The organism is Gottfriedia solisilvae (assembly GCF_002128405.1).
In the GTDB taxonomy this organism is placed as follows: Bacteria; Bacillota; Bacilli; order Bacillales; family Bacillaceae_G; genus Gottfriedia; species Gottfriedia solisilvae.
Genome location: NZ_NETJ01000007.1, coordinates 1 through 57,671 on the forward strand (window position 1 = coordinate 1; position 57,671 = coordinate 57,671).

Consider the following 57,671-nt stretch of genomic DNA (forward strand, 5'->3'; position numbering starts at 1 on the left):
TATTTCTTTCATTTTAGGTGGCAATTTCGGAATTAATCCTTTATAATCAGGATTTTTAGCCCCTTTAATAAGTGACAAAGTAATCTTTGTTATTATAATTTCCGTTTCATCTAATATATAATTTGAATTATCTACATTATGTAAAAAATATTCATCTAATATATTTAATCTGCTATTTTTATTAGTATTCATTTCAACACCTCAAATTTATCAATTAAAATTCTTGTCGCTGTGAAATTTTTTTTAATTCACCATGTAACATTAAATTCTCTTCATATAGTCTTACATATTTTTCAACTAGATCTTCAAGAAGTGTCGCTTCTATCTTGTCTATCAAATCTCTATTATCTTTAAACTGAGTACTGGTTAAGTAATTATTTACTTCCTGATCTATAAATTCTTTCAACTGTTTAGATTTTTTTCCTTCATGTATAAATGTAAAAATTCTTTTCTGATTTCTCTTTGCTGCATAGAATTCGTTTGCAACTCCTTCTCTTAAATCAGTTTGAAGAATAAGTAGTACTAAATCTGTATTTTTGACTTCGGTTACATATCTTTGTTGAATATGAACATCACTACTTAAATTCTCAATAGCAAATAAACTATATAAAGGCATTCTTTCTAAGAACGCTATAATTGAATTTCTTTGCTCTCTAAATTTATCATCTTTCATAGATGAACTTAAAAACAATTTAATCCTATTTGATGATACATTATGTTTATACTGCAATTAGTTCAACTCCATTATCTATTTCTTATAAAAAAACAGTATTATTTGGTTTAAACTCCTATTTTGGCATTGCCATATTCTGTTTATATTTTCTAATTATCTACTATGAATATTATCTAAGCTCTCTCAACTAAAAATTTAATCCAAAATCTTTAATATAAAAAACAACTCTTAATGAGTTGCTTATTAAACGTTTTTTTATTTAGTAGATGTTGAGTTTATCGTATACACTTTTTTTATAAAGTCCAATAGAATACTTTGGTTGATTTACAAGACTAAAATCCTTTAAAGCTTGAACAATTACTTTTTCTTTAAGTGGTATATGAATTGTTTTCACTTCATCATGTTCCATTGCAACTTTTAAACTATTTGGCCATAATTCTTTTAATCTATCTGGTATACTATTAACAATTCGATTGTCCTCTTCTACATAACATACTATAATCGGAAGCTTACATGTTCTAATTGCATAGTTGATTTCGTAAGGTACAAAATCGTCATCCATTTTCGTTGTTTTACCTATAAGTAGAAGCATATTTTTACTTCTATTAATTCTTTCTCTTAAACTTCTTTTAATAGTTTCAGCTTTACTAGAATCACGAACTGCAGCAACCTTATCATGAGAATTTACAAAATTAAATTCTTTACTATCCATGCTTTTCCAACCTTTAAAAATATTGTAATACTTAATATCTGATTTAGTTGGATCAGTTTGTCCATCTGCTGCAAAAGCTATATATGTACCGTTCCTATAGACCATTAAATACACCTCCCTAATTTGACAAATATGTTTAGAAAATCAACATATTAATAAATGCAAATCTAATAATATAAAAAAGTTTATTTTTGAACTATTAATTTTCATTATGGAAAGGTAAAGGCAATCTGTGCGGAACAAATGTGCTAATCTATACTAACACTCTAGTTCCTTTAATTTATAAAAATCAATCTTATCTTTTTTTGACTCATGAATTATGATTGATACCGCTGAAGGATACGTAAATTTTATTTTACTGATTTTTAAGGACCAAATTAATAACTCAAGTAACTCTTGGTCCGTCACATCATACCCTTTAAACCTTGTTATTCCAGACCCCAATAGTGGTATAGAAATGGACCTACCGTTATAAACAATATCTATTTCATTCCAAAAATTTAATAAAAAAGCTACATAATCATTCATGTTCAAATATGCTCTATTATTTTCGTCAAATTTTGAAAAAGCTGTCAGTAAAAAATCCTCATTCTTAAAAATGGTACCTAGCTTATACTTATCTTTTTTTCCTAATCTTCGAGAATCATTATTTCCTATTTTAACCTCTTCGGAAACTAGATTTTGTTCAATTAATTGGTCTAAAACTCCAACATCCTGTATTTTTCTTTTTATGTAGATTCCATTTAGTGTTGAGTCAGAAACGATTATATTATCAACTTGAGTATCAAAGTATTCATTAAATGCGATAACTTTTAATCCTGATTCCGTGAAAATGTCCCCCACTTTGATCTCTAGTGAAGAATTATTTATAGTCAGTTCCATTTTCTGCAGAAAGTTTGCTCTAACCCATAAGTAAATATAGACAACTACAAAAGCAGTAATGATTAAAGTAATTGCGAGACATTTATATTTATCAGGAATATCAATCGCTATTGAAAGAAATGATAATAATAAACTTAATGGTGACATCACTTTTATCCATTCATTAAATAACGCTTTATTAAAAAATTTTACTTTTTTCTTAAATTTCATATAATTCTCCCATAAATAATATATTATCAAAAGGGATTTAAATCCCTTTTATATTAAACAGATACTCTAAAAAAATCACATAATTATATGTATCTTAAAGTATGATTCTGATTATTTTCACTAAATTCATTTAAAGTGACTTTATCTTTTTCCAAAAACATTCGAAAATTAAAATCTCTTTTTAATTGTTTTCCTGAAATATAAAAACCCATATCTACGAGATAAGCAGAGAATTGTTCCTTTTTTTGATTTTCAGAGGATACATTTTCTTAAATTAAATGTAGATATCTAGCATTAACTAAATTTCTTAGCAAACTATCAAATTCAGTATCTTCATCTTTTTTCTTCTCTCATAGATCGAATAACTGAATATATTTGTGCTTTTCCTATCTTACTTCCACCTTCTTCTACTACATTATCAACAGCATTTCTAAACATTAATAAAAAATCTCTAGGTGTTCCACCAGAAGCTATAACCGCTATAACTAAATGTAATATTGACTCATCATTTACAAAAATACTCTCAATATCTAGTACTTGATTTTCTAAATCCTTTCTAAGTGAACATAGTATCTTCAATAAATAATCTTTAATCCTTGAAAATCTATTAAATCTTTATCTAACTTTATTGTTGAGAAGTAATCCTTAATGGAAAATATTATATCATTTTCATAGTTTAATTTTATTCGATTAGGTAAAAAATCCTCCAATTAAGTGTATAACTATTATATCCTAATATTAGTAATATTTGTAAATTTTTCCTCAATATCTAATCTAATTCGAGCAATCCTTTAACACTCTATTTATTGAATTATTGATGTCAAAACTAAAGTTCCAATTAGTTAAAATCCTCCAAGAAAACAGGACTTTTAGCAATATTATATGATATTCTGAAAACTGACGGCTTACTTTTAAGCAAGCTAGTAACTGTGTCTTTTATTACTATAAAATTCTAATTATATTAAACTATTAAATTCGACTTTAACTAGTATCTTTTTAAATGTCGATCTTTTCGATTTTAAATAAAACAAATTTAATCAAATGTTTCTATTGCAATCACCTTTTCCTTCTAATTTTATTTACTGTTAATATCGGACCATTTCATTCAATTGATTAAGTAATTTCTCCTTTAAATAAGCCTCAATGGATAATTCAGATTCATTAGCAAGCTTTCGTAATTGCTCTTTAATACTTTTCGGAACATTTATTGTAATACTTTCAAAATCAGAACCTAAATATAGTCCATTATGACGAACTTGAATAGTTCCTTCTTTAACCATTGATTCAAATAAAACAAATGTTTCAGAATAGCCATCGATATTCTCTTGACCTAAATGAATAAAAACAGGCTTTATTTTTATTAACACTTTATTAGCCTCTTGCTCGATATTAATGTTTTCAGCACCGATGAATTGAAATATAAAGTCGAAAACTCTATAATCTCTACTTTTGATGTCATTAGGTATCTCAAATTCAAACGAGACATAAATCTTTTTTGTAATTCGCTTAAATTTACTTACTTTATATATCGGTTCATAGCCATTGTCCTGGATTGCAGCACCAACAATCTCTTTACCATGAGCAGTAGATAAAGTTGGAATGTTATTTTCGATTTTGATAATTCGGCCATAATCATTTGTAGTTTCATTTCTAAATGACTGGTACAAATAGAATTTCTTATCTTTTGTAAAGAAGGATTTACGTTTTACTTTATTCTTGTTTACATAATCTTTTTCTTGGAAACTAGCGAGCGACTTATTAGAAACAAAATATGTAGCTTTACCTTTAAAATTAAATTTCGATGCGGCTAATGAGCCATCTTTTATGTATTTTTGTAGAGTTGTAACATGTAAACCAACGATCTTAGACACTTCTGATAAAGTATATCCATCTGGACGCTTATATTCTTTAGCAAATTCCTCAATAACAGCTCTATCAAACTGCATTGTCCCTTCTATGCGCCAGTTGTCTTCATACAATGGTTGTAACTTTCCGTTACGTACATAATAGTAAATACTATTTATTGAAGGCTCTTTTCCCCATTCCTTAGTTAAGTATTCAATTACTTCTTTGGTTGATAATACTTGTTTGTTATCTTGTTGTTCTATCAAACTAGTTACCTTCTTTCTTTGCTATTTAGTCTGTAATATTAGTAGTAAGTGTAAGATCAACTTTAGCTATTTTCAATCGGAAGATGAACAGGATCCTCCACTATCATGTGAGTTTGAAGTATGGTCATGTGAATTATGATTATCGTGAAGATGTATTAAGTCATGTGAATTATTTATTGAGTGACCATTATAATCGTTATAATTTGATAGCTTATTTTGTTCATAGTTATTTCCATTTGCTTTAAAGCTTGCGATAACAATTAATAAAAGTATAAATACAATAAACAAAATAAAAATCCCCATATAAATTGTCTCCTCTATTCACTAAGTTTTATTTACTTCCACAGCAATAAATTACATTGGTTGTTTCGATGACATCACGGTGTGTTCTCCTTTTTCTAAAAAACTCAAAAATTAAATGTAAATATTTGATAGTCATGATTACTTTAAATAACAATTCAATTGGTAATAATTGGATTTACTATTATTATACTTATCTTTTAATTATTTATCTATATTTACTTTAACTATAAATACTATGTATTAATATTTAATATTTATAGTTAAAGTAAAGTAAAAGAATGGACGATTATTTTACACTTAATAATATTTACATATAAGAATTTTATAAATACTTTAAACTTTAATTAGAGTTACTGACCTTTAAATAGATATTGTAGATAATATAATTTAAATAGTTTAAGATAGTAACAAATATATAAATTACTATAATATGGTATTAATTTTGAAAGGGAGTGTACGACAATAGAGATTCAAAGGTTATTTCCAGTAAGTAATATTAACGAAGTAGCACTAAAAAACTTTCCACTTGCTTTAACAAATGATCAAATAGAGATTTTAGATCGTACACAAGAATTTGCAGAAAAATATAAGATTGATATTCATAAAGCTTTTTCGGATATAGATATGATTTATCGTTTTGCATACCAGAAGAAAGAAATAGGAGATTTATATAATATTGATGAAGTAAGGGGTAGTAAAACGATCAAGACTCGACAAACATATATAAGAGAGCTACTTACGTTTTACAATCATTTATGTGAAAACAAACAAATTTTATTAGAAGATACGTTTCATACAGATAGTGAAAGCATATTAAGAATTATTGAACCTAGACATGTATTGAATTATCAAAAGTGGTTAATTTCAGCCCCTTTAGGACGCAAAAAAGAACCTTATAAGAAAACGACGATTGCTAAGAAAACTGTCATATTGAAAGGGTTCTTTAAATATTTACACGAGCAGAAATTTACTGAGTTTCCTCTTCACCACTCACTAGTTTCAGCGAATATAACTCGGATTGATTTGCCGAATCGTGACGTAACTTATGATGAAGTAAAACAAATCTTGGAATACTATAAGGACTCTCCACTTCACTACACTATCCTACTTACATTAGCTACAACCGGACTTCGCGCAGCTGAACTTGCATCTGCTAAATGGAGGGATATAACAAAGGATCATAATGGTCATTGGTTAAAGATTATGGGGAAAGGCCGAAAAGAACGTGAAGTTTTTATAATTGAATATGTGTTTGATGCAATTGTTAAGTTTAGAAAACGCAGGGGACAAACAATTGAATTAAATTCAACAGATAATAGTTATTTGATTGTTACAAGTAAAATGAAACCTTATAGCCCTGGCTATCTTTCGAAATTTGTTTCGGAAATGATAGCTCGTACCAAATTACCTTTTATTAATAATCATGATCGTAATGGATTCAGTGCTCATTTTTTTAGACATAGCTATGCTATTGAAGCTAGGAAAAATGGCGCAGATATTTACGCAATTTCTACTTCATTAGGCCATGAAAGTATAAAGACTACCCAGATATATCTTGCTAAACATGAAAAAAGGGAAACAAATGTTGGATTGATTTGGAAAAATAAAGAGGAATTTTAAAAAAGCAAGTCACTATAAAAGGAAAATGTCTCAAAAATGTTTTTGTGAGACATTCTCTATTTAATAGGATGTTTTTTAAATTAAGAGATAGATAGATATGTTTTGGCAAGTTTTATAGCTTCAATTGCAGGAAGTTTTTTTGACAGACTGCATAACCATATATTTTACCGGATGCCGTTCGATCTTCAAAACAATTTATTGATACCCTTTTTTATATCCTAAATTACAATCACTTTGATCTTGGTGGTTATTTCTGCCATTATGAAAATGCTATTCTCCATATTTTAGTAAGTACTGTTCACAATTTGTCCAACAGTGATAACCGCCTTTTCCATCTGTACCTCCAGAATGTGTAATTGCGTTATTATTTACAAATTACATACTATAAAAGGAATTGTAATCACTGCAATTAACATCAAAACCCAATTATACTTCTTTAAGTTTGCTTCAAATTTTTGTATTTCATCTACCGAACTTGTATTAAGGGGTTTCAATTAGTCACCTACTTTCTGAATTTTTATGTTCAAAAGATATAGCTATTATAATCTACAGTTGTGAATTTAGTGTGAATTCACAAATAATACAATGCACACTATATATTTATCTTATACAGACAATTCCAAAACCTAAAAAAAGACAACATAATCGTTTAAGATTTGTTGTCTTTCATTGTAATTTTCATGGGGGTTTAAGATAATAGTCTTGTTGATTATCTAGTAGTCCGGGTGAATATTTTTCTAAAGTTTTTGCAGTAATAATCTCTACCATTGTCATCGAAAGATTAGCTTTAGTTAATCAAGCAAATTTCTAAATCAGATAATACACTCTATACGATAGTGCACATTCTTCAAATTCTGTACCATCTTCGTATATATATTAAACAAAAAAGAAGCCCAAGTACAAACATCTTTAAACTGTTTTCATATCTAGGCTTCTCCCATTCATTCTACTTATTTAAATAAATAATATAGACTAAAATGTTGAAAATCAACAATTATCTAGAATAACCGCCTAAGCTTTGCTCAGCCATCTGTACCAAACGTTTTGTAATCTCTCCACCCACTGAACCATTTGCACGAGCTGTCGAGTCTGGACCTAAATTTACTCCAAATTCAGTTGCGATTTCCCACTTCATTTGGTCAATTGCTGATTCCCCATTTGGTGAAACATATTGATTTGAAGATCTTTTTGCCATGTTAATAAGCTCCTTTGTTCGTAGTTTGTCTGATATGAGATTATCAGATTGGAGTTAGTATTACACAATTTATATGAAGTATTCATAATAATTGTGTAATAGGATCTTTAAATCAGTGCCTTGGCTGCTATTTTTAAATTCTATAGAATAATTACGGTAATTGAAATTTTTATCTAAATTGCTCAATCTCTCTAAATTTAATGTGTAAGGTTTATGAAATTCACATTTTCATAAAAACTTATCTATTACCCTTCAAATAAAAAAAACGGATTGAAATTCACATATAGTGATTCAATCCATCCATTAAAATACTTATTATTTACCAAGAAATGAATTCAACATCCATAGCATTTTCTCAATTTCGGCAATCTTTCCTAAGAATAAATCTGCTGTTTCTTGATCATTACTTTCTTCAGCTACAGATATTACATCTCGAGATTCTTGTACAATTTTATCGTAGTCTTTTATTAAATCTAACACCATTTCCTCTGCAGAAAATGAACTATTTCCTTCTTCGATTGTTGCTGTTTCTAAATATTCTCGAATAGTAGCAATTGGTTTCGCACCGATTGTTAAAATACGTTCCCCTAATTCATCTACCATTACTTTTGCCTCATTATAATAAAGTTCGAATTTTTCATGTAGAGTAAAAAAGTTAGGTCCCTTTACATACCAATGATAATTATGCAATTTCACATATAGTACATTCCAGTTTGCAAGTTGTTGGTTTAATAAAATTTCTAAATTTGCCATCTTAATATAACACTCCATTTCCATTGTTTTTATACTGCTAGTAAAGACTTCTACTTTTTTGATAAATGTCCATATCTAGCGATTTTTGTATTTTCATATTTAATTTTGCACAATTTAATTTTACAAAACCAATTTAACATATCCTAAAATACACGTCAATTATTTAATCTTCCTCTTAAATCAACTTTCATCTTAGAAATTTGGATAGACATTCAGCTTGAAATCAAACAGACCTGTATGTATAATTATGTGCATCGGGAAGCGATTCCAGATAAACAATATAAAACAGATTTTATCTGCCATGTATTGTATCTCAAATTATCTGGAATACTTCCTTTAAAATTACAATGTTATTTTATAAAGAATTTTATGATTTCTGCAAAATCAAATCTTCCAATTGCTTCTGAAAACTCAAATTACGTAGTTCGCGTGGAATAAAACATCTAATATCCTCTTCCTTAAACCCCACCTGTATCCGTTTATGGTCTAGTAAGATTGGCGTTCGTATCAAGCCTGGATTTAAATGTATTATTTGAATTAATTCTTTAAGTGAAATAGTATTTAAATCAATTTTTAAATTTTGAAAGATAATTGACCGCGGAGAAATAATTTCATCTGTACCAGAATCAGTCATTCGTAATATCTCCTTGATTTCTTCAGTACTTAAACGCTTTACGATAATATTTCTATCTATATAATTTATTTTGTGTTCCTCAAGCCATCTTTTAGCTTTTTTACATGATTTTGATTTTCTGTTGTATAAAGTAATCAAAATTACTTCTACTCCTTTTAGCTATTGAAATAATAATATATTTGATTAATTAATACTTAGTTCATTTTAATAAAATTAAGTTGATATGCCTTATATGTTGATGGATTTAAACATTTTAGGTATCTAAAAAGAGATGTCGATCATTCAACATCTCTTTTTTCATATAAATTTATGCAACAATTTCAATTCCCAGTTTATAGCTATACGTCTGATTTGGACTTTTGATACTTAAACCATCCAAATAATCAATTGTTAAATTATCGTCAACATATCTAAAGGAATTTTTACTCATATAAATTGTATTCCAATCTGTAGGAACTTGGTAAAAGTCTTCAATCGTTTTCATGAGTTTAATCCTAAGAACACCATCTAATGGACTTCCACATCCCCCAATCTCATAATGTAGGAATACTTCATGTTCAGGGTTTTCGTCTCTTAATTTACTGAATAGATTTTTAGCATTATCTGTAAATTTAATTTGCATATTATTTCCCCCAAATAATTCAAATTATATTTCTAGTAGCTGCTAAGGTTTCTATTTAATTAATTGAATCAAATATTTTTATTTCAATCTACTTCCCAAAAATTCTTTAATCAATTTTGCACTCAATCCAAGATCTTCTTCTAACGGAAAATGCCCTGTATTGATAAGGTGGACTTCAGAATCTTCAATATCTCTTTGGAATGCTAAAGCACCCTCTGGACCGAAGAATATGTCATTTTTCCCCCAAGCTACTAATGTAGGTGGTTGATATGTTCTAAAGAATTCATGCCAGCTAGGATATAAAGTTAAATTGTTTTGATAGTCATAAAATAATGCAAGTTGGATATCGTTATTACCAGGTCTGTCTAATACAAACTGATCCATATTCCATGCATCTGGGTTCATATTTTCGGGATTGCGAGTTCCATTAACATATTGGAATTTTGTAAACTCGGCACTAAACAATTCTCTAATTTTCGACTTATTTTCTTCTGATGGATTTTTCCAATACTCACGTAATGGGTCCCATGCAGATAGTAATCCTTCTTCATAAGCATTACCATTTTGAGAAATGATTGCTTGGATTCTTTCTGGATGACGTGTTGCCAATCTGAATCCCACTGGTGCACCATAATCATGCACATAAATTGAATATTTGTCTAAATTTAGTTTCTCAACAAAATCGTTTATTAATAAAGCAATGTTATCAAATGTGTATTCAAATGAATCCATACTAGGTTGATCGCTATTTCCAAAACCAGGATAATCTGGTGCAATAATGTGATATTCATCTTTTAACTCATTGATTAAATTGCGATACATATGTGAAGATGAAGGAAAACCATGCAATAGTAAAATTGTTGGATTACTTCTTGATCCAGCTTCACGGTAAAAAATATTAATATTATTTACTTCAATAGTTTTATATTGGACTGACATATAATCACCTCTTAGTTTAATTAAGGATGTAAATCATCTTCCTTGACTAAAGTATACATACAGGTCTGTATATTATCAAGATATTTATATTTTTTATCAAAATAAAATAGAGCACCCTACAGTTGGATGCTCTGATGACAGTCTAATTCTTGGCTAAATTCCTACGAATGAATAATTTATGGATTCCTAGCTTTGCAGTATATACTCCTATGAAATAGCTGGAATTCTTTTAAACTTCAAACTGATTAAAAAGAATAACGGTATTAAAAACTGAAACAAAGTACCATAAATAGCATACGTTCTTGTGAAATTAATAACTTCAATTTGATTCTTGAATATGATTAATGATGTACAACAAGCAATTATCCCGATTGGAAATAAAAATGTATTCATATTTGAATTTTTCACCATTCTTGCCGCTAAATTGGAAAGTATATAATACTCCACTGAAATTTTAATAATTGCAGTAATAAACCAAGCAAGAATTACTAAGGGTTCGATTCTAATTTGAGCTGTTCCAATTGTTAATACACCTGCAGCAGCTCCACCGGGTGCTGTTGGTACATATTTTAAATACTCTCCTAACAAACCTAGAGAAACAGTATACTTTATTAAATTTGTCGCTACTATAAAGATTAATGGAAATAAAAATCGTTTTATGTCCGTTCTCATTTCTTTACAAACCTCTGGGATAAATAATAATAAAAATATTTCACTTGAAGAATTTCCAGAGATAGTAGCGAACTCTCGTATAAATGGATGCACACCTTTATAAAAAAACGGTAAGAAATTAGTGTACTCTATATTATTCATACTCATGATTAAAATTATTATATTAATCACAAAGCAAACTGAAGCGTAGAAAACACTTAATTGGAGAATACTTTTTATTCCACCTTGAGTGCAAATTAGAAAAATATGTAAGACAAATAGAAATGCAACAAAGGTTGGAGAATGCTTTGTTAAAATTACAGTACTGATTGTTTTCCATACAATCGCTAAGTCTTTTGAGATAGCTAACCAAATAAAAAGAGAGTAAAAAATAAGAAAGATGTATGAGAGATTTTTACTAAATGTATTCTTTATTAAATCAAGAAAATCCCCTTCACTATTCCCGTATCTTAGCAAGGACGTATAGATATAAAACAATACAACCGACCAAAGTCCTCCCGCAATGGTTGCTATCCCCTGGTCTTGCGCATGATCTAGAAAATTAAACGGAATGAGGGTACTTGTACCAACTGATATTCCATAAACTAAGAAAGAAGCTGGGGTCAGGTTAAATTTATTCACGATAAACCACCCCATATCCATGATCTAATTGGTTTAACAAAACTTGCTAAGTAATCAGGTATCGGTATATTAATATTGTGTAATTCAATAATAAATATTATTAATGCTAATATTGAAAAAATCCAATAACCGAATTTGCCCTTTTGATTCGGAAAGAGATTTTTATTTATGATAAGACAAACTATGATTATTAGAGAAAGTAAAATTGGTTTTATCAAATTCAAATCCCCTTATCCTTCTAACTATGAAACCCTATCCCTCGAATATTGATTTTGTTATTAAAAGAATAGTCAACATCTTTCAAGCTTCGTTCCCATTGCTTATGATTTTTTTTCCAGTAAGTAGGTTCGAATCGAAATAAATGATTACCTAGCCCCATAGGATCACTTTTGTATTGTACTAATATTTTTTTAAAAAGTTCGTTCAACTCACGATTTAGTTCTTTTCCAACTAATGCTTGTAAATCTTTTAACTCATCTGATTTTGATAGCTCTCCAAAGGGAGCATTTTCTAAATTAAAAGATAGAATACCTTTGTATATGAATTTAGGTTTATTATCTTTTATGCGAGTGTTTAGACTGTAGTTGCTATTTTGTAATACTAAGTTTATTGGTTTATCTTTATACTTTACTTTAATACTGAGTTCTCTTTTTTGATTACGAAGAACTGAGATTAGATTCATTTCTTGTTCATTCAAATACCCAACCAGTTTCCCCTTATTGAGAACTGCTGCACCAGAAATGATTATCCTGTCTTTGTCTTCCATTTTTATTGTGTCAAGTATAGTAATAATGGTATCTTGGTGTTTTCCCGATGCCTCGTCTAATATATTTATTACCTTAGTTTGTATCCCATTGCGACTGATTAATTGATTTATCGAATCAGAAATAGATTGATTTTCAATTGAAGTAGATTTTAATAAGTCTTGAGCTTTTCCTCTTGTACCTACAATTAAGGTACCCCCTCGCATGGATCTTGTTCGAGCAAATTCCGATATTGTTTGGGTTACCCCTTTTTTGAGACTTTCCTCTCCAAATACAATCACCTTATTATGTAAAGAAAATAATTCGCGAGGATGTAGTAATTTTTGTTTCGTAAGGACAGTACTAATATCCTTTTCTGTAACTGTTTCCAAAAAGTACATTGGTGGTGCACCACCCTTTTCATCACCACCTGCAGAAGCAGTATTTACAATTTCAGAAGTAATTGTTAATTTATCTTGATCTTCATCTATTCCTGTAGACAAAGTAATTGCAAGATCTTCTATTTGAGTACCTCGATTACAACCAACTAACAAAAATAGTAAAAATAATGCAGTAATTCTTCGCAATTTCACAATTCTCATTACTCATCACCTGAATCATTTGTACTTAGCCACCATCTTTTTATTGATTTAAGATGTACTTTACTAATAGGACTCATAAAATTTACTCCAAAAGATTTAATATTAATGAAATAAACGAGTAAGACAGAAAAACTTAATATTAGACCAGGAAGCCCTGCAATTGCGGACATTAATAATAGCGGAAATCTAATAAGTCTGATAGAGGATCCGAAATTTTGTTTAGGTACTATGAAAGAGGCTATTCCAGTAAAAGCAACGACAATTACTGTAGGAGCAGAAACTAGACCAGCTTTAACTGCAGCATCCCCAATAACCAAGGCCCCAACAATGCTGACTACTTGGCCAACATTCTTAGGAAAACGTAAACCCGCTTCACGTAGCACTTCAAAAGTAAACTCCAAAACTAATATTTCAAAAATAATTGGATAAGGTACTGTAGATCTAGATGAAGCAAAACTAATTAATAGATCAGTTGGTATTAATCCCCAATGAAATGAAGTAACTGCGACATAAATAGCTGGAAGCGTTAAAGATAAAAACAGTGCAATGATCCGTAGGATTTTTACAAAGAACGCAAAAATCGGCAAATCATAATAATCTTCCGGACTTTCAATAAATTGCCAAAAAACAGCTGGAAGAATTAAAACTTCTGGAGATCCATCAACAATAATGGCAATGCGTCCCTCCATTAAGCTACTTACAACTGAATCCGGTCGTTGGGTATTTTGTATAATTGGAACCAGCTTCAATCTTCTTTTATCTAAATATTTTTCAATGAAACTGGAATCAACAACATATTCCTTTTTCATTTGTTTTAATTTATTTTGAATTTGTGCAACCAGACTCGAATCTGCGAGTCCTTCAATATAATATACATCAATTGCACTATTTGAATACTCGCCTGAATTAAGCGTGATTATTTTTAGCTTTTCTGTTTTTAAACGACTTCTAATTAAACTTCGATTGGAAGAAAGACTCTCAACAAACCCTTCCATTGGTCCACGTAAAGTAACCTCTAAATCAGATGTTGAGATTGTCCTCTTCTCAAAGTTTTCAACTTTTATATCAAGGAATAGTTCTGTGTTATTTTTAAGAATTATTAATGATCCACCTAAGAGAGCAGTAGGGATTTTGGATTCAGATTCTCTATTTTGCATTTTAATTTTCATAGCAGTAATAGAATCCATCATATTACTTATTGTCAGTTTATCGGATGGAATTGATAATATTGGTTTTATTACTGTTTCTTGGCAAACATTAATATCTACAATACTATCTATGAAAAGTAAGCAAATCTCATCATCATATAAATACCGTACTTTGAGGTCAGGTGGAAATGAGAGCGTATCAAAAATCGTATTAATTCTGTTTTTAAGTATGTACTTCTCGATTCTAATCACCTCTGATGTAATTATTTCCAAAAATGGTTATTATATTAGACTTCTGAACGATAAAATTACATTTAAAGGTGAGAAAATAAAAAAGATACCTGGAGAAGGTACCTTTTTTACAAAACCACTTCTAACAAATTTAAGTTTTCACTATTGATAGCTTCTGTTAATGCTGTAGAAAATTCGTTTATATTCGTGGCTTTTCTATATTCAAGACCAAAACTTTGTGCAAATAAATGAAAGTCTGGGTTTGTAAATCCTATAGAATTTATTTCTAAGTTAGCTTTACTTTGGTGATTCTTAATTAGTCCATATGATTGATTATTGAAAACTATAATCGTAAAGTTTATGCCAAGCCTTTTCGCAGTTTCAAGTTCTTGTGCATTCATTAAGAAACCCCCATCCCCTGTAACTACAACGATATTAGAATTAGGTTCAGCAAGTTTTGTTGCGATTCCTCCAGGTAATGAAGCCCCCATTGAAGCCAGTCCATTATAGATAAATGTTTTCCCTGGCAAACTCGGTTGGTACCAATTTGATACCCAAATCTTATGCAAACCAACATCCGAAATCAAAGTTGTTTCTTCAGGTAGTTGTTCACTTAGGAGTGACATAATTTCATATGGAAAGCTTAATTCTGTTAAAGAAACATCTTGTAACTGTTGAATCAAGTTTTTACGAAGTGTATTAAACTTTTCAGGTTCCGGACGTGGTGTAATAAATTCGGTTAATTTCATTATTGTATTTTTTAAGTCACCAGTTAAATCTAATAAAACTGGGTAATGGGCATCTACTTCCGCTGGATACGAATTAATATTTAAGATATTGATTGCCCCATTTTTATTCCATGTAGTTGGCTCAAATTCTACAATATCAAAACCAATAGAAATTACTAAATCTGCATTTCTTAAAGGATGCAAAAGATTTGAATATGTAGCTCCTCCTATAGTAAATAAGTTTCTTGGATGCTCAAAAGGTAGAATTCCTTTTGCCATAAATGAATTAACCATAGGAAGATTTGATTTCTCTATAAATTTTTTCATTTCATTCAATGCTCCAGCTCGAATTACACCATTGCCCACTAATATAATAGGATTTTCAGCATCCTCTATTAGATTAACAGCATTTTCTACAAGTGAATGATCAATAATTGGATTCTTTTTATTACTTTTTAGTAATGGGGCTCCATTTATTTCTTCTTTCGCTATATCAGTTGGTATTTGTATATGTACTGCACCAGGACTCTCTGCGTTCGCTTCACTAAAGGCTTTTCTGATGATATCTGGTATTGTACTAGCAACCGTTATTTGTTGATTATACTTTGTGATTGGACTAAACAGCTTTATTGTATCTATATATTGATGTGACTCTTTATGTTGCTTACTTATTTCACACTGTCCTGTAATAGCAACTAACGGTGACCTATCTAAGTGTGCATTTGCAACACCAGTGACCAAATTTGTAGCTCCCGGACCCAATGTAGCTAAACACACCCCTGGTTTTCCAGTCAATCGGCCATACAAATCAGCCATAAAAGCTGCAGCTTGTTCGTGTCTAGTAACAATAAACTGGATAGAGGACTTTGATATAGAGTCAATCAAATCCAGCGTTTCTTCCCCTGGAATACCAAATATGAACTCTACACCTTCTGCTTCCATACATCTTACAATTAAATCACTAGCCTTCATGATCTCCACTCATTTCATATCTTATTTATACTTTAAAAGTGTTCAATGTAGTCTTATCTGCAAATTTCATTAAATTTTTCTCAGTGATGCTACTATATTCCCCATAATACAATCACAATACAAATAGAATTGGATCGGTAAATTAATTAACTTTTAAAGAGTACAAAAATATTTTAGCAAATATACTTGAAAATAGACAGACCTGTATGTATAATAATTTTCGTAGGGAAGTTAATCCAGATGAAAATAAACGTTTCTCCTTTTTTATTCCAACACATTATCTTATCTGGATTTCTTCCTTATTAAAAAAGTATTTTGTGGAATACTTAATACGATATTTTAAGGAAGGGATGTAATTAAATGAGCAAAGATATTAGACCTCCATTTACACACGAATCTGCATTAGCAAAAGTTAAATTCGCTGAAGATGCTTGGAACTCTCAAGATCCAGAACGTATTTCTATGGGATACTCAGTAGATTCAAATTGGCGTAACCGTACAGAATTTTTCACAGGGCGTGAAGCAATAAAAAATTTCTTAACAAAGAAATTTGAAAGAGAAACTAACTATAAATTAATGAAAGAGCTTTGGTGCTACACTGAAAATCGTATTGCGGTACGTTTCGAATATGAATACCAAGACGCAAACTCAGGCCAATGGATGAGATGTCACGGTAACGAATATTGGGAGTTCGGTGAAGACGGACTGATGAAACGAAGAGATATGGCTGGAAACGATTATCCTATAGACGAATCAGAACGAAAATATAAATAATCGCTTTTATCTAAATAATAATTCTAAAAATAAAAAATAAAGGGTGATAATAATGAGTAAAGATATTAGACCTCCATTTACACTTGAATCTGCATTAGCAAAAGTTAAATTTGCTGAAGATGCATGGAACTCTCAAGATCCAGAACGCATTTCAATGGGATACACAGTAGACTCTGATTGGCGTAATCGTACGCACTTCATTAAAGGTAGAGAAGAAATTAAAGCGTTCTTAACTGATAAATATAAAAAAGAACAAAACTATAAATTAATGAAAGAATTATGGTGCTACACTGACAATCGTATTGCAGTACGATTTGAATACGAATACCAAGTTCCTGAAACTGGTCAGTGGATGAGATGTCATGGTAACGAACTTTGGGAGTTCGGTGATGATGGTCTTATGAGACGAAGAGATATGAGTGGAAACGATTATCCAATCAATGAAATAGATCGTCGTTATAAATAAAAAATTTGAAGTGTACGTTTCAACACTTTGATAAGTTTTCCAACAGAATGCAGTAATTAATAAGGAATTTGTCACTATATATTAAAGCCGGTCCCCACTTTTGGGGATTGGTTTTTTACTATATATTATTAGGGGGTTACGAAATGACGGGTGTATACATTGTTAGAGGGATTATTATATTCGTGTTTTTGCGGCTTCTTGATTTGTAGAACTGTTTCTATAAGTTTTCGTCTACCTTCTTGTACATATTGTCCCATTGAGTGCAAGTCTGTAGAAAAATCAACAGAAGCTGGGGAGAGACCCTTCTAATCTTTTCCTTCACTTTCACCAAACCGTTGTTTCCACAGATTTTTTCTTCAATTACCTCAATATAAATCTTTTCATGCCAGTCAGTGGTCTTCCTGCAACTTACTTATATTGTCTCTTGCAAATATTACTGAACAAGACTTTCATCGGGATTACCGAAAGTTCCAATAATAAAGTACTTTTTAGGTTAATTTTGCGATTGTAATTTTTTTTCATTTTTGATTGATTCCATTATTAAAATTTCTCCTGTTTTTCTTTTGACAATATTTAGTACTAAATTCTATTATGTAATTCTAATAGCTTTAAAATATGAGGAGAAATTATGAATTTTGAACAAATGGAACATATTGTGACAGTAGCAACCGAGAGATCAATAACAAGAGCAGCAGATAAATTACATATTTCCAATTCAGGGCTTAGTCAATCTATTTCTCAATTAGAAAATGAATTAGGTATAACCATTTTTAATCGTTCAAGAAAAGGTTCTATACCTACTGAAGAGGGCGAAATTGTTATTAAAACAGCTATTAAAATATTAAATAATATCGATACATTAAATAATGATTTGCTAGAGCATTTGAATAATAGAAAGGTTCACTTAAAAATATTATCCACCCCTTCATTTATCTATATTTTCCAGCAAGCTCTACTTAAATATAGTAAAAAAAATGAACATGTCTATGTAGATATCCAAGAAAAGAAATTAAACAAAATTATGCAACACTTTGAAGAGTGTGATTTCGATTTATGCTTCGTACCACTACCATTAGAGGTATTAATGAGTGAAAAGAATATTCTATTCGAACACCTTTATCAAGATCGGATTTGTATAATAGTAGGTAAAAACTCACCATTGTACAATAAAGAATATGTCACTTTAAATGAACTAAAGAAATATGAAATTGTCCTATATCAGAATTCTTCAGATTATCTAATTCATAAAATAATAAAATCAAATAACTTCAAGGTAAAATTGTCATCAAATCACATAAATATCATTATTGAAATCATTAAAGAATATAATGCATTTATTATTACTCATGGCTCTGCAGCAAATAATTACCCTGATATTCTCAATGGAAATTTAAAAGTCATTCCCATCAAAGAACAAAATGAATATATCTATAAAGATTTATGGGTTGTTTATCCGAAAGCTAATAAATTAGCTAAGGAGGTAAAAGGATTCATTGACTTAGTAAAAAAAATAACAATCGGATAAATTAAAGACATAAATAATTTAAATTTAATATAAAAATACACATTTCTTTTTCATTAGTCTCATGGGAGCTTCCTTTATAAAAAAAAGCTCCCATTTATTGCTTATAATTACATGTTGTTAAATTTTATTTAAAGGCTTGCTCTTAAAATAATCACGTATAAAACATACATAAATCAATTTCAACATAAAAAAGCCGATATTTCCTATTAATAGGAACCATCGGCTTTAAATCTGTGTCTTCTTTATTCCGCACAGTATGTTTGAATCGCTTATTTTACTTTTGCATGAATGATTACTCTGTCCCCGTTAACTTTTTTGCTGCTTCATATAGAATATGTACCGCGTTTGCAATATCCTTAGAATCGGACCATTCTTCCGGACAATGGCTAAGACCAGCCTTGCTTGGAATGAATAGCATTCCTACATCAGTATAATCAGAAAACACCATGGCATCATGCCCCGCACCGCTGTTTATCGAACAATATGGGAGGTCTAACTGACTGCAGCTCTCCTTGAAGAGAGAAATAATTTCTGTATTCATCGCTTTCGGCTGCACGAATAACTGCTGCTCTACAGATGTTTTTATACCATTATCATTATAAGAATCTACTAAATCCTTCACTTTCCCAACTAAACTTAGTACGTGTTCTTCCTTCCTCGAACGGATATCTACAGTATACACTACTTTATCCGGTATGACATTCGCTCCGTTTGGAAAAACATTGAGACGGCCCGTTGTGATAACCGTTCCTTCGCCTTCACCGATTGTAAGTTCCGGGAACTCAGCAACCATTTTTGCGGCAGCTACTAATGCATCAGATCGGCGATCCATTGGAGTAGTACCCGCGTGTCCCGCTTGACCTTCAACAGTTACCTCTAATTGGACTAACCCGACAATGGCTTCCACCATTCCAATCGGGATGCCCTTTTCCTCGAGAATTGGCCCTTGTTCAATGTGCATTTCCAGAAATGCTTTGATCGTTTTTGGATTCCTCTTCTTTGGAAGGGACGAATCCAGACCGATTTCAGCCATTGCTTCTACAGTAGAAATGCCATCTTTATCTGTTAAGTTTTTAAATTCTTCTTCGCTTAACAAACCAACAATGCCTCTCGATCCCATTAAACCACCGCCGAATCTTGACCCCTCTTCTTCGATCATAGCGATAACTTCTAAAGGGTATTTAGGTTTTATATTATTTTTTGCAAAAAGAGCTGCCACTTCAAGCCCTGCGACAACACCAGCTTGGCCATCATATGCCCCTCCGTTTGGAACAGAGTCAAAATGAGAGCCGATTAAAACGCTCGGTGCATCCTTTACCGTTCCTTCTAGCTTCCCAAAAATATTCCCCAGACCATCTTCCTTGACTTGTAATCCGTATTCTATCATTTTTCCCTTAATATACTCACGAGCCTGAAGATCCTCCCGGCTGTATGTAAGCCGAGTAGTACCTTTCCCTGGTGTAGCTGTAAATTGACTTAATGTAATAATATGATCTTCAATACGCTGCTGCAAATCTTTCAATGTTTCCCCCTCCAATTATTTCAAGAATCCAACAAAGATTCCTGCTAATATAACCGATACAATCGTAACTGTTACAAACCCTCCGACAAGCATAGGAGGGAGCATGTGGCTTGTCAGCATCTCTCTTTCTTTTTCATCATCTGTTAAAGATTTTATGACTTCGTTTGTAATAATGTAGTCTGCCGGGAATCCGTATAGTGCAGTTAGTGAAACGGCAAACGCCATTTCTTTGCTCACTTTTAAAAACTTACCAGCAATCAAAGAGAAGATATACATACCAATGACACCTAATACAATTGTACCTACAAGTGGATACAGGATTTCAAGCATCATGCTCGGTGTTGCTTGTTTTAATCCATCAAAAATAAAAAGCATAAGTGCCATAATGGCGATACCAAAACCATTAGCCTTTTGTAAAACTTGCTTTTCAAGAAAGCCAACACTTGAAGCAATCACCCCAAATAATAAACACAGAACAAACGGACTGATGGAAACAACTGGCTCCACTAATGTTGATACAAGGTAAGCCAGGTAAGCAACTAAAGCTAGGCGGAAAAATTTAAAGAAATCCGTATTATATTGCTTTGGCATGTTTTTAAACAGTTTCAGTTCCATTTTGCTGCTTTCAGAGGCAGCAGCAGTTTCTGATGCGGCCAATTCTTTGTCTTTAACCTCAAGCTGCCCGCTGCGATATTTCTGCAATAGTCTTTTTCCCTCTTTTTTCAACATGACGGACGTAATTGGATATCCAGCAAATCCCTGCATGACATAGATGACGATTGCAAAAACGGAAAGTGAGACAAGTCCCGCTTCCTTGGCACCCTCTGACATAATTATGGAAGACACCACGCCACCCACTAAAGGGGGGATCGCGACAACAACTGTTTTAAATCCGAATATTAGTGTACCAACACTCATTAAAAGTGCGATAATTCCTAAAATACCCGATAAAGCAATGACAATCGTCTTCCATTGATTTTTCAAATCCTTAAGTGATAACAACGTACCCATATTTGTAATTAATAAGTACATCATCATGACTGCAACAACTGTCGGAACACCAGAAATCTCCACAATATTTTTCGGAAAAAATGTCCAATAACCGCATAGAAATAGAACGGCACATACGAATATGGATGGTACCCAGGCCTTTGTTCGAACAGCAACAAGGTCCCCAATAAAAAGAATGAATAGAAGAATAACTAAAGCTAGCATTTGTGGCACGTAAATCACTTCACTTTCTGAAAATTTCTTTTTGGTTCAACGGCACCATAACAACCTTGTGTTAAGGAGCTTGTTGTTACGGTATCCCCGGCAAATATAATCACAACTCCTTCCTTCTCCCATGAATGGTTTTAATTCTTATTAATGCAATAACCGTGCCAATTCATAATGGCGAAGAAATCAGCCAATTTTTTAAAAAACTATTTGAACAGATTGCAAAATTGCAACGACTAACTTATTAAACTGTTTGAAACCTTCTGATAAATGTATATAAAATTAAAAATTGCAATTTCACAAGAGAAATTGCAATTTCGCAATGTTGATTCCATACTTTTTGACTTTTCTGGTAATCGTAGAGGCATCGACGCCAAGTTTTTTACTTGCCTCCCTCATTGTGGCAGAGGTTTCGAGAGTCTGGATTAGAATTTGCTTCTCAAATTGTTCCATTGCCTGCTTTAAGTTCATATTCCCTCTTACTTTGGTTTTAGTGTTGATCAATTTATCAGGCAGATGGTGCATTTCAATTTGCGATGAAGGAACTGTTAGAATGAGTCTTTCAACAGTATTTTGCAGTTCTCTCACATTCCCCTTCCACTTATGGTCAACAAAGAGCTGTATAACCTCCGGATGAAATGTTTTATAGTGATTGTATTTATGGCTGTATTTCTCCGCAAAGTAGTTGATTAAAAACGGAATATCCTCTTTTCTCTCGGCTAAGGACGGGACGGCGATCGGAATAACATATAAACGGTAATATAAATCTTCTCGAAAGCTCCCCTCCCTTACCATCTCCTCCAAATTACGATTAGTTGCAGTGATAAATCGAACATCGACCTGTACGGGCGAAGTGCTTCCAAGCGGAGTAAACTGCTTTTCCTGAAGTAATTGAAGCAATTTTGCCTGCAAGTTTAAAGGCAATTCGCCAATTTCATCTAAAAACAACGTCCCTTTATGGGCGGCGAGGGCCAGTCCCTTTTTCCCTTCTTTATGCCCCCCCGTAAACGTTCCTTTGGAATATCCAAATAACTCTGATTCCATAATACTTTCCGGAATGGCACCGCAATTTACTTTTATAAAAGGGGCATCTTTCCGATTGCTTAAGTTATGGATGGTTCTTGCCAGCACTTCCTTCCCCACACCTGTTTCACCATGCAGAAAAATCGTCGCATCGACATCCGCTATTCTACAGGCCAAGTCATACAATTTTTCCATTGCTTTTGATTGATACACAATCTCTTGTTCGCTTTTCTGAAAGACATATAATTCTTTTTGATAATAATCAAGTAAATTTTTCGTTTCTTCCAGCCTTTTTTTGAGAATAGAGATTTCCGTTACATCTTTGGAAATATTAATGACCTTATTTAATGATCCATCATTATTAAAAATCGGGTACCCATCCACCATCAAACGGCGGCCCGACTTGGTTGTTTGTTTCATCGTGACCTTTTGTTTTTTTTCTAAAACGTATTTGGTGGAAGAGGAAGTAATAACCCCACTTTTTTCCATCTCATAAACAGACTTTCCTATCAAGTCATGTTCCTTTACTCCTACAATTTGCTCGCAAGCATTGTTGACCCGCAAGATAATCCCATTTGAATCCGAAATCGTCACCAATTCTCCGCTCAAATTCATTATCGATTCCAGCTCGTGCTTTAACTCGAGCACTCTAGGGGAGGCATTGATTATATCTTGTATGACGCCTTCCGGAATAAACAGGATTCCGCCAAGTTTTCCTGGCTCGAGAGCAATTTGGATTAAATACATTTCTTCCTTTAATTTATAAGGAGAAATATCGAATTTTCCTTCTTTAATCACTTTAATAATCGAGCTGTCTGGTAATATATCTTGTATATGCTTTATATTGGGATCACTATTATTTAACAGATTTTCACATATTTGGCTCTTATAAATAATTTCACCTTTATAGTTAACAATTAATAAACCAAAGGGTAGATGTTTACAAAACTCTTGAAAATCAACCATTTTAGTTCCTCCTATATGACAAAGATTTCAAAACACTTTCAAAAATTCTGGAATTAACAAAGGGAATCTCTAGAACAAATCCAATATAAAAAGAACTTCAATTGAAGTTCCAATTTGATGAGTTTCCTCTTATAGATTAATTTCTTAATGACTATTTTTCATATATAATTTCTTCTATTTCACTATCTTGATATTCCTGAAAATTATTTCTTCCAGCTTTTTTGGCCTTGTATAAAGCGATATCTGCACGTTTTAACAACATTTTAAGGTTTTGATGATATGGAGGAAAAAAGGTCATACCAATACTTGATGTAGTAGTAAAGCGAAAATCACCAAACTCCCAATCCTTTTGAAGTGAATCAATAATCCGATTAGCCATTTTAAATGCTTCATCTTTATTAGATATCTTTGGCATTAAAATAACAAACTCATCTCCACCTAATCTCGCTAGGATGTCTTGTTCCCTTAAACAGCTTCTTATTCTATAACTAAAGCCCTTTAATAACTCATCTCCTACATCATGCCCCATCGTATCATTTATTTGTTTAAATCGATCTAAATCTAGCATCATTAATGAAAAAGTAGATTCTGACTGTTTTGCATGTTGGATTTCTTTTTTTAATATATTATAAAAATTCCTTCGATTCGGCTGACCTGTCAATGAATCATATAATGCAAGTTGCTTTAACTTTTCTTCATATGTCTTTCTAACAGATATATTTCTTGCTACAAAGATGATACGTTCAATATTATTTAACTCATCGAGTACAGGTGTACCGATCGTGTGAAACCATACTGCCTCATCTTTGCTATTCAGTCTTCGAAATTCTACAGAAGCAGGTTTGCAGGTTAGAATTATTTCATTAAGCATTTCTTCAAATGCTTCGTAATCCTCTGGGTAAACATTAGAAATTATTGATTTATTGTATGTTGTTTCAGGCTTTACACCTAACTGATAATATATTGATGGTGAAGCATATCGGACAATGCCTTTTGAATCTGTAACTTTAATAATATCTGACGAGTACTCTGTAATAATACGATATCTTTCTTCACTTTTTTCAAGTTTATTTAAATTATGTATTTGTTCAGAAATATCTTTATATACAGCAACTGCCCCATCCCAGTTACCTTTTTCATCATAAATGGGGGAATAAGATGCAAGTACATCAATAATGGTACCGTCCTTCGTTATACGTTGAACATTGTGTGTGGGAACTTTCTCACCATTTTTTACAGTTTCAATAATCTTATCCAATACGCCTTTTTCATCATTTGGAATGATACTGATAGATTTATTGTTTACTATTTCCTCTCTCTTCCATCCAAATAAATTTTCAAACGAATTATTAATGTTTACAAAATTCTCATCTTTATTAAAAGTATACATAGCATCAGCCGTACTATTCCAAACCAGTTCAAATTGTTCTTTTGCTCTTTTTAAATCTGTCTCTTTTTGTTTTTGCTTAGTGATATCACGAACTATTACTAAAACATGTGTACATATTCCACTTACATTAAATACTGGAGTAATTGTTGATTCAAAATATTCCAATTCTAAATTGGAGGGAACATTTATTTGTACTCTGCCAGTTAAAAATGGAATTGAAAATTGTTCTATGTAATGTACTGTTTTTTTTTTAGTGATTGCCTCACAATATTTTCCTTTGATAAATTCAAAAACTAGATTGGGTAAGAAGTTTTCCATTCTTTCCCCATAATATTCTTGTGTAAGACCAGTAAAATTACAAGCTGCTTCATTTGTAAAAAAATAGCGAAAATCTTGATGTTCATCCACAGTAAGAATAAACATCAAATCTGACATGCTGTTGAAAATATGTAGAAATAATTCTATTGAATCATTTAAATCCTCACTTTTAATCATTCATATTCCGCACTCACTTTTATAATTTTTCATATTGATCAAACCTTTATAAATATCTTTTAGTAGTCCCAATACAAGGTTAATAATTTTATATTTTATAATGATAAATATATATAAAACCTTGGTTATTTAAGGTTTTATATTTAAAATATATTAGTTGGCTACTGAAAGTTCAATTACTTCGACTTTCCCATACGTACTACTTTCTCTAAAGAATACCAAGACATCTAGCGGATTCCCTAAATCATCTAATATAAATTCTTGTATAACAACACTTTTATCTCTTGAATTGTAATTTGTTTCTCTTAAATTCAAGGCATAAATAGTATTCCTTTCAATACTAACTCTTTCCTCTAAAACTTGAGTCTGACCTCTCATTCGATATTTCGTTACTAATACAGAAGATATATTGTTTTTTTCATCAAGAAAATATTGAATATCAGCATAACTTTTCAAATTATAATCTCCCCAATGTTATTAAACTAGTAATTATCTTATATATATCAATCAATTTTTATCCAATTATTTTTTACAGCTTTAATTACCGCATTTAAACGATCTTGTACCTCCAATTTGTTTAGAAGATTGGCAACGTGATTTTTGACTGTTTTATCTGAAATGAATAATTCTGAACCAATTTGAATATTTGTATATCCCTTTGCAAGGAGATGTAGTATCTCTAACTCTCTTCTAGTTAATAATTTCTTTAAAGGTGTATCATCCGCTGGTACGATTTGATGACTCATATCTTTTAGAGTTTTGTAGTCTTTAAGTACATCATTCGTAAAGCGACTATCAATTAATATATGACCTTTGAGTACTTGATTTATAGAATATATTAAGTACCCCTCATCTATATCAGATAGGCTTATTCCATGTACCCCCATATGGATTAGTCTCTCTATTTCATTTAATTCAATATTATTTTTAATAATGATTAATTTAGTAGAGTTGTCTCTCGATATGACCCTTTGAGCTTTCATTTCCATATCATCATGTTTTACATGACATATTAAGATTGCATTCATATCATCACTTGAAAAAATGTCTTCATAACTTAATTTAGTTACCTTCATTTGATGATACTTTAAAATGGAACAAACTCCAGAAACAAAAAGTGAGTTCTCAACAAAAATAACAGTATTATGTCTTTTTTGTTGTTTTCTGGTTACTTTCGCTAACATGACTACACCCCAATTTTCTATTTTAATCATCTAATTACATTTTTCGACAATTATAATAATATCTAATATTTTACATATTCTAATTAATAAATAATATTTAGAAATTCGGAAGCATTCTACAATTAGTTAAGTAGTACTTAACTTAAAGAACATTTAAGCGGAGTACTTCTCCTCCCAAAAACCACTCTATTTCGCACGATTTTTAAATTAATTCAAGTGAAATTTAGTTAAAAATAATTATAGATACATAATTTAATATTCCGATATCATAATGGATACTTAATAAAGAAAGGCACTTAGACCATATGAAAAACGTAAATACAAGAATTAAACTCTTTGCTTTTTTAGTAATATTAATTGTTTTACCTAGTGCTTTAGTAGGTTATTCTTCTTATTTAAATTTGCAAAAAAAGTTACATAAAAACCTGATTGAAAGAGCTACAGAAAATGTTTCATTGATTAACAACAATATTACGGATACATTTTCGAACCAATTTGTTTTGCTTGATTTTCTTTCTAAATCAATCGAAATTGAAAACCTTGAAGAACAAAGCATGCCAAATGTAATAAATAGTTTAAAGAATGTTATTGAAACACATGAAGAGATTGAATCTGCCTATATAGGTACAGAGAGTGGAGAGACAATCGTATATCCCTCAACTGAGCCTAAATCTGATGCTGATCCCCGTACAAGTGATTGGTATTCAAAAGCAAAAGAGAATAATGGAGAGTATATTATCACTAATCTTTATGAAGATACCACTACAAAATCTATTAGTGTAAAAGTAGCTAAAGCTTTACCAGATAATAGTGGGGTTATAGCTTTCGATGTAAAATTGGATGATTTAAAAAAGACGCTTCTTAATGTGAAAAACGGTAAAAATGGAATCCCCCCCTATATATTAGATAAGAAGCAAAAAGTAGTTTTTCACCAACCATCTAAATTAAGTAAAGATATCAAAACTTCAATTTTGTCAAAAATATATAATGATGATAAAGGTTTATTTAAGAGCTCCTCAAATGATTTAGTTTATGAAACGAATAAACTAACTGGGTGGAAAATTATTAATACTATTGACAAAAAAGAGGTTTTTGGAGAATCTAAGTCCATTTTGGTTATAACTGGCGCAATCGTTTTATTATTTCTTTTTATTGGTTCATTAATTTTTTTTCAAATCATCAGATTGATCATGAAACCAATAAGAGAGTTAATTCATTTAACGGAGGAAGTAAGTAACGGTAATTTATCGGTCACAGCTTCAATAGATAGTAAAGATGAGATGGGCAAACTAGGGTTAGCATTTAATAAAATGGTTCAATCATTAGTACAATTAATTTCAAAACTAAATAAGACATCAAGTAAACTGGTAACTACCGCAGATAGTTTTACAATGACATTTTCTGAAGCCAATCAAATTTCAAATAACATTAAAAACTCAATGATAGAAATGGCATCTGGCGCGGAAGTTCAAATGACAACCACAAATGAATCATCAATAGCTACAGAGGAGGTCGCATCAGGAGTTCAATATGTAGCTGAAAAATTAGCTGAAGTGAATGATTCCTCTTTCCAAGCGACAAATAATGTTGAGCAAGGATATGAATATCTTGTACAAGGCATTACTGAAATGCAAAATATTAGTCAAACAGTTCAAGAAAACTATAACTTAGTACAACATTTAGGTAATAAGTCAAAGGAAATAAATTCAATTATTAATGTTATTAAAGGTATTTCAGAACAAACTAACCTTCTAGCACTAAATGCTTCAATTGAAGCTGCAAGAGCTGGTGAATATGGTAAGGGGTTCTCTGTTGTAGCCCAAGAAATTAGAAAATTAGCTGAAGCTTCTAAAACTTCGACAGTGCAAATTTCTGAGATTTTGTCAGCTATCCAAGAAGAGACAACAAAATTAATGAATGCAATGGATATTGAAAAACAACAAACTGCAAATGGATTCGAAGCTATTGCACTAACAGGTGATAAATTTAATGAAATTAAACGCTCTATTAATGAGGTGAATAGGCAAATACAAGAAATCTCTGCTACTTCAGAAGAAATCTCTGCCTCAACCGAGGAGATTTCTGCTTCGTTTAATGAGATATCAAGTATTGCTACAAGTTCATATAACTCAACAAAGTCAACTATTGAGGACACAGAAGAACAAATGAGAATGATGACCCAGCAATCAAGTATGGAAGTTAGAGAATTAACATCACTAGTTCTAGATCTCCAAGACGAAATTTCAATCTTTAAATTAAATATTGATACACCTACTGAAAATAAATAATTAATCAAATAAAAAAGGTTTGAAGGCACTTTTCTTCAAACCTTTTTTACTATAAGTATATGTAAGGTATTCCAATAAATATAAAAACTCTAATAAGAGCCATGTTTAAACCCTGGCTCTTATTATATATATAGTAGGAACTTTTCATTTTACTTGAATTTGAATACATAAATTGTGAATCCAACTAAGGATGACATATATAATCGAAACAGCTTATTCATTACAAATACTAATCTAATCTTGATCTAATAGTTGTTGTTATTTTGTAGAGATCTAAGTGAAAATCAATTGTGAATCATTTCACCAAATTACATATAGCGCTCATTATTTACCGATAGATTAGATAGTTCATTTCACAAACTAATTATAACGGACTGCTTATTAAAAATAACCATCCACTTTTTGAAAAAATTAACCATCCATTTATCATTGTAATAAAATTGATTTTTACTTTTATCTCAGTTAATTAAAGAGAAGTATGCTTCAGAAAACCTTTTTATACCATCGTCAATTGATTTTTCGCATTCCCTTGCATAAGTAAACCGAACATAATTCTTCTTAGATCCCATTGTAGAACCGGGTGCGTATAACACCCCTCTTTTGATTGATTCTTCTAGTAAGTGTGTCTCATTAATTTCTTTTTTCAATTTACACCAAATGTGAATTCCACCTTGGGGGATTAAAAATTCAACATGTTCCCCCAAATATAAATTTAGACTTTTAACAATTTGATTTCTTCTTTTTTCTAACTGTTTAACTAATGATGTAAGATGAACATGAAAATGTTCAGATTCTATAAAGTCATTCGCAATCCATTGTGTAAACCCTGCATGTCCAAAATCAATTTGCTGTTTTGCATCTGAAAGCCTTTCAATAACTGCCCTTGGTCCAATAATCCAGCCTATTCTTAAGCCAGAGGCAACAATTTTTGACAAAGAACTGATATAGAGTACATTACCATTTAAGTCTAATGATTTTAAAGTCGAATTCATTTCACCATTAAAGGATGTTAAACTATATGGATCATCTTCAATTACTGGGATTCCTAATTCAGAAGATATTTCTAAAATTCTTTTTCGACGCTGAGTACTAAGTAAGGAACCCGTTGGATTATGAAAAGAAGGATTTAAAAAAAGCATTCTGATTCGATGTTTTTTATAAAGTTCAATAACGTCTTCAGGATTTATCCCATCTGCGTCTACTGGTAAAGTATATGTTTTTACACCCGCAGATTTAAAAATAGGTAAATTATAAACATATGAGGGATCTTCAATCGCTACTGAGTCTCCAGGCTTTAATAAGCATTGAACAACTAAATATAAGGCTTGTTGTGCCCCAGATGTGATTAATATTGATTCAGGGTCAGTTTCAATTCCTCGGTACTGTTTTACATGTTTTGCAATCGTTCCTCTAAGTATTCTATAGCCTAGTGGATGGTCATATCCTAATCCCCCAATAAAAGATCTTGTAGAAATGATTTCTCTTAATTTTTTCATTGGAAATAAATCTTCAGACAATTCCCCACTTGCCAAGTTAATTAGCTCATGATCAACCATTTTCTTACGTATTCTTTTCGTAACAGGTAAGTTAGGTAAAAAGGATCCCGCTTCAATATAGCGGTTCCAACTTGGAATCCTTTTCTTCGTGATGCCCCATATATCCTTGTTTATCGTAGTTCCACTACCTCTATTTCTTTTGATTAGACCATTAGATTGTAGCTCATCATATGCAGCCACAACTGTACTTCTATTAATGTTAAATTCCTTAGCCAGGTGTCTTTCAGAAGGTAATGGCTTATCTGAAGGAAAAGTTCCATCTACAATTCCTCTTTCTATATAATCAGCAAGTTGTTTGTATATCGCTTTCTTCGCAGTTCGGTCAGGTATCCAATTCATAATCAACTCTCCACTTTTTTTGCTCGCATTCGTCCAATATATTGTCTTCTTAATTGAACGGGTTTCAAGTCATTTATCGAATATGCTTAATAAAAAATTATAAATCGAAAAAAAACATTATTAACCATCCAATATACAACTAAATTTACCATCCACTTTATAATTTGCATACCAGAACATCTTATACCCCAAATAAATAAAGTGTTCTAGTATAATCATTCATTTTTTTTACAAATTTTGTTAATGTGAATACTTTGTGACACTCATCACATTTTATTGACTTTATATTTTGGTGGTTTTAACATGATAATCAATTGTGAATCATTCATCAGATTACCCGTTGTTTACGTAAAGGAAATTTCAATACAAAAAGAATGGGGTTTGGTAATGAAAAAGAAATTGACTAAATTTATGATCGTTTTAACTAGTACCATCTTATTATCTTCCTTAACAGGATGTGAACCTTTATTGGTATTAGATCCTAAAGGACCACAAGCTCAGACTCAAGCAAAGGATATAATCCTTTCCATTCAAATTATGTCTGTTATAGTGATTGTCGTTTTTGCTATGTTAGCTTTTATGTTAATTAAATATAGAGCCTCAAAACAAAAAAATGATGTCGAGCCTCCTTACATTAAAGGAAGTTTACTTGTTGAATTAATATGTGTCGGTATTCCAGTCATCATCATAGTTTTTCTGTCTATTGTTTCAGTACAAAGTAATAACAAGGTTGAAGCGGTACCAGAGAAATATAAAAATGAAAAACCTTTAATTATCTATGCTACGTCATCTGACTGGAAATGGCATTTTAGTTATCCAGAGGAACAAATTGAAACTGTAAATTATTTGTATGTACCAACGAAACGTCCACTTGAATTTAGACTGTATTCAGATGGACCGATTACAAGTTTTTGGATTCCTCAGCTTGGTGGTCAGAAGTATGCCATGTCAGATATGGTTACGACACTCCATTTGGCCGCAGATGTACCTGGTGAGTATATGGGTCGAAATGCTAACTTTAGTGGGAAAGGTTTTGCAGAAAATACTTTTAATGTTGAAGCAGTATCAGATCAAGATTTTAAAGAATGGGTAATGGATGTTAAGGCAAATGCTCCTAAACTAACCGAAGATAAATTTACTAAGTTATTGGAGCCCGGTCATCTTGGACAACTGACTTTCACCGGTACTCATTTAGAATATCTACCACCAAATGAATCACATAACGGTGGTCATCATCATGGTTCAAGTAATGCTGATTTAAAACCTGATGAAAAGCATAATGAACACATGGGGCACTAATACTGCGACATTTTTAAAAGTTACTAATAAAGGAGTCTAATATTATGGATTATTTTGATAGATTTGCAATTCCTCACCCAAGTCCTGCCATTTATGCATCAATGGTTGCAATTGGTGTAACAGTAATCGCAATCATTGCAGGATTAACTTATTTTAAAAAATGGGGTTACCTATGGAGAGAATGGTTAACAACTGTCGACCACAAAAAAATAGGTATTATGTATTTATTATCAGCCCTTCTAATGTTATTTCGTGGTGGCGTTGACGCAATCATGATGCGTGCACAAACAGCAGTGCCTGAAAATACTTTGTTAGACGCACAACATTATAATGAAGTATTCACTACTCACGGTATTGTAATGATTATTTTTATGGCAATGCCATTTATCTATGCGTTAATGAACTTTGTAGTACCACTACAAATTGGAGCTCGCGATGTAGCTTTCCCTCGGTTAAATGCCCTAAGTTTTTGGTTGTTTTTCATGGGGGCAATGTTATTAAACATTTCATTCGTTATTGGAGGTTCTCCTGATGCTGGTTGGACATCTTATTTTCCTCTTGCAGGAAATGATTTAAGCCAATCAGTAGGAACAAATTATTATATGATCGCGCTTCAAATAGCGGGACTAGGTACCTTAATATCTGGAATTAATTTTGTGACGACTATTCTAAAAATGAGAGCTCCTGGTATAACATTATTTAAAATGCCTATTTTTACTTGGTCAGCCTTAACAGCTAATGCAATTGTAGTTTTCGCATTTCCAGTGTTAACTGTAGCCCTTTTAATGGGTACAATGGACAGACTGTTCGGTACAAATTTCTTTACTACTTCAAATGGTGGCATGGATATGCTATGGGCAAACCTTTTCTGGGTTTGGGGTCATCCTGAAGTATACATTCTAGTACTACCTGCTTTTGGTGTATATAGTGAAATTATTTCAACTTTTGCACGTAGAAACCTATATGGTTATAAATCTATGGTTTTATCAATGATTATTATCTCATTTCTTTCATTTTTAGTATGGACTCACCATTTCTTTACTATGGGTCAAGGTGCATTAACAAACAGTATCTTCTCAATTACGACTATGGCGATTGCAATTCCAACTGGTATTAAGATTTTCAACTGGATCTTAACACTTTGGAAAGGAAAAATTGAATTTACAGTACCTATGCTTTACTCTGTAGGATTTATCCCAATTTTTACAATCGGTGGAGTTACTGGTGTAATGCTTGGTATGTCGGCTGCCGATTACCAGTATCATAACACGATGTTTTTAGTAGCTCACTTCCACTATACAATCATACCTGGAGTAGTTTTTGCGATGATTGCTGGTCTAACTTATTGGTGGCCAAAAATGTTTGGGTTTATGTTAAATGAAAGAATTGGAAAATGGGCGTTTTGGTTTATCGCCATTAGCTTTAATGTAACGTTCTTCCCTATGTTCTTTACTGGATTAGATGGTCAAGCTCGCCGAATGTATACTTATTCAGAGTCTACTGGATTTGGTCCATTAAATTTATTATCTTTTATTGGTGCAACTGGTCTAGCAATTGGATTCATCCTGCTAGTGTTTAATATTTATTATAGTGTACGTTACGCATCTAGAGATATTAGTTCCGATCCTTGGGATGCAAGAACGCTTGAATGGGCTACTCATAGTCCTATTCCTTCATATAACTTTGCAATTACGCCTGACGCTAAATCTATTGAAGCGTTCTGGGAATCTAAAAAACTAGGAAAATCATTATTTAAGGGTAAATATAATAAAATCCATATGCCAAATAATAGTGGAATCCCTTTTATTATGGCTTGCATCATGTTCGTATGGGGATTTTCATTTGTATTTGGAATGTGGATTCCACTAATCATAACGACAATTGGAATATTTGCATTAATGGCCTATCAATCATTTGAAATTGATAACGGACATTATATTACAGTAGATAAAATTGAAGAAATAGAGAAAGATTTGCGAGGTGCATAATTGATGAAAATAGATAACTCGCTGCCACTAGAATATCAAACAGAACAAAATCAAATAAACATTTTAGGCTTCTGGATTTTCCTAGGAGCAGAAATCATGTTATTCGGTACCCTTTTTGCATCGTACTTTACGTTAGTTAATCGTACTGGAAATGGTCCAACTGGGGCAGAAATATTCGAATTTTCTCCAGTTTTAATCGAAACAATAGTCCTATTAACAAGTAGTTTTCTTATAGGACTTGCAATTCATGCGATGCGAGTTGGAAAGAAAAAACCTGTAATGATTTTTATTGCTTTAACACTTCTTTTAGGATTAGTTTTTTTGGGATTTGAAATATCTGAGTTCGTTCACTATGTTCATATTGGTGCAGGATTACAAACTAGTGCATTTACAGCAATTCTATTAACTACACTAGGTACACATGGCGCTCACGTTTCATTTGGTTTTTTCTGGGGATTATTTATCATCTTACAAATAAGAAAACGAGGTCTAACACCAGAAGTTGCTAATAAAACATTCATCTTTTCACTTTACTGGCATTTTTTAGACGTCGTTTGGATCTTTATTTTCAGTTTCGTCTATTTGAAAGGATTGATGTAAAAATGAAAGAACTATTCCCACTGAAACAAGTTAGGGGTTTCGCTTTTTCAATGATTTTGACTGGTGTTGCACTTGCCGTTTACTTTCTTGATTGGTCATTTGCGATTGAAATGACAATCCTTTTGATCACAGCGTTTTTACAAGCTGGACTGCAGTTAATTGTGTTCATGCACACTGGTGAAACGAAAGATAAAGGTGCAATTTATACAAATATTTACTACGCTTTAGCAATTGCTCTAGTTACTGTTTTTGGTACTCTACTTTGTATGATTTGGGGCTATATGTAATAAAGCAATTAAAGATGAAGAGTAAAAATATTATTGGGTAAATTACATTTATTCTTGTCTATATAAGTTACATTATTTAGGGGGTAATAATATGACTGGTGTTTATATTGTAAGTGGTATCATTATATTTGTAGTTTTTGGAGCTTTTGTTATTACTGTAAATAAGGGATACGGAGTTAAACACAAAGTGGACACATTAGATGAAGTGAAAATTAATAAAGATTTTGAGGATAAACAATAATATTGCCATGATTTATGTATCGTTTGGTCTTTGAATATATTTACGAACTGATGGTTAAAAGGATAGTAAGATCAACAACTGAATTAACAATAGAAAAAAAGGTGCTCTGAGTTAAATATTCTGAGCACCTTTTTTTCTTGTACATAGTTCTCCATGATAATCAACCATTCTTTAATCACCTTTTATCCTTATATATAGATTGATAATTCTTAATTAACTTATCATTCCAGCGAGGATTTTCATATATGATTATTACATTTCTAATTCAACTAATCTTTCAAGTACTGAAATAGGAACTGTTTAATAAATCAGTTCCTAAGTGTTGTTCAACTATTGCTCTCTTTAGTTGTATAAAATTAATAATATTGCTTAAATTGATATTCTTTTTCAGCTAAATACTTACTATGAAGTTCTAACAATAGCTTCAATTTTTGATAAAATTCATCAACATTTTGAAATGAAAAATAATCCAAGTCTTCCGAATAACTTAAACCAAAGTATTGGTTATTTGCTTTGACTAGATCAACAAGGTCGACCTTTGTTTGATCGTTATTTTCTATAATTAGGCCACTAAATCTCGCAGAGCCATCATCATGATAGAATTTTAGTTTAATAATGTCATTTCCAAATACAGCTATTATCCCTTGCTCATTACTATCATTAATAAATTTTCTATGTAAACCATATTTCTTCTGAATTTCGTCTGTATGTTCTTTATAAAGCTCTACTATATTAAGATCAATCACATTTTTATTTATAAATTCAATTGCTTGCTTGATTGATAAACTCTGCAACTTCCTGCTGCATTAACTCAATTAATTCATTCCGATTGCGACAGTCAAGTACACGCCATACTCCTTCCGTATATATATCATCACATTTGAAAGGCATGTAACAAGACAATGTTAATGTATTTCTTGATAATATACTTAAACATATTTCATATCTAAAACCATTAATTCTTTTCTCATAATAAATGTTACCTTCGACAGTATGTAAAGATAAACTAAATCCATTTTTTGATAAAACTTCACCTAAATAACACTCTACCAATTTATTGAAATTTTTTATCATACTTACTTTTCCTTTCAAATGAACTATATTATTAGATTCTTTGAATTTAGAAAAAGTCCTTGTTCAGTCCATGCTAGAAAGTACAGAAATAGACTACCGAAGCAGCCTATTCGTTGTCCAACTAACTCGCCAGTTAGTTCAATAAGAAATTTTTATCACAATTAAAGATTTCAACATAGATGAAATAATATTTTATTTGTTTTTTGACTCATAGGCTTTAACAAATCGTGCGAACCAATACAATGCAACTAGTGGTAAGACATAAATTTCTAGTTGTCCAAGAATATATTAAGACATATTTACCTCCAAATATTGTAATATATTCAACTATTCGACAAAATTCTTTTATTCACCTTTTTTAAATAAAGTCAATTAATGACCGTTCTCAACACAAAAAAGAGTCGCATTTGCGACTCGTGAACCTACGTAACTAACGCGCCAGTTAGTTATATAATATATTTAAAACTTTTCTATTAATTACCTTTTATCCAATCAATAATTTTAACAATTACAGAGATACCAGAATCCTGCGGAAATAGCCAAATAGCGACAATTATGCTTAATACTAAAATAATTGCCCAAACAAGTCCTTTATTGACCACATTTAAAAATCTTGTAACTATACACCCCATCGTAGCGATAATCATATTTATCAAAAAAATTAGTGGGAAAGCTATGATTCTACCTAGACCTGTATATGGGAAAAAGATCGTCAATCCCCACAAGATTATAACATTTAGACACACAGCTAAAAGTAGCTGCTTGATATAGTTCATATCTAATTCCCCTTTAATATATTTATCCTCTAATGAATCTTGCAATTTATTCCTTCCCAACAGATATTTTACTTTGCACGAAAAAACTCTAATGGTTGGTCGTTCATAGTAAATCCTCACTTTAATTACTGATATCCCAATCATACACTATTGAACTATACCGCCTATCATTGAAAAAGGAACTGATCATTAAATCAGCTCCTTTGCGTTACGTAACTAAAGCGCCAGTTAGTTGAACAAGGTCTATCTTATTAAATTTTTCAGTTCCTCCCATAAAGAACTTTCCATTTTTTTTCTCCGATATTCCTAATTTCAATAAACTGTTCATTCGAAATATTTATGTTATCTTCAATTATGGAGGCGCATAAATGTTCTAAAGCGACACCCCATTCATCATGCACTAAGAGTTCGTTTATAGCTTGGATATCATTCTTTGATAATACACTCATACCATCTACTATATTTTTAATCTGACTGTTCAAATTCATTGCTTTAACACTCCAAATCAACAATTATAATTTAACTAACACGTATACAACTAACTTTCCAGTTAGTTGAAGAATTAATTTATTTTAGTTCTTTTAACAGTTTAATAATTTCTTCATTTTGCTTTGAAACTTTTCGCAATGCATCTGAAAAATACCATATCAAATAACAAACTATTGCAATTAAAAATAGTATAGGTGTTAGCAATTTAAAATTCCCCCAAGCACATTTCAAATTTAATTCCTAATTGTTTAATAACCATATTTTACCATAAATTTAATAGGAGTTTTTATCTAAACTGCCAATTACTAAAAAAGGAGTCGATCATTATCGACTCCTTTAATATTGAAATAGCGCGCTCGTTAGTTATATAAATATTACGATTTAGTACATCTACTGTTTTACTACAATGTGTTTTGGATGCTTTGGAACAGACTTTAATTCTAATTTTAAAAATTCAGGATATAAAGCCAGATTATCTAGTTCTTCGATAGGTGTCCACTTATAAATTAATCTTTCTCCTTCAATACCGTAAAAGGAATCTGTCGTGAACAAAGAATCATCGGATAAAACTTTATAATAAAGACCTATTTCATGATATGCATTAGAATTATAGTTAAAAAAATTCTCTACTATCCAAATTAATCTATCTACTTTTACATTTACACCAAGTTCCTCGAGAAATTCCCTTTGTATACTTAGTTGGGACTCTTCTGCAATATTAACTTTACCTCCTGGAAGAGACCAAAAGTCATCATTAATGTCCTTATGCAAGAGAATATTACCGTCTTTTATCAAAATTCCTGCTACTCGAAATAAAAACGTTGATTTATCTGTTTTAAATAATACATCCATACTTTAGTTCTCTCTTTCTTATATATTGAATCATAAATAAATACAACCAACTTACTCAACTAACGCGCCAGTTAGTTGTTTTCCCTTACTGAATGGTTTTAACAAAATTACAAAACATAGAAACTCCAAAATCATTTTTATCCTCGAGAAATTTTGTTTTATCTTCAATGATTTGTTCAATTTCATCGACTTTATTTAGTATCTTAGCTAATCCAACAGCATTCATTGCCCTAACGTAATCAATTCCTGTTAATACTATGCTTTCTTCTCCATCACTTAAACAGTCATTAAATACGTTCTCTTTAATTGAATATTTATCAATATAGGGGAACGCTATTTCCTTGATGGCACTAAAAATACTATTTGATATATTCTCAATATTACTCTCTTCAATTATTGTCCATCTTCTTTGTTTACCTACAATCAAATTACCGAGCTCAGTACCTATACTGAAGGTTTGTTTTTTCTCTTTTTGATTTAATAAACCATTATTCATATTTTTCATTTCTTCCAATTCGTCAAAGCGAATGCCAACATCAACTGTAATGTCAAAGTCATCTAAGTGGTTAATAAAAGATAAGTGAATAGCAACTTTACCAAATTCAAAAGGCTTCCATAATTGTTGTCTTGAAGTATTTTTTTTATATCCGTATATAGATAACTGTTTATGTAATTGGTCCAATAGCATATTCTTTTGGTCCTGCTTTTTCATACATACACCTCCAATTAAAAGGTACCATAAAATTATTTGATAATCCCTCTTATTCAACTAATTTGCCATTTAGCAAATAAAAAAGACCGCCGAAGCAGCCTATCGTTGTTCAACTAACGCGCCAGTTAAGTGCATAGCGACTGTATGAAGAAAAAATGATTCAATTAACGGAAGTACACTTTTTATTTAAATAGGTTATTTTTATATTATAAAAATCTGTAATTTCTAAAAGATATGTAATACTAGGAATTTCATGTGACCAATCATAACTATCCCATCCTACATTTACAAAATATGATTGATCTACACATATTGCATTCCATGTATTTTTATTTTTTACACTTATTGAATACTTTTCAAAAGGTGTATATTTATTTTGAACATCAACATAAAAATGGTTTCCTTTTTCCTTTTTTATGTATTTTTTTAATATTTTTACACTCGCTGAACTTGAGTGGTAAATCATTATATTTTTTTCTACTTTTGGAAACACAATATTTATAATTTTAGGGTTTAGTTTAATAAATATGAAAAGTCCAAGTATTAAGGTTATTAATACTACAAATATTCTCAAAATCAATCTCATATAGTTACTCCAGTTATAAACAAATATAAGGCATAAACCTATTAAATCCTCGGTCGATCATTGCTGTGTGTAATTCTTGTAATTTCTTCATTCATTATTTCTTTATTACTTTTAATCGGCGCTTTAGTGCCATACTTCTTCTGCATAAAGAAACCCAGTGCGATTGCAAATAAACCAATACCCCAAAATAAATATCCAAAAATTGTCATTAAGTTTGCTCCTATCATAAAAAAAGTTAGTTCTATGAAACAATATGTATCTTTTTTTACATTCGACAATTTGGTAAAAAATACCTTTACAAAAAAGTCATTATGATTTTCAACATTAAATTTCTAGGGAACATTCTATTTTCATATTCAGCTATTATGCCAAATAGCACAAAAAAACCGACTAAATAGTCGATCATTTTGTGCAACTAATGCGCCAGTTGGTTGAATAAGTAAAATTAATTTATATTCTTATTGTAGCCACCTCTATTAGGTAACTCATTTTCAAAATCACATGAAGCGACAACTAAATATCCTTCTCCCCAAAGAAATTCCATCAACTTTCCGACAATTAATTTATATTCTTCTTTTCTATAATAATCTGAAAGGTCCATATCTAGAAAGTATCGATAATAAAGAAAACCATCAATGAGAGTTTTTGAGTTTTCCTCTTCAAACTCCTTATTTTTTCTAACGTCAATAGTGAATAAATCTCCCTTTATTGAAAAATATTTATCATATTCTAAAGATAGGAAATTCGAGATATTCTCTGTTAATATATCAATTGATAAATTGGTATTTATGAAAATTTTACAATATAAATCCTCCAAATATATTCACCTCATTATATAACTTCTTATTTAACTAATGCGCCAGTTAGCTTAACAAGTAAACACTAATTTTTAACTATTTTGTTCTCTGTTCCATTTACAATTCTTTTTATATTTTGTCGATGTAGAATGATTATTGATACGCTTATTAGTAGAGAAAGGGCAATGAGAACTTTATCTTCAAATATAAGACTGTAAATGAATAATGCTATACTAGCCAACATTGAACTTAGTGATACATATTTGGTAAATAGCAATGTTAATACAAACACAACAAAACCAACAAAAACAGCTAAAGGAGTCAAAAATAGGAAAACTCCAGTTGCTGTCGCAACAGCCTTTCCACCTTTAAAACTGGCAAAAACAGAAAATATGTGCCCTAATATGGCTAATAAACCACATACAATAGGGTTAACTGTAGAACCAAGTATTAGGGGAAGTAAACAAGCAAATGTACCTTTTAATATATCAGCAATTGCAACAATTACTCCTGCTTTTATACCTAAAACTCTATAAGCATTAGTTGCACCTAGATTACCACTACCGTAATCACGAATATCTTTTTTATAAAACATTTTACCGATTACTAATGCAAATGAGATTGATCCAATTAAATAACTTAGAATCAATGTTAAAATGTTCAAAGTATTATCTCCTTACATAGTTTGTTAAGTAAGTATTTCTATTTATTGCATATGATTTCCTTCAATCCTTCTTATGTCTTTCCCGATTCACTTGCTTCTTCAACTAAACTGCCAATAGTACAATAAAAAATAGACTGCCGTAGCAGCCTATCGTTATAGAACTAATGCTCTCGTTAGTTACACAAGAACATATACTTATTAGGTTAAATAGGTATCATTTAATATTGGTTTCAGCATTATTTGGCATTTGACTTTCATCAAAGACTAGGTAACGAGTATATAACATATAATAATAACCATAATTTTGGAAGCTTAATTTAAGTTCGTAACTTGCCACAGATGAAGCAGTATATGTAAGATTAATAGTTTGTTTAGGTTTAATTGTTAAATTCTCTTTTATAGGCAATGTATACATTCGTACATTTCCGCTGCCGCATCCTTCAGGGATCACACACCCACCAGAGGTACTTCCAATAGTTCTTAGTGTCGTAATGGTATAATTACTCTCATTTGTTATAGATACCGTTACGGTTTCGCCAATATTATACTTCTGTTTATCAGTTTTAAATTCAATTCCACCATCAGGTAAAATTACAGGCTTTATTATACTAATACCCACTGGTTTTCCGTAAATTTTGCCATTGGATACTACTTGAACATAGAAACCTCCACTTCTATTTTGTTTAGGAGATTTAGCAGTTATTTTTGTTGTCTTATTAGCTTTTAAATTTACCTTAACTTTGAAACTATGATTAACTGGATCAGTTACACAGATTTTTCCTGATGGACAAGTTTTTGTTGGAGATTTAAAAACTAAGTATCCATTAATATCATTCTTATATTGATTGGTAACATTAACACTTATTGTTTCCCATTCCTGGTACTCCTTTTTTGAAGTTTTAATGATTATTCCATTTGTTGTTGCTGCATTCCCTAAATTTATATCAAAATTAGCTAGAGACAAAATAAAAATAAATACTAATGCTATAAAACTTTTTAATCTCATATTATTTCCCCTTATGTATTATTTAGTTGACGAACCCTATTAGAATATATCACGAAATTTTTAAATAAGATTGTGACTTTTCTATTATTTCTTGAAATAAAAAATGCTCTTACCATCTAAAAAGATAGCAAGAGCATGTAAGAACAAATTAATTTAATATGTTATTGGGAATTAGTACGTACACAATACACATGAATGATAATCCAATTGTTTTCTAAACTAGTTACTTAACAAAACCAATTATCAATCCTAAAACCATCATTATAATAAATAAAATGTAATTAGCGCTTGGCGTTAGCTGAACAGAATATTTAAAACAAATTTAATTCCATGTTAAAAATCATTAGTTTTAATTGTAATATTTTCTTTTTTAAGCTTACCTTTAGAGTCATACCACCTAAATAAACTATTAGTACCACAATAAATCAAGAAATTTTCTGTTGTTAATTAATTACGATAATAAAATAGTTTTAGTTAGTATATTGTGTATATTTTACTAATTATTCTAATTTTTTGTGTTATTCTATCTTTATATATGGTATTATTTCCCTGAAATGTATATTTGTAAATAAGCTATATTGGCGTTAAAAAAATATTAAATACAAAAATTTATGTGATTAAAAACACAGATTTAATCATCGGGAGAAAAAAATTTTATAAATATTATCTGAGGAGTAATTAAAATGACAGCAACATTATCAATTTCTAGCATAATAGGCTTTATATTAGGACTTATATGTTCCTATCTTCTATATAAGTTTGTGTTAAGTAAACGAAATTTCAAGGAAGTTCAATCAAATATTTTAGAACACAAACAGACAGAGGAGTTTCAGTCATTATTAGAAGTAGAGTTTCGAAAAGGGATTGAAGAGGGAGAAAAAAGAACTTTGGGCAAGTTTGCTTTGACATACGAACCTTTTATAGAAGTATCAGACTCTTTCTTCAAAAAAACAGCAGAAGCTGGATATACAATGCAAATGTTCTATAGCGGTCTACCTATAGGAGATCCAATGAAAAGAATAACAAAGTATGAAGAAAAATATAAAGATGAAAATGTAAAATATTTAATAGATTCGGTTAATGGAACATTAAATAATATTCTGCTTATGGTTGATCCATTAGGAATTCCAGTAAAAGTAAATGGAAATCCTAAAATTGAAAAAAAGAAAACAGGATAAGTTACCGTGCTTTAGGTACAAAATACAGGACTACTTCGATAGTCCTTTTTTATTGACTACTAGCAGACTAATTGAGTTAGATATTATAGCTCTTCAATTAACGCTGAGTGATAGTTGAATAACTTAGTAATATAAAAATGCTTGCCATTTTGTGAATCTTTTCACTTAAACTATACTGCCATTTAGTTTAAGTGAAAAACCTCACAATTCAAATGTCAAATAGCTAAATTCCTGAAAACTATCTTAACAGGGATTCCTAATTTTACTAATCTTCCAATAAGATGAATAACGATTCTCTTAATTTCAACCTAATATCTCGTAAAGTCTTACCAATAAAATAAAGCAGTCCAATTGATAAGCGAATTGGACTGCCATTTAATGTTTAAACTTAAAAAATCCTGTTTATTTTGTACCTCATTCAAAGGTATCATTACTTAGAATCTAGTCTGTTACAATTACTATTTATTAATTTTAATGTCTGCAGCACCTATTCCAATTTTTTTTAGTAATTGTATCATTATGAGTTTTTCGTCGTCTGTAATAAATGATAGATTTTGCGATATTGTTTCTACATGAGAAGGAAAAATATTATCAAACAAATCCTTCCCCTTTTCAGTAAGGACAATAAGAGATGCTCTTCGATCTGTAGGACTTGGTATTCTATTTACAAATTCATTCTTTTCTAACTTATCTACAACGTATGTTATACTTCCAGTTGGAATTGAAAAAATTTCACTTATTTGTTGAATTGGGTGTGGACCTTTATTGTATAGCAATTCAAGAATCATAAAATTCTCGGGGCTAATCCCCTTGCTCTCAATATCTCTTCTAACGTTATTCATTACAGCTTGAGAAGCTTTGACCCAAATTCGAAAAAACTTTAAATCAAGCTCAGTTTGTTCATTTCCTTGAAACATCTATCTTCCTCCTAAAAACCAACTATATAAATAAAAGATACTCGACTTTATTAATAACTTCAAATTGATTTTTTAGTGGAAAACGGCCAAAAATAGATAAATTCACTACAATTATGTGATTAAATTCAATTTGATCAAGTTAAAGTCCTAATGCACTAAAATTCAAAGTTAACACAATTAAACCTAATACCAAAAGAAAGATTGGCATAATAGCTTTAGAAAAGGGATCTTTCACGCGTACCAAATGTGTCAGTATGGCCCCAAGCATAGTTCCTATTATCAGGATTCCACCTATAGCAGCAAAAGTATCATTCCAGATGCCAGCAATCATAAAACCAGCTGCAATGACCTCAACCAATCCAGTAAATACTCTAAATCCGCTCGGTAAACGGTAGCGCTTAAATTCATCTACCATTTGTTTAGAACCAAATTTAGATAATCCAAACATAATAAAACCAATTGCTAAAATAACTTGCAATATTGTCGATAACATATTCATTTTCCCCCACTCTTTTTATATACATATTATTTACTCTAATATTATATATTCTAACATTAGAGTAAATATATCCTAACATTAGAGTTTTTTTATGTCAATCTAGAAATTTCCCTTTTTTAAATTCAAATCAACAATTAAATGCTGAACCAAAAAAGGCCACCTTTTTACCTAATGTAAAAAGATGACCTTTGGGAAATGGAGAAAATTAGAAATTTTACTTGTTAAATATGAACTTTTTGCCATTACTACTTTCATTTAAATGAAATTACCATTTTCTATAAGGTAAGAATTTACCATTCAATGTTATTAAAACTCGATCCCCTTTTGGATCTACTTTCTTTTGGATATCCAGCTCAAAGTCTATAGCACTCATAATACCTTCTCCAAATTTCTCATGGATTAGTTCTTTTAGTGTAGGACCATAAACTAATAACGCTTCGTAGAAACGATATAATAATGGATCAGTTGGAGGCATTTGCATTACTGTTCCTCTAGTTGGTATTCTTGTTAAAGCTTCTACTACTTCTTGATCTAGTTCTAGAAGTTCACCAATTTTTGTAGCTTCTTCAATTGACATAGTCGCTTGTCCTAATAATGCTGTAACAATCCAGCTCTCTGCATTTTCTCCTACACTAGCAATGTCTGCCCACTTTAACCCTTTTGCTACTTTTGCTTCAATAACTTTTTCTGCTGCTTCTACTCTATTCATCATGTCAAATATGTCCTCCTCTTTAATTGTTTTTATTTAGATACTGCTACTACTTGATAACCATCTACTACTAAGTCTAATTTTCCTGTACCAGGGTCAATTGCTAATCCGTGTACTGGTACATCTTTAGGAATTAAAGGATGGTTTCGAACTAAATCAATATTTGCTTTTATTGAATCAACTACATTGTCAAATCCAAATAACCATTTGTGTAAATCAATACCAGCATACTCAAGATTTTTAATTACATCCTGTGATACTACACCACGATCTAACGCTTTTTGGATTGTTCCTTTCGGATTACTTTGGCTCATTCCACATTTGTGATGACCGATAATAAAGATTTCATCTGCATTTAATTCGTATACTGCTGTTACAATACTGCGCATAATACTACCAAATGGATGTGAAATGATTCCTCCTGCATTTTTAATTATTTTAGCGTCACCGTTGTGTAAGTCTAAAGCTTTTGGCAACAATTCAACTAAACGTGCGTCCATACAAGATACTACTACCATTCTTTTTTTCGGAAATTTTGTTGCTTCATATTGTACAAATTCTTCGTCATTCACGAACTTGCCGTTGTGCTCAAGAATCTCTTGTAATAACATACTGTAACCTCCTGCTGGTTAGTTTAAAAAAATTTATTTTTAACCCTCTATGTGCTATAAATAGATATGGATGAAATACTAGTTAAGTTGTTGATTGAGGGTATAAACTAAGTATAAAGATTCGGTCTAATAAGCTGAACAAGTTGGTGAAACGGTTTATTAGTATCTATTTTCATGATGAAAGGATTTTTAATTTTGGTTGATAATATAGATCTCAAGATACTAGCATTATTAAAAGAGAATTCAAGAATGCAATGGAAAGACATAGGTCAATTAATTCATATGACAGGACAGTCTGTGGGAAATCGTATACGTAGATTAGAGGATATGGGGATTATCGAGCAATATACCATTGCAACAAACAAGGCTAAGCTGGGAATGCCAATTACTGCATTTATTACAATATTTTTAGAGTCATCTAACCACTTAGCATTTAGAACGTTTTATGAAAAAGAGGAATCAATTACCGAAGTTCATAGAATAAGTGGTGAAGGTTGCTTTCTATTGACTGCTCATTTCACCTCAAATGAAGCACTTGATGATCTTCTTGCAGAATTGTTAAAACACGGCAATTATCGTGTTAATATATCGATTGGTAAGTTAAAATCATGAAACACCTTACTACAAAATTTAACTTATGTTTATAATGAAAAAAACCGTTCTGATCTCAGAACGGTTTTAATTATTGATTGATTAGTGCATTAATATTTTTTATAGCAGCAAAATGCATTGCTTCATGGTAAACACAAAAGACCATTAATTCCTCTACAGTATTAAAATTTAATCCAGTCGACGAGTTATATGGCGTTGGTATTTCATGATTCATTTTATCAGCTAATGTTAATTCAATTCTCTCCAACTGCTCATTTAGTAAGTAAATCATTTGAGGTATTGTTGGTGGCTCTACAGTCCAATTTGAAGGCTGCGTACCGGGATCAAATAAACTATTCATATTAGCAGGAAATTTTGTATGTTCTCCAGTAAGTTGAAAAGCAAATTTTTCTTGAGCAACATAAATGTGGCCTAAGTTCCAAATGATATTATTCTTTAGTCCATCTGGAATTATTTTCGCTTTTTGATCACTCATATCTTTAACATAATTAATAGTTTGACGACGAATAAAATCTAATTGACGTAAAATTACGTTTTTCATTAGTTTTTCCTCCTTAAATAGTGGTTGGAATTTATAAACTAGAAACTGCCGGGAGTACATTACCCGACAGCTTCACCTGAGGTTGGATAAATACTAGTTAATTTTGATGATTAACTACTAACTAAGTTTTTTAACAGATTTATTTATATCGTCTTTCACTTTCTTCTATTGGATAATCGTTTCCAGCCATATCTCTTCGTTTCATAAGTCCGTCTTCACCGAATTCCCAATACTCGTTTCCGTGACATCTCATCCATTGGCCTGTATTTCTATCTTGATATTCATATTCAAAGCGTACTGCAATTCGATTGTCTGTATAGCTCCAAAGCTCTTTCATTAACTTGTAATTCGTTTCTCTTTCAAATTTTTTAGTTAAGAAATTCTTAATTGCTTCACGACCTGTAAAAAATTCGGAACGGTTACGCCAATTAGAATCTATTGAGTATCCCATTGAAATACGTACTGGATCTTGAGAGTTCCAAGCATCTTCAGCAAATTTAACTTTTGCTAACGCTTTTTCTAGTGTAAATGGAGGTCTGATATCTTTACTCATCTTAATTCTCCCCTTTAATTAAATGTATTTGATTGTTAAAAAGTTATCTTACTCGCCACATTTAAACAGACAGTTCTGTATAAATGTGGCGAATTTTTTCAACATTTTATTCTAGATTTGCATGTTTACCATACATTGTTTGAGAATCTAGCCCCATTTTTTCCATATACCTTAAGATAACTGCATCTAATAAAAGTAATAATGTTTGTTCAAAAAGTGAACCCATTGGTTGTATAGTTTGATAATGATTTTTCGACTTATCTTTAGGAGAACCAGGTAAAGTAATCGTAATATCCGCTAATTTACCTATGCTTGATTCAGGAAAAATACTAACAAGGACAACGACGCCACCTAAACTTTTAGCTTTTTGTGCAATCGATATTAAGCTTTTTGTTTCACCAGAGCCAGATCCAATAATTAACATATCTCCTTTTTCTAAGTTAGGTGTAATCGTTTCACCTACTACATATGAATCTAAATTCATATGCATCATTCTCATCGCAAAGGATTTAACCATAAATCCAGATCGGCCTGCCCCAGCTACAAATATCTTATTTGATTGTACAATTGCATCGACTAGCTTTTCAGCTGCGTCATCAGGTATTTGATCTGTTGCAAGATTTATCTCTTTTATGATTTCAGTTAAATATTGAGTTGTCTGCATAGATGTCACTATCCTTTTTTTATTAATTTTTGCATTTCTGCTGCTACTGCTTTTTTATCATCTTGACCAGTAATTCCTCCACCAACAATGACTAAATCTGGTTTCGCATTTATTACTTCTTGTAATGTGCTAAGTTTGATTCCACCTGCTACTGCAGTTTTCGCATTCTTAACTACGCTTTTAATCGTTTGTAGATCTTCGAATGAATTTTTTCCAATTGCTTGTAAGTCATAGCCTGTGTGAACGCAGATGTAATCTACTCCAAACTCATCAAGTTCTTTTGCTCTTCCTGCGATATCTTTTATACCAATCATGTCTACTAAGATCTGTTTACCTTGTTTTTTTGCTTCTGATACTGCACCTTTAATTGACATGTCTTCTGCTACCCCAAGAATAGTGACAATATCAGCTCCTGCTTCAGATGCTTTCATTACTTCATAGCCAGCAGCATCCATTATCTTTAAATCTGCTAAAACCTCTAATGATGGATAAGCCTCTTTAATTGCCTTAACTGCGTGTAAACCTTCATTTATGACTACTGGAGTACCAATTTCTACTACATCAATAAATTCTTCTACCTCTTTTACTACTTGAATTGCTTCTTGAATGTTAACTAAATCTAACGCTAATTGTAATTTCATAATTTTTCTCCCCTTAGTGTTTTTTTTGTTTTTTTATGCCTTCATTCATATTTTTTATTTATAACGACGATCAATTTCATTAATTGGGTAATCATTTCCACTCATATCTCTTCGTTTCATAAGACCGTCATCACCAAACTCCCAAAGCTCGTTTCCGTGACATCTCATCCATTGACCAGTTTCCGCAACTTGGTATTCGTATTCAAATCGTACTGCAATACGATTGTCAGTGTAGCACCAAAGTTCTTTCATTAGTTTATAGTGTTGTTCTTTCTTGTATTTATTTGTTAAGAACGTTTTAATTTCATCTCTACCTTTTATAAAATCAGTTCGGTTACGCCAATCTGAGTCAACTGTATATCCCATTGAAATGCGTTCTGGATCTTGTGAGTTCCATGCATCTTCAGCAAATTTAACTTTAGCTAGCGCCTTTTCAAGCGTAAATGGAGGTCTAATATCTTTACTCATTAATTTTCATCCTTCCTCTTTATGAGTTAGAGTTTTTCTTGCTCTACAATTACATAATACAGACAGGTCTGTATAATTACAAGTTATTTATTAATAAATTTTATTTAATTTACATGATAATTTTTGGAAGTAATGTAATAATTTATCTTTACTTTGCAGTTTCCGTCTCTTTTATTACCCTTAATGTTTTCAAATCATAATCTTCAGCACCCTGCACTGGTAGACCTGCTTCGATATTCTTTTTAATGTAAACTAGGTTTTCTTCTGTAATCATTTCACCCGGAATGAATATAGGAATACCTGGTGGATATACCATAACAAATTCGGCAATGATTCTTCCAACTGATTCATCAAATGGAATGATTTCTGTATCAGCATAGAAAGCATCTCTTGGAGTCAATAAAAGCTTAGGAATCGTTGGAAGCAATACAGGTGCAGCTTCTTTTAAGAGATCCTGATCTCGAAAAGTTATAGATAAGTCATTTAATGCATTAACAAGTTTTGATACGTCTCCTTCAGTATCTCCTGGCGTGATAATGCACAGGATATTATATAGGTCTGATAATTCTACTTCTATGTTAAATTTCTCTCGAAGCCATTTTTCAGCATCATGACCTGTAATTCCTAGCTCTTTAACTGAAATAAGAAGTTTTGTAGGATCCAACGCAAAAATGGCATTAGAATCTAAAATTTCACGCCCAACACATGAAAGATTATCAATTTGATTAATTTTTGCACGTGTTCTTTCTGCCATGTTTATTGTTTTTTCTAACAAATATTTCCCTTCAGTTACTAATTGTCTCCTTGCTACATCTAAAGATGATAGTAACAAATATGAAGTTGATGTCGTCGTCAACATACTTAAAGTCGTTTGAATATGAGAAGGAGAAACAAGATTACCTTGTACATTTAGTATCGAACTTTGAGTCATTGAACCCCCTAATTTATGCACACTTGTTGCAGCCATGTCTGCACCCACTTGCATTGCTGATAAAGGAAGTTCATCATGGAAATGTATATGTGCACCATGTGCCTCATCTACAAGTACAGGTATATCTCTCGCATGAGCAATATCTACGATTTTTTTCAAATCTCCCGAAATACCAAAATAAGTTGGATTTATGACAAGTACTGCTTTAGTATCAGGGTGTTCTATTAAGGCTTTTTCTATTGAATCAGGTGTAACCCCATGTGATATCCCAAGTGTTGGATCAACTTCAGGATGAATAAAAATTGGTATTGCACCTGAAAAAATGATTCCACTCATGATTGATTTGTGAACATTACGGGGAACTATTATTTTATCTCCAGGTCCACAAACACTCATCACCATTGTCATAATCGCTCCACTGGTTCCTTGAATCGAAAAAAAGGTATAATCTGCACCAAATGCTTCTGCTGCTAAGGATTGTGCATGTTTGATAATTCCTTTTGGCTGATGCAGATCATCTAATGGTGCAATATTAATTAAATCAATTGCCAGAGCATTTTCACCGATAAACTCTTTAAATTCCGTATCTATACCCATCCCTTTTTTATGACCGGGTATATGAAATTGTATTGGATTTTTCTGCGCATGCTCTACTAATGCCGTAAATAATGGAGTATTAAATTGTGAAGTCATGTTTAATCCTCCCCTTCCCCTGTTTATTCTATTTCTATCTATTGTTACTTCTTTTATTAAATTGCTTTTGGATTAAAAGGAGAATATTTTATGAATTCCCATTGATAGTATCCTGCAGTATCGGTTTGAATGACTTCTTTCACTTGAAATTCTACCAACCGTTCTGCGCCTGGAAATTGACTTAACATGTCATCATTCATTTCCCAAATAACATGTGCTTCACCACTAAGTTGTAGAATATCCCCATTTTCAAAATTAATAAATAATAATCCTACTTTTGGATTTTGAACAATGTTTCCTAACGTATTAAACAAGTTATTGCCTGAGTAGTCAGGGAACATCAATGATCCATTTTCGAAAACTTTTATAAATCCGGGCATTCCACCTCTGTGTGAAACATCCATTTTCCCTTCAGAACTTGAACTTGCAATAAAAAATGTATCTGATTGATTGATCCATACTTGTTGACTTTGAGTAAGGTTTTTTTCACGATAAGCAACCTTATTTTGTTTATTGATATCAGGTTTATATGAGAAATTCCTTGCCTGAATAAATTTTGGACAATTTCCATATACTTGTTCAGCCTGGACTTCTATAGATCCATTTGAGTTTTTAGAAATCACACCATTAATACGCATCCTGATTCTTGAAACTAAATTAATAACGACTACCCCTATCTCTTTGTTTTCTTCAATATTAGAGAACAACGGGTCAAACTCGTTTATTTTCGTATTGATTCGTATTTTATTTGGCGCAATTACTTGTATTATTCCAGGATCACCTGCTATAAAGGAGCTCCAAACTTGCCCATTTTTATCCATAGATCCAATCATAAGCATATTTTGTTCATTTAAAAAAGCTTCAAATCTATCTGAAATAGTAGGTTTAATCATCGTTCCTACTGAATTTGCGAATTCTTCTACTCCAAGTAATTCTTGAACTAATCGTTCACCTGAATGAAAGACACTCATTTCATATACCTCCTATCCTTAATAATCTTCTTTATTTGAATTTCTAATAAGTAAAAAAAGTTGTCATAGCAGAATTAGTATTCTTATAAAGCATATTTTTGATTAACTGATAACAAAAAATACTAATTAGATCTACCTTGAAAGTTATTATACATACAAGTCTGTATATTTACAATCAATTTCTCACCATGTTGAATGAATACTTTTAAGACAATTCAACTTACATATTAGTAACAAATTAGGAAATTGTCATAAGGAGGAGGTATTTTATATATCTTGGTTATTTATTTTTCACCAGATAAAAATACCTTCTCATTTTTGTTTAAACTGAACAAAGATTAACATTATAAAAGAAATCAACACCATTGAAAGAACCCAAAGCCAAGCCATTTTCATATTTCCAGAGTCAATTGCCAAATAAATTGCTGTAGGGACTGTCTGTGTTTCACCTGGGATGTTACCGGCAAACATAAGCGTAGCTCCAAACTCACCAAGTACTCTAGCAATACTTAAAATGCTTCCAGTAATTATAGAATTGAATGAAAGTGGAATTGAAATAAAGAAAAAGACTTGCCATTCATTCGCTCCAGAAACTCTTGCAGCATCCTCTATTTCACGATCTACACCTCGGAATCCAGTTTTTGCTGATTGATACATTAGTGGAAATGCGACAACGATAGAAGCAATGACGGCTGCCCACCATGTGAATATGATTGGTTGTTTAAAGAACCACTCGACTGTTTTACCTAGAATACTTTGCCTACCAAATAAAACAATAAGCAAAAATCCGACTACTGTTGGTGGAAGGACTAAAGGTAGCATAAGAATAGTCTCTAATATAATCTTACCCTTAAATGTTTTCTTTGATAGAATCCTTCCTGCTATAGTACCTAACACAATAACAATCAACCCAGATACAATAGCAACTTTAATGGATAGCTTAAGTGGGATTAAGAATTCTTCAATCATTCAAACTCCTCATTTCGATGTGAACCCATATTTTTCAAATATTTGTTTAGATTTTTCCCCTTGAAGAAATAAATAAAATTTCTTAGCTTCAGAACGACTTTTTGAATGATCAATGATTCCCACAGGATAAAGAATTGGTTGATGTGTTTGTTTATTAGCTTCTTCAACAACTTCGATTTTTTTTGAAGTAAGTGCATCTGTTTTATAGACAATACCTGCATCGATGTTTCCTGTTTCTACATACGATAGAACTTGCCTTACATCTTTTGCATACACCATTTTTTGCTCAACACTTGACCAAAGGTTCATATTTTCTAATGATTCCTTAGCATATTGTCCAGCAGGAACTGACTCAGGTATCCCTATTGAAATTTTCATAACATCTTTCTTTTTAAGGTCTTCAAACTTCTTAACGATTGACTCAGTATTAGTAGGTGTTACTAAAACTAATTCATTTCCAACTAAATCAACGTATTCGTCTTCTAATATAATTCCATCATTAACTAACTGAGCAAATTTATCCTTTCCCGCTGAGAAGAATAAATCTACTGGAGCACCCTTTTCGATTTGTTGTTGGAGAGCTCCCGAAGCACCAAAATTAAATCTAAGCTTTACATTAGGATGTTGTTTTTCATACACCTTTTGGACCTCCGTTAGACTTTCTTTTAAACTAGCGGCCGCTGATATCGTAAGTGCTACTTTTTCTTTACTAGCTTCTGTATTGTCTTGTTTATTAAAATGACTATAAAGTCCAATCACAACTGCACAAACAACAACAAAAGTGACTATTCCATATAGAAATCTCTTAAATATCATATCATTCAACTCTCCCAATTTTTTCAATCAAAGTTTTTTAATTAAATCACTTAAGTGTTTATTTCTATTTTTTTGTTCCTCTGGAGTTACTAAGTCATACTTTTTCAAAAGATGAAATACGTCATTCAATATTAATTGCGACTGACTTGATTGTATTAATAGGTAAAGTTCTTTAGCTAAACTTTCTGGTAAATACTCCTTTTGATAGGCTAATTTAACAAGTACATCATCAATTGAATGATTTACATTGCAAGATCCCATTCAATCTCCTCCTTCTTTTTTTTTGAGTACAATATTCATCAAATATTCTACATACTGTTCCTCATCATGAAGATGAAATATATGATAATCTTTCATTCTATGATTTTCCAAAGGAACATGGCTTATGACACACTTAATATTCGATAAAGTATCTAATAATTGCAAGTCAAATTCACTTCTTATTAATACCACTTTTGGATAATTTTCCTGTTTATATCCTTCAATTATTATTAAATCTGCTGAAAAATATCGATACAATTGAATCGTTTTCTCGAGATTCCAGTCTATAAAATTCGTTCTTAGCTGTAAGACTCCATCACCTTCAACACTTGAGACAATTGCCCCAGCATCAAGGTGTCGACTACTGTCTTTACTAGTTATAACACCATCTGGAGTCCCCCCATGTCCATGATGTTTAATTGTCGCGGTTACTAGCTTATTCTGGTTTGATTTGTTTATTAATTTTTCAATTAAGGTTGTTTTACCACTGTTTTGAAAACCAACAATTTGTAGAATCGAACTTTCTTTATCCATAGTTCTCAACTCCTTTTTAATAGTGGAGCAACTAAAATGAATTTATGACTACTAAAAATATCGGTTTTAAATGCTCAATTTCTATCTACTATGGATAATATCTTCAGCAAGTGAAGTGAAGATTTCTCCAACAATCGAATCTTCATCATACACGGAAGAATCTTGGCTTTCCTCTATTTTTGCAAATGGCACTCTTGCTATTAATTCCGTCTGAAGTTGTTTTGCTAAAGTGTCTCCGCCGCCTTTTCCAAAGAGATAATTTTTGGAACCATCTTTTTCTTCAAAATAGGCCATATTTTCCACAACACCTATGATTTTATGTTTTGTATGTTTAGCCATTGTCCCAGCTCTAGATGCTACGTAAGATGCTGCTTGATGTGGGGTTGTGACGATAATTTCCTTAGCCTGTGGAATCATTGCGGCTACATCGATTGCGACATCTCCTGTACCCGGAGGTAAGTCAAGTAATAAGTAATTTAATTTTCCCCAATGCGTATTTGCTAAGAAATTTTGAATCCACTTATTTAACATAGGCCCTCTCCACATAACAGGGTTATTATTGTCTGTGAAAAAACCCATCGACATAACTTTAACTCCGTGACTAATGACTGGAATTGCCGTCTGATCAATCATAGTTGGCTTTTGATCCACATTCATCATAACAGGAATACTAAAACCGTAAATATCTGCGTCTAAAATACCAACTTCTTTTCCCAATCGAGCTAGGGCAGCAGCGATATTGATTGTGACGGTTGATTTTCCTACTCCACCTTTTCCGCTTGATACTGCAATAAACTGAACTCCAGAATCAGGTAGTAACATACTAGGCATGCCATTATTTGTAGCTGAATTTTTCTTGAGACTTTTCGTTAATGTAGCACGTTCCTCGGCAGTCATTGAACCAAATGTTATTGAAACTTCTGTTGCTCCAATCTCTTTAAGAGAAATTTCTATATCTTCCTTAATTTTTCCTTTTAATGGACAACCTTGAATAGTTAATACAACTTCCAATTCAATACGTTTTCCAGCAATTTTAATATTTCTAACCATATTTAATTCTATAAGGCTCTTATGCAATTCTGGATCTTGGACATGTTCTAATGCTTTTAATATTTGTTGTTCTGAAATCATATTTTTCATTCCTTTGAATTTTTTCAAATCTTGATAATAAAACTGTTAGTAATTTGCTTAAATGAATTTTTTAGCATCAAAAAAACCACCATAAATACACCTATCCAATTAAATAGATTTGCGCATTCATGGTGGAAAAGATTATTAGCAATCCATACTAATATGCCATTCCGCCTTTTTTATAAAATGGAATAGATGAAATAATAACTATCAATTACTAATTCAACACATCCAAAATGTATTAATGATTATTAAAAGTTCACATAAAGTTCATTTTCTCTTCTTTTTTACTTCTCATTGTTTTATGATTAATAAATCAGACTTAACTAATTAAGGGGTAAATACAATGTCTAAAGTCATTCACGAATTTAATGACAATATACGAAAACTTCGAAAAGAATTATTTGGCAAAGGACCAGAACGAATCCATACAGTTTTTGTTGATAATATGGCAGTATCAACTATTTATGGGAATCTGACACCTACTGAAATTTTTATTGCTAAAACTCCAGAAGGAAGAGATATCGTTCATTCTGCTAGGACAAAAATGATCCAAAAAGTCTATGCTAGCAATCCACCTGTTAAATTAGAAGAGTTAGTTGGTGCTAAATTTGTTAATCTTTTTTCAGATATTAAAATCGAAGAAGACATAGCTATTTCAGTATTTATATTCGATAAAAATATTATTTCAAATCCAACTGAATAGTTAGATTTTTTAAGTCTTTCATTTTCTTCTAATAGAGCGTCTTATTTATGAAAAAAATCTCCACTTTTTCCACCTGTTTTTTGAACCAAGAATGTGTCTTTAATCACCATTCTTTTATCCACGGCTTTACACATATCATAAAAAGTAAGGCCGGCAATACTAACAGCAGTTAGCGCCTCCATTTCGACCCCGGTTTTTCCACTACAAGTAACTGTGGCACGTATGATTAAATCATAACCACTTGTTGTCTCTTCATATTCAAATGTAAAATCTGTTCCCTGTATTGAAATAGGGTGACACATTGGAATAATATCTGAAGTTTTTTTTGCTCCCATTATTCCGGCAATTTGAGCAACATTAAGAGGATCACCTTTTTTTATTAAACCGTTTTGAATCGCATCATACAATTCTTTTGACATAGAAATAGTACTCTGCGCAGTAGCTACACGTTTTGATATATCTTTCTGAGATATATCAACCATTTTAGGTCTTCCCTCTTCATTCCAATGAGTAAAATCGCTCACGATAAAGCCCCCTAATTTTATTATAAAAAAAATATGGATATTGAATTTATTATTTTTTATATTGATCCCAGTCTTCCGGACTATTAATATTTGTAAAAATAGATTCATTTGAAGAAAACGGAACAGTCAATAAGTTAATCTCTTTTAATAACAGTTGAAGTTTCCTTTTGTTTTCTGTAAGAAGTTGTTCCATCTTTATAAGGTTTCGTCGATGATAAAGAGCAAATAGAGGTTGAAGTGTATTCGAATAAATT

General features: G+C 31.4%; 66 protein-coding genes and 1 pseudogene (1 of these 67 running past the window's edge). 13 read left to right on the forward strand and 54 right to left on the reverse strand.

The features are described 5' to 3' along the window. From CAB05_RS19080 to CAB05_RS19110, 7 genes are all read right to left on the reverse strand, one after another. On the reverse strand, window positions 1-192 hold a 192-nt coding region (locus CAB05_RS19080; RefSeq protein ID WP_142283133.1), incomplete at its 3' end, for a hypothetical protein. Between the two features lie 22 nt (window positions 193-214). Next, on the reverse strand, window positions 215-673 hold the full coding sequence (locus CAB05_RS19085; protein WP_142283134.1) for a hypothetical protein: 459 nt from the start codon (window positions 671-673) through the stop codon (window positions 215-217). Window positions 674-932: 259 nt separating this feature from the next. Then, window positions 933-1,490, reverse strand: coding sequence for a TIR domain-containing protein (locus tag CAB05_RS19090; RefSeq protein WP_088003045.1), 558 nt, complete (start codon window positions 1,488-1,490; stop codon window positions 933-935). 153 nt (window positions 1,491-1,643) lie between these two features. Then, window positions 1,644-2,477 (reverse strand): macro domain-containing protein, encoded by an 834-nt coding sequence (locus CAB05_RS19095; protein WP_088003048.1) that lies wholly within the window; start codon window positions 2,475-2,477, stop codon window positions 1,644-1,646. 333 nt (window positions 2,478-2,810) lie between these two features. Then, window positions 2,811-3,056 (reverse strand): hypothetical protein, encoded by a 246-nt coding sequence (locus tag CAB05_RS19100; RefSeq protein ID WP_088003051.1) that lies wholly within the window; start codon window positions 3,054-3,056, stop codon window positions 2,811-2,813. A 506-nt stretch (window positions 3,057-3,562) separates the two neighbouring features. Then, entirely contained in the window at window positions 3,563-4,588 is a 1,026-nt protein-coding gene (locus CAB05_RS19105; protein ID WP_088003053.1) for a helix-turn-helix domain-containing protein, read from the reverse strand. A 72-nt stretch (window positions 4,589-4,660) separates the two neighbouring features. Beyond that, window positions 4,661-4,891, reverse strand: a complete 231-nt coding sequence (locus CAB05_RS19110) for a hypothetical protein (RefSeq protein ID WP_088003056.1) — start codon at window positions 4,889-4,891, stop codon at window positions 4,661-4,663. A 624-nt stretch (window positions 4,892-5,515) separates the two neighbouring features. On the opposite strand from CAB05_RS19110, the gene CAB05_RS19115 reads away from it, so the two are divergent. Then, window positions 5,516-6,511: a tyrosine-type recombinase/integrase gene (locus tag CAB05_RS19115; protein ID WP_088003059.1), complete on the forward strand. Its 996-nt coding sequence runs from the start codon at window positions 5,516-5,518 to the stop codon at window positions 6,509-6,511. Between the two features lie 994 nt (window positions 6,512-7,505). On the opposite strand, the gene CAB05_RS19120 is transcribed toward CAB05_RS19115, so the two are convergent. The 9 genes from CAB05_RS19120 to CAB05_RS19165 all read right to left on the reverse strand — a co-directional run bounded on the left by CAB05_RS19120 (window position 7,506) and on the right by CAB05_RS19165 (window position 16,371). Beyond that, entirely contained in the window at window positions 7,506-7,706 is a 201-nt protein-coding gene (locus CAB05_RS19120; RefSeq protein WP_088003062.1) for an alpha/beta-type small acid-soluble spore protein, read from the reverse strand. Window positions 7,707-8,021: 315 nt separating this feature from the next. Continuing rightward, window positions 8,022-8,459: a Dps family protein gene (locus CAB05_RS19125; RefSeq protein WP_088003065.1), complete on the reverse strand. Its 438-nt coding sequence runs from the start codon at window positions 8,457-8,459 to the stop codon at window positions 8,022-8,024. A gap of 367 nt (window positions 8,460-8,826) precedes the next feature. Continuing rightward, on the reverse strand, window positions 8,827-9,231 hold the full coding sequence (spx, locus tag CAB05_RS19130; protein WP_088003068.1) for a transcriptional regulator Spx: 405 nt from the start codon (window positions 9,229-9,231) through the stop codon (window positions 8,827-8,829). Between the two features lie 169 nt (window positions 9,232-9,400). After that, a complete protein-coding gene (locus tag CAB05_RS19135; RefSeq protein WP_088003071.1) occupies window positions 9,401-9,715 on the reverse strand; it encodes an iron-sulfur cluster biosynthesis family protein in 315 nt (104 codons plus the stop codon). 78 nt (window positions 9,716-9,793) lie between these two features. After that, window positions 9,794-10,654 (reverse strand): alpha/beta fold hydrolase, encoded by an 861-nt coding sequence (locus CAB05_RS19140; RefSeq protein ID WP_088003074.1) that lies wholly within the window; start codon window positions 10,652-10,654, stop codon window positions 9,794-9,796. A 207-nt stretch (window positions 10,655-10,861) separates the two neighbouring features. Further along, the gene (locus CAB05_RS19145) at window positions 10,862-11,947 is read right to left on the reverse strand and encodes a GerAB/ArcD/ProY family transporter (protein WP_158093311.1); all 1,086 of its coding nucleotides are present in this window, start codon (window positions 11,945-11,947) and stop codon (window positions 10,862-10,864) included. A gap of 238 nt (window positions 11,948-12,185) precedes the next feature. Continuing rightward, entirely contained in the window at window positions 12,186-13,292 is a 1,107-nt protein-coding gene (locus tag CAB05_RS19155; protein WP_088003082.1) for a Ger(x)C family spore germination protein, read from the reverse strand. After that, window positions 13,292-14,713 (reverse strand): spore germination protein, encoded by a 1,422-nt coding sequence (locus CAB05_RS19160; protein ID WP_088003085.1) that lies wholly within the window; start codon window positions 14,711-14,713, stop codon window positions 13,292-13,294. Before CAB05_RS19160 ends, CAB05_RS19155 begins: the two co-directional genes overlap by 1 nt. Window positions 14,714-14,799: 86 nt before the next feature. Then, a complete protein-coding gene (locus CAB05_RS19165) occupies window positions 14,800-16,371 on the reverse strand; it encodes an acetolactate synthase large subunit (protein ID WP_088003088.1) in 1,572 nt (523 codons plus the stop codon). 360 nt (window positions 16,372-16,731) lie between these two features. On the opposite strand from CAB05_RS19165, the gene CAB05_RS19170 reads away from it, so the two are divergent. Together CAB05_RS19170 and CAB05_RS19175 are read left to right on the forward strand one after the other, a co-directional pair. Next, window positions 16,732-17,145 carry a nuclear transport factor 2 family protein gene (locus CAB05_RS19170; RefSeq protein ID WP_088003092.1) on the forward strand — a complete coding sequence of 138 codons (414 nt, stop codon included), beginning with the start codon at window positions 16,732-16,734 and terminating at the stop codon, window positions 17,143-17,145. Between the two features lie 52 nt (window positions 17,146-17,197). Beyond that, entirely contained in the window at window positions 17,198-17,611 is a 414-nt protein-coding gene (locus tag CAB05_RS19175; RefSeq protein ID WP_088003095.1) for a nuclear transport factor 2 family protein, read from the forward strand. Window positions 17,612-17,799: 188 nt separating this feature from the next. Here the strand turns inward: CAB05_RS19175 and CAB05_RS22310 are convergent. Next, window positions 17,800-17,955 (reverse strand): annotated as a pseudogene (locus CAB05_RS22310) (glucose-6-phosphate isomerase); the annotation flags it as partial. A 284-nt stretch (window positions 17,956-18,239) separates the two neighbouring features. On the opposite strand from CAB05_RS22310, the gene CAB05_RS19180 reads away from it, so the two are divergent. Further along, window positions 18,240-19,136 (forward strand): LysR family transcriptional regulator, encoded by an 897-nt coding sequence (locus CAB05_RS19180; protein ID WP_088003098.1) that lies wholly within the window; start codon window positions 18,240-18,242, stop codon window positions 19,134-19,136. A 292-nt stretch (window positions 19,137-19,428) separates the two neighbouring features. On the opposite strand, the gene CAB05_RS19185 is transcribed toward CAB05_RS19180, so the two are convergent. The 6 genes from CAB05_RS19185 to CAB05_RS19210 form a co-directional block, all read right to left on the reverse strand. Beyond that, window positions 19,429-20,658 carry a Zn-dependent hydrolase gene (locus CAB05_RS19185; RefSeq protein ID WP_088003101.1) on the reverse strand — a complete coding sequence of 410 codons (1,230 nt, stop codon included), beginning with the start codon at window positions 20,656-20,658 and terminating at the stop codon, window positions 19,429-19,431. Window positions 20,659-20,673: 15 nt separating this feature from the next. Beyond that, window positions 20,674-21,882: a hypothetical protein gene (locus CAB05_RS19190; RefSeq protein ID WP_088003104.1), complete on the reverse strand. Its 1,209-nt coding sequence runs from the start codon at window positions 21,880-21,882 to the stop codon at window positions 20,674-20,676. Between the two features lie 291 nt (window positions 21,883-22,173). After that, on the reverse strand, window positions 22,174-23,865 hold the full coding sequence (locus tag CAB05_RS19195; protein WP_088003107.1) for a sigma-54 interaction domain-containing protein: 1,692 nt from the start codon (window positions 23,863-23,865) through the stop codon (window positions 22,174-22,176). 151 nt (window positions 23,866-24,016) lie between these two features. Continuing rightward, window positions 24,017-25,750, reverse strand: coding sequence for a diguanylate cyclase domain-containing protein (locus CAB05_RS19200; RefSeq protein ID WP_088003110.1), 1,734 nt, complete (start codon window positions 25,748-25,750; stop codon window positions 24,017-24,019). A gap of 153 nt (window positions 25,751-25,903) precedes the next feature. Next, window positions 25,904-26,206: a hypothetical protein gene (locus CAB05_RS19205; protein WP_088003113.1), complete on the reverse strand. Its 303-nt coding sequence runs from the start codon at window positions 26,204-26,206 to the stop codon at window positions 25,904-25,906. Between the two features lie 47 nt (window positions 26,207-26,253). Then, window positions 26,254-26,934, reverse strand: a complete 681-nt coding sequence (locus CAB05_RS19210; RefSeq protein ID WP_088003115.1) for a response regulator transcription factor — start codon at window positions 26,932-26,934, stop codon at window positions 26,254-26,256. A 305-nt stretch (window positions 26,935-27,239) separates the two neighbouring features. Between CAB05_RS19210 and CAB05_RS19215 the strand changes: the two genes are divergently transcribed. Continuing rightward, window positions 27,240-29,222 carry a methyl-accepting chemotaxis protein gene (locus tag CAB05_RS19215; RefSeq protein WP_088003118.1) on the forward strand — a complete coding sequence of 661 codons (1,983 nt, stop codon included), beginning with the start codon at window positions 27,240-27,242 and terminating at the stop codon, window positions 29,220-29,222. A 458-nt stretch (window positions 29,223-29,680) separates the two neighbouring features. Here CAB05_RS19215 and pdxR read toward each other — a convergent pair whose 3' ends face one another. Next, a complete protein-coding gene (pdxR, locus tag CAB05_RS19220; protein ID WP_088003121.1) occupies window positions 29,681-31,117 on the reverse strand; it encodes a MocR-like pyridoxine biosynthesis transcription factor PdxR in 1,437 nt (478 codons plus the stop codon). 387 nt (window positions 31,118-31,504) lie between these two features. On the opposite strand from pdxR, the gene qoxA reads away from it, so the two are divergent. The 5 genes from qoxA (at window position 31,505) to ytzI (ending at window position 35,532) form a co-directional block, all read left to right on the forward strand. Continuing rightward, a complete protein-coding gene (qoxA, locus tag CAB05_RS19225; RefSeq protein ID WP_088003469.1) occupies window positions 31,505-32,416 on the forward strand; it encodes a cytochrome aa3 quinol oxidase subunit II in 912 nt (303 codons plus the stop codon). A gap of 44 nt (window positions 32,417-32,460) precedes the next feature. Continuing rightward, a complete protein-coding gene (gene qoxB, locus CAB05_RS19230; protein WP_088003124.1) occupies window positions 32,461-34,404 on the forward strand; it encodes a cytochrome aa3 quinol oxidase subunit I in 1,944 nt (647 codons plus the stop codon). A gap of 3 nt (window positions 34,405-34,407) precedes the next feature. Next, window positions 34,408-35,004: a cytochrome aa3 quinol oxidase subunit III gene (gene qoxC / locus CAB05_RS19235; protein ID WP_088003127.1), complete on the forward strand. Its 597-nt coding sequence runs from the start codon at window positions 34,408-34,410 to the stop codon at window positions 35,002-35,004. A gap of 2 nt (window positions 35,005-35,006) precedes the next feature. Next, complete coding sequence (gene qoxD / locus CAB05_RS19240; RefSeq protein WP_088003131.1) at window positions 35,007-35,291, forward strand: cytochrome aa3 quinol oxidase subunit IV; 285 nt, start codon at window positions 35,007-35,009, stop codon at window positions 35,289-35,291. Window positions 35,292-35,382: 91 nt separating this feature from the next. Beyond that, window positions 35,383-35,532, forward strand: coding sequence for a YtzI protein (ytzI, locus tag CAB05_RS21810; RefSeq protein ID WP_096777896.1), 150 nt, complete (start codon window positions 35,383-35,385; stop codon window positions 35,530-35,532). Window positions 35,533-35,888: 356 nt separating this feature from the next. Here ytzI and CAB05_RS19245 read toward each other — a convergent pair whose 3' ends face one another. The 12 genes from CAB05_RS19245 to CAB05_RS19290 form a co-directional block, all read right to left on the reverse strand. Beyond that, window positions 35,889-36,326: a hypothetical protein gene (locus CAB05_RS19245; RefSeq protein WP_088003134.1), complete on the reverse strand. Its 438-nt coding sequence runs from the start codon at window positions 36,324-36,326 to the stop codon at window positions 35,889-35,891. Further along, on the reverse strand, window positions 36,295-36,585 hold the full coding sequence (locus CAB05_RS19250) for a hypothetical protein (protein WP_142283135.1): 291 nt from the start codon (window positions 36,583-36,585) through the stop codon (window positions 36,295-36,297). The genes CAB05_RS19245 and CAB05_RS19250 overlap by 32 nt, the downstream gene beginning before the upstream one ends. A gap of 494 nt (window positions 36,586-37,079) precedes the next feature. Further along, window positions 37,080-37,427, reverse strand: a complete 348-nt coding sequence (locus CAB05_RS19255) for a hypothetical protein (RefSeq protein ID WP_088003141.1) — start codon at window positions 37,425-37,427, stop codon at window positions 37,080-37,082. A 215-nt stretch (window positions 37,428-37,642) separates the two neighbouring features. Continuing rightward, window positions 37,643-37,870 (reverse strand): MafI family immunity protein, encoded by a 228-nt coding sequence (locus CAB05_RS19260; RefSeq protein WP_088003144.1) that lies wholly within the window; start codon window positions 37,868-37,870, stop codon window positions 37,643-37,645. Between the two features lie 79 nt (window positions 37,871-37,949). Continuing rightward, window positions 37,950-38,075, reverse strand: coding sequence for a hypothetical protein (locus tag CAB05_RS22635; protein ID WP_268876421.1), 126 nt, complete (start codon window positions 38,073-38,075; stop codon window positions 37,950-37,952). Window positions 38,076-38,261: 186 nt separating this feature from the next. Continuing rightward, a complete protein-coding gene (locus CAB05_RS19265) occupies window positions 38,262-38,723 on the reverse strand; it encodes an NUDIX hydrolase (RefSeq protein ID WP_088003147.1) in 462 nt (153 codons plus the stop codon). 85 nt (window positions 38,724-38,808) lie between these two features. After that, window positions 38,809-39,435: a hypothetical protein gene (locus CAB05_RS19270; RefSeq protein WP_088003150.1), complete on the reverse strand. Its 627-nt coding sequence runs from the start codon at window positions 39,433-39,435 to the stop codon at window positions 38,809-38,811. Between the two features lie 160 nt (window positions 39,436-39,595). Beyond that, the gene (locus tag CAB05_RS19275; RefSeq protein WP_088003154.1) at window positions 39,596-40,021 is read right to left on the reverse strand and encodes a hypothetical protein; all 426 of its coding nucleotides are present in this window, start codon (window positions 40,019-40,021) and stop codon (window positions 39,596-39,598) included. A 41-nt stretch (window positions 40,022-40,062) separates the two neighbouring features. Then, entirely contained in the window at window positions 40,063-40,230 is a 168-nt protein-coding gene (locus CAB05_RS22230; RefSeq protein WP_158093312.1) for a hypothetical protein, read from the reverse strand. 236 nt (window positions 40,231-40,466) lie between these two features. Further along, window positions 40,467-40,838 carry a 1,4-dihydroxy-6-naphthoate synthase gene (locus CAB05_RS19280; protein WP_088003157.1) on the reverse strand — a complete coding sequence of 124 codons (372 nt, stop codon included), beginning with the start codon at window positions 40,836-40,838 and terminating at the stop codon, window positions 40,467-40,469. 65 nt (window positions 40,839-40,903) lie between these two features. Continuing rightward, window positions 40,904-41,482: a glycerol-3-phosphate 1-O-acyltransferase PlsY gene (gene plsY, locus CAB05_RS19285; protein ID WP_088003160.1), complete on the reverse strand. Its 579-nt coding sequence runs from the start codon at window positions 41,480-41,482 to the stop codon at window positions 40,904-40,906. A gap of 214 nt (window positions 41,483-41,696) precedes the next feature. Then, on the reverse strand, window positions 41,697-42,488 hold the full coding sequence (locus CAB05_RS19290) for a hypothetical protein (protein WP_088003163.1): 792 nt from the start codon (window positions 42,486-42,488) through the stop codon (window positions 41,697-41,699). Window positions 42,489-43,171: 683 nt separating this feature from the next. Between CAB05_RS19290 and CAB05_RS19295 the strand changes: the two genes are divergently transcribed. Then, window positions 43,172-43,666 carry a hypothetical protein gene (locus CAB05_RS19295; protein WP_088003166.1) on the forward strand — a complete coding sequence of 165 codons (495 nt, stop codon included), beginning with the start codon at window positions 43,172-43,174 and terminating at the stop codon, window positions 43,664-43,666. 458 nt (window positions 43,667-44,124) lie between these two features. Here CAB05_RS19295 and CAB05_RS19300 read toward each other — a convergent pair whose 3' ends face one another. The 4 genes from CAB05_RS19300 to CAB05_RS19315 form a co-directional block, all read right to left on the reverse strand. Then, window positions 44,125-44,583: a MarR family winged helix-turn-helix transcriptional regulator gene (locus CAB05_RS19300; RefSeq protein ID WP_088003168.1), complete on the reverse strand. Its 459-nt coding sequence runs from the start codon at window positions 44,581-44,583 to the stop codon at window positions 44,125-44,127. Between the two features lie 139 nt (window positions 44,584-44,722). After that, window positions 44,723-45,076 (reverse strand): DoxX family protein, encoded by a 354-nt coding sequence (locus tag CAB05_RS19305; RefSeq protein ID WP_235821565.1) that lies wholly within the window; start codon window positions 45,074-45,076, stop codon window positions 44,723-44,725. Window positions 45,077-45,347: 271 nt separating this feature from the next. After that, on the reverse strand, window positions 45,348-45,791 hold the full coding sequence (gene cynS, locus CAB05_RS19310) for a cyanase (protein ID WP_088003472.1): 444 nt from the start codon (window positions 45,789-45,791) through the stop codon (window positions 45,348-45,350). 32 nt (window positions 45,792-45,823) lie between these two features. Then, a complete protein-coding gene (locus tag CAB05_RS19315; protein WP_088003174.1) occupies window positions 45,824-46,402 on the reverse strand; it encodes a beta-class carbonic anhydrase in 579 nt (192 codons plus the stop codon). 177 nt (window positions 46,403-46,579) lie between these two features. On the opposite strand from CAB05_RS19315, the gene CAB05_RS19320 reads away from it, so the two are divergent. After that, a complete protein-coding gene (locus tag CAB05_RS19320; RefSeq protein WP_088003475.1) occupies window positions 46,580-47,014 on the forward strand; it encodes an Lrp/AsnC family transcriptional regulator in 435 nt (144 codons plus the stop codon). Window positions 47,015-47,084: 70 nt separating this feature from the next. Here CAB05_RS19320 and CAB05_RS19325 read toward each other — a convergent pair whose 3' ends face one another. The 12 genes from CAB05_RS19325 to CAB05_RS19380 all read right to left on the reverse strand — a co-directional run bounded on the left by CAB05_RS19325 (window position 47,085) and on the right by CAB05_RS19380 (window position 56,187). Further along, window positions 47,085-47,555: a DinB family protein gene (locus CAB05_RS19325; protein WP_088003177.1), complete on the reverse strand. Its 471-nt coding sequence runs from the start codon at window positions 47,553-47,555 to the stop codon at window positions 47,085-47,087. A gap of 139 nt (window positions 47,556-47,694) precedes the next feature. Then, window positions 47,695-48,108: a nuclear transport factor 2 family protein gene (locus CAB05_RS19330; protein ID WP_088003181.1), complete on the reverse strand. Its 414-nt coding sequence runs from the start codon at window positions 48,106-48,108 to the stop codon at window positions 47,695-47,697. A 106-nt stretch (window positions 48,109-48,214) separates the two neighbouring features. Continuing rightward, entirely contained in the window at window positions 48,215-48,772 is a 558-nt protein-coding gene (gene hxlB / locus CAB05_RS19335) for a 6-phospho-3-hexuloisomerase (RefSeq protein ID WP_088003184.1), read from the reverse strand. Window positions 48,773-48,780: 8 nt separating this feature from the next. Continuing rightward, the gene (gene hxlA / locus CAB05_RS19340; protein ID WP_088003187.1) at window positions 48,781-49,413 is read right to left on the reverse strand and encodes a 3-hexulose-6-phosphate synthase; all 633 of its coding nucleotides are present in this window, start codon (window positions 49,411-49,413) and stop codon (window positions 48,781-48,783) included. A 54-nt stretch (window positions 49,414-49,467) separates the two neighbouring features. Next, complete coding sequence (locus CAB05_RS19345; protein ID WP_088003190.1) at window positions 49,468-49,881, reverse strand: nuclear transport factor 2 family protein; 414 nt, start codon at window positions 49,879-49,881, stop codon at window positions 49,468-49,470. A 148-nt stretch (window positions 49,882-50,029) separates the two neighbouring features. Then, window positions 50,030-51,505 carry an aminotransferase class I/II-fold pyridoxal phosphate-dependent enzyme gene (locus tag CAB05_RS19350; protein WP_088003193.1) on the reverse strand — a complete coding sequence of 492 codons (1,476 nt, stop codon included), beginning with the start codon at window positions 51,503-51,505 and terminating at the stop codon, window positions 50,030-50,032. Between the two features lie 56 nt (window positions 51,506-51,561). Then, complete coding sequence (locus CAB05_RS19355) at window positions 51,562-52,476, reverse strand: pyridoxamine 5'-phosphate oxidase family protein (protein WP_088003196.1); 915 nt, start codon at window positions 52,474-52,476, stop codon at window positions 51,562-51,564. Between the two features lie 312 nt (window positions 52,477-52,788). After that, window positions 52,789-53,445 (reverse strand): molybdate ABC transporter permease subunit, encoded by a 657-nt coding sequence (gene modB / locus CAB05_RS19360; RefSeq protein ID WP_088003199.1) that lies wholly within the window; start codon window positions 53,443-53,445, stop codon window positions 52,789-52,791. A gap of 9 nt (window positions 53,446-53,454) precedes the next feature. Beyond that, window positions 53,455-54,258, reverse strand: coding sequence for a molybdate ABC transporter substrate-binding protein (gene modA / locus CAB05_RS19365; protein ID WP_174567305.1), 804 nt, complete (start codon window positions 54,256-54,258; stop codon window positions 53,455-53,457). A 30-nt stretch (window positions 54,259-54,288) separates the two neighbouring features. Further along, window positions 54,289-54,522, reverse strand: coding sequence for a group-specific protein (locus tag CAB05_RS19370; protein WP_088003206.1), 234 nt, complete (start codon window positions 54,520-54,522; stop codon window positions 54,289-54,291). Then, window positions 54,523-55,056, reverse strand: coding sequence for a molybdopterin-guanine dinucleotide biosynthesis protein B (gene mobB, locus CAB05_RS19375; protein ID WP_088003209.1), 534 nt, complete (start codon window positions 55,054-55,056; stop codon window positions 54,523-54,525). An 81-nt stretch (window positions 55,057-55,137) separates the two neighbouring features. Beyond that, a complete protein-coding gene (locus tag CAB05_RS19380; RefSeq protein ID WP_088003212.1) occupies window positions 55,138-56,187 on the reverse strand; it encodes an Mrp/NBP35 family ATP-binding protein in 1,050 nt (349 codons plus the stop codon). A gap of 346 nt (window positions 56,188-56,533) precedes the next feature. Between CAB05_RS19380 and CAB05_RS19385 the strand changes: the two genes are divergently transcribed. Beyond that, window positions 56,534-56,893: a Na-translocating system protein MpsC family protein gene (locus CAB05_RS19385; RefSeq protein ID WP_088003217.1), complete on the forward strand. Its 360-nt coding sequence runs from the start codon at window positions 56,534-56,536 to the stop codon at window positions 56,891-56,893. A gap of 41 nt (window positions 56,894-56,934) precedes the next feature. Here the strand turns inward: CAB05_RS19385 and moaC are convergent, their stop codons facing one another. Further along, window positions 56,935-57,417, reverse strand: coding sequence for a cyclic pyranopterin monophosphate synthase MoaC (gene moaC / locus CAB05_RS19390; protein WP_088003221.1), 483 nt, complete (start codon window positions 57,415-57,417; stop codon window positions 56,935-56,937). A gap of 49 nt (window positions 57,418-57,466) precedes the next feature. Further along, window positions 57,467-57,671, reverse strand: the 3' end of a protein-coding gene (locus tag CAB05_RS19395) for a molybdenum cofactor guanylyltransferase (RefSeq protein WP_088003224.1). 377 nt of this gene lie beyond the right edge of the window; 205 of the gene's 582 nt are visible here — the last part of the coding sequence; the start codon falls outside the window, past its right edge; its stop codon occupies window positions 57,467-57,469.

Bases quoted from the DNA above. Each gene is read 5' to 3' on its own strand.
- hxlB (WP_088003184.1), bottom strand. From the start codon at position 48,772: ATGCAGACAACTCAATATTTAACTGAAATCATAAAAGAGATAAATCTT.
- CAB05_RS19295 (WP_088003166.1), top strand. From the start codon at position 43,172: ATGACAGCAACATTATCAATTTCTAGCATAATAGGCTTTATATTAGGA.
- hxlA (WP_088003187.1), bottom strand. From the start codon at position 49,413: ATGAAATTACAATTAGCGTTAGATTTAGTTAACATTCAAGAAGCAATT.
- CAB05_RS19385 (WP_088003217.1), top strand. From the start codon at position 56,534: ATGTCTAAAGTCATTCACGAATTTAATGACAATATACGAAAACTTCGA.
- qoxA (WP_088003469.1), top strand. From the start codon at position 31,505: ATGAAAAAGAAATTGACTAAATTTATGATCGTTTTAACTAGTACCATC.
- CAB05_RS19210 (WP_088003115.1), bottom strand. From the start codon at position 26,934: ATGTTAGCGAAAGTAACCAGAAAACAACAAAAAAGACATAATACTGTT.
- CAB05_RS19270 (WP_088003150.1), bottom strand. From the start codon at position 39,435: ATGAAAAAGCAGGACCAAAAGAATATGCTATTGGACCAATTACATAAA.
- pdxR (WP_088003121.1), bottom strand. From the start codon at position 31,117: ATGAATTGGATACCTGACCGAACTGCGAAGAAAGCGATATACAAACAA.
- CAB05_RS19095 (WP_088003048.1), bottom strand. From the start codon at position 2,477: ATGAAATTTAAGAAAAAAGTAAAATTTTTTAATAAAGCGTTATTTAAT.
- mobB (WP_088003209.1), bottom strand. From the start codon at position 55,056: ATGGATAAAGAAAGTTCGATTCTACAAATTGTTGGTTTTCAAAACAGT.
- ytzI (WP_096777896.1), top strand. From the start codon at position 35,383: ATGACTGGTGTTTATATTGTAAGTGGTATCATTATATTTGTAGTTTTT.
- CAB05_RS19300 (WP_088003168.1), bottom strand. From the start codon at position 44,583: ATGTTTCAAGGAAATGAACAAACTGAGCTTGATTTAAAGTTTTTTCGA.
- CAB05_RS19200 (WP_088003110.1), bottom strand. From the start codon at position 25,750: ATGATTAAAAGTGAGGATTTAAATGATTCAATAGAATTATTTCTACAT.
- modB (WP_088003199.1), bottom strand. From the start codon at position 53,445: ATGATTGAAGAATTCTTAATCCCACTTAAGCTATCCATTAAAGTTGCT.
- CAB05_RS19135 (WP_088003071.1), bottom strand. From the start codon at position 9,715: ATGCAAATTAAATTTACAGATAATGCTAAAAATCTATTCAGTAAATTA.
- CAB05_RS19305 (WP_235821565.1), bottom strand. From the start codon at position 45,076: ATGTTATCGACAATATTGCAAGTTATTTTAGCAATTGGTTTTATTATG.
- CAB05_RS19355 (WP_088003196.1), bottom strand. From the start codon at position 52,476: ATGAGTGTCTTTCATTCAGGTGAACGATTAGTTCAAGAATTACTTGGA.
- cynS (WP_088003472.1), bottom strand. From the start codon at position 45,791: ATGAATAGAGTAGAAGCAGCAGAAAAAGTTATTGAAGCAAAAGTAGCA.
- CAB05_RS19370 (WP_088003206.1), bottom strand. From the start codon at position 54,522: ATGGGATCTTGCAATGTAAATCATTCAATTGATGATGTACTTGTTAAA.
- CAB05_RS19315 (WP_088003174.1), bottom strand. From the start codon at position 46,402: ATGTTATTACAAGAGATTCTTGAGCACAACGGCAAGTTCGTGAATGAC.
- qoxB (WP_088003124.1), top strand. From the start codon at position 32,461: ATGGATTATTTTGATAGATTTGCAATTCCTCACCCAAGTCCTGCCATT.
- qoxC (WP_088003127.1), top strand. From the start codon at position 34,408: ATGAAAATAGATAACTCGCTGCCACTAGAATATCAAACAGAACAAAAT.
- CAB05_RS19380 (WP_088003212.1), bottom strand. From the start codon at position 56,187: ATGATTTCAGAACAACAAATATTAAAAGCATTAGAACATGTCCAAGAT.
- CAB05_RS19155 (WP_088003082.1), bottom strand. From the start codon at position 13,292: ATGAGAATTGTGAAATTGCGAAGAATTACTGCATTATTTTTACTATTT.
- CAB05_RS19170 (WP_088003092.1), top strand. From the start codon at position 16,732: ATGAGCAAAGATATTAGACCTCCATTTACACACGAATCTGCATTAGCA.
- CAB05_RS19350 (WP_088003193.1), bottom strand. From the start codon at position 51,505: ATGACTTCACAATTTAATACTCCATTATTTACGGCATTAGTAGAGCAT.
- CAB05_RS19265 (WP_088003147.1), bottom strand. From the start codon at position 38,723: ATGGATGTATTATTTAAAACAGATAAATCAACGTTTTTATTTCGAGTA.
- CAB05_RS19125 (WP_088003065.1), bottom strand. From the start codon at position 8,459: ATGGCAAATTTAGAAATTTTATTAAACCAACAACTTGCAAACTGGAAT.
- CAB05_RS19140 (WP_088003074.1), bottom strand. From the start codon at position 10,654: ATGTCAGTCCAATATAAAACTATTGAAGTAAATAATATTAATATTTTT.
- CAB05_RS19330 (WP_088003181.1), bottom strand. From the start codon at position 48,108: ATGAGTAAAGATATCAGACCTCCATTTACACTAGAAAAAGCGTTAGCA.
- CAB05_RS19260 (WP_088003144.1), bottom strand. From the start codon at position 37,870: ATGAATTTGAACAGTCAGATTAAAAATATAGTAGATGGTATGAGTGTA.
- CAB05_RS19115 (WP_088003059.1), top strand. From the start codon at position 5,516: ATGATTTATCGTTTTGCATACCAGAAGAAAGAAATAGGAGATTTATAT.
- CAB05_RS19320 (WP_088003475.1), top strand. From the start codon at position 46,580: ATGAAAGGATTTTTAATTTTGGTTGATAATATAGATCTCAAGATACTA.
- CAB05_RS19180 (WP_088003098.1), top strand. From the start codon at position 18,240: ATGAATTTTGAACAAATGGAACATATTGTGACAGTAGCAACCGAGAGA.
- CAB05_RS19120 (WP_088003062.1), bottom strand. From the start codon at position 7,706: ATGGCAAAAAGATCTTCAAATCAATATGTTTCACCAAATGGGGAATCA.
- CAB05_RS19290 (WP_088003163.1), bottom strand. From the start codon at position 42,488: ATGAGATTAAAAAGTTTTATAGCATTAGTATTTATTTTTATTTTGTCT.
- CAB05_RS19090 (WP_088003045.1), bottom strand. From the start codon at position 1,490: ATGGTCTATAGGAACGGTACATATATAGCTTTTGCAGCAGATGGACAA.
- CAB05_RS19175 (WP_088003095.1), top strand. From the start codon at position 17,198: ATGAGTAAAGATATTAGACCTCCATTTACACTTGAATCTGCATTAGCA.
- CAB05_RS19085 (WP_142283134.1), bottom strand. From the start codon at position 673: ATGAAAGATGATAAATTTAGAGAGCAAAGAAATTCAATTATAGCGTTC.
- CAB05_RS19215 (WP_088003118.1), top strand. From the start codon at position 27,240: ATGAAAAACGTAAATACAAGAATTAAACTCTTTGCTTTTTTAGTAATA.
- CAB05_RS19110 (WP_088003056.1), bottom strand. From the start codon at position 4,891: ATGGGGATTTTTATTTTGTTTATTGTATTTATACTTTTATTAATTGTT.
- CAB05_RS19195 (WP_088003107.1), bottom strand. From the start codon at position 23,865: ATGGTTGATTTTCAAGAGTTTTGTAAACATCTACCCTTTGGTTTATTA.
- CAB05_RS19275 (WP_088003154.1), bottom strand. From the start codon at position 40,021: ATGAGATTGATTTTGAGAATATTTGTAGTATTAATAACCTTAATACTT.
- CAB05_RS19165 (WP_088003088.1), bottom strand. From the start codon at position 16,371: ATGAAGGCTAGTGATTTAATTGTAAGATGTATGGAAGCAGAAGGTGTA.
- CAB05_RS19325 (WP_088003177.1), bottom strand. From the start codon at position 47,555: ATGAAAAACGTAATTTTACGTCAATTAGATTTTATTCGTCGTCAAACT.
- qoxD (WP_088003131.1), top strand. From the start codon at position 35,007: ATGAAAGAACTATTCCCACTGAAACAAGTTAGGGGTTTCGCTTTTTCA.
- CAB05_RS19345 (WP_088003190.1), bottom strand. From the start codon at position 49,881: ATGAGTAAAGATATTAGACCTCCATTTACGCTTGAAAAGGCGCTAGCT.
- CAB05_RS22230 (WP_158093312.1), bottom strand. From the start codon at position 40,230: ATGACAATTTTTGGATATTTATTTTGGGGTATTGGTTTATTTGCAATC.